This window comes from Pseudomonas sp. GM50, from assembly GCF_000282375.1.
GTDB lineage: Bacteria > Pseudomonadota > Gammaproteobacteria > Pseudomonadales > Pseudomonadaceae > Aquipseudomonas.
Window position 1 is genome coordinate 1 of record NZ_AKJK01000071.1, and the last position, 41345, is coordinate 41345.

General features: G+C 59.9%; 37 protein-coding genes. 27 read left to right on the plus strand and 10 right to left on the minus strand.

Annotated elements, in window-relative coordinates:
• Window positions 1-203: hypothetical protein (locus PMI30_RS31720; protein ID WP_008010875.1), on the minus strand; the 203-nt coding region annotated here is incomplete at its 3' end.
• 119 nt (window positions 204-322) lie between these two features.
• On the opposite strand from PMI30_RS31720, the gene PMI30_RS12150 reads away from it, so the two are divergent.
• The 11 genes from PMI30_RS12150 to PMI30_RS12100 all read left to right on the plus strand — a co-directional run bounded on the left by PMI30_RS12150 (window position 323) and on the right by PMI30_RS12100 (window position 11276).
• Entirely contained in the window at window positions 323-682 is a 360-nt protein-coding gene (locus PMI30_RS12150; protein ID WP_008010877.1) for a DUF6124 family protein, read from the plus strand.
• Between the two features lie 389 nt (window positions 683-1071).
• Complete coding sequence (locus PMI30_RS12145; RefSeq protein WP_007901236.1) at window positions 1072-1683, plus strand: transposase; 612 nt, start codon at window positions 1072-1074, stop codon at window positions 1681-1683.
• A gap of 53 nt (window positions 1684-1736) precedes the next feature.
• The gene (locus PMI30_RS12140) at window positions 1737-3332 is read left to right on the plus strand and encodes a ShlB/FhaC/HecB family hemolysin secretion/activation protein (RefSeq protein ID WP_008010880.1); all 1596 of its coding nucleotides are present in this window, start codon (window positions 1737-1739) and stop codon (window positions 3330-3332) included.
• A gap of 19 nt (window positions 3333-3351) precedes the next feature.
• Window positions 3352-5160 (plus strand): DUF2341 domain-containing protein, encoded by a 1809-nt coding sequence (locus tag PMI30_RS12135; protein ID WP_008010883.1) that lies wholly within the window; start codon window positions 3352-3354, stop codon window positions 5158-5160.
• 11 nt (window positions 5161-5171) lie between these two features.
• Window positions 5172-5597, plus strand: coding sequence for an ExbD/TolR family protein (locus tag PMI30_RS12130; protein ID WP_007901242.1), 426 nt, complete (start codon window positions 5172-5174; stop codon window positions 5595-5597).
• Window positions 5598-5599: 2 nt separating this feature from the next.
• Window positions 5600-6301 (plus strand): energy transducer TonB family protein, encoded by a 702-nt coding sequence (locus PMI30_RS12125; RefSeq protein WP_008010886.1) that lies wholly within the window; start codon window positions 5600-5602, stop codon window positions 6299-6301.
• A gap of 40 nt (window positions 6302-6341) precedes the next feature.
• On the plus strand, window positions 6342-8033 hold the full coding sequence (locus PMI30_RS12120; protein ID WP_008010888.1) for a putative porin: 1692 nt from the start codon (window positions 6342-6344) through the stop codon (window positions 8031-8033).
• Between the two features lie 17 nt (window positions 8034-8050).
• Window positions 8051-8680 carry a hypothetical protein gene (locus PMI30_RS12115; protein WP_008010889.1) on the plus strand — a complete coding sequence of 210 codons (630 nt, stop codon included), beginning with the start codon at window positions 8051-8053 and terminating at the stop codon, window positions 8678-8680.
• A 20-nt stretch (window positions 8681-8700) separates the two neighbouring features.
• Window positions 8701-9180 carry a YbjN domain-containing protein gene (locus tag PMI30_RS12110; protein WP_008010890.1) on the plus strand — a complete coding sequence of 160 codons (480 nt, stop codon included), beginning with the start codon at window positions 8701-8703 and terminating at the stop codon, window positions 9178-9180.
• Window positions 9177-10118 (plus strand): peptidylprolyl isomerase, encoded by a 942-nt coding sequence (locus PMI30_RS12105; RefSeq protein ID WP_008010891.1) that lies wholly within the window; start codon window positions 9177-9179, stop codon window positions 10116-10118. Before PMI30_RS12110 ends, PMI30_RS12105 begins: the two co-directional genes overlap by 4 nt.
• 177 nt (window positions 10119-10295) lie before the next feature.
• On the plus strand, window positions 10296-11276 hold the full coding sequence (locus PMI30_RS12100) for a LysR family transcriptional regulator (protein ID WP_008010892.1): 981 nt from the start codon (window positions 10296-10298) through the stop codon (window positions 11274-11276).
• Window positions 11277-11402: 126 nt separating this feature from the next.
• Here PMI30_RS12100 and PMI30_RS31525 read toward each other — a convergent pair whose 3' ends face one another.
• The 4 genes from PMI30_RS31525 to PMI30_RS12085 form a co-directional block, all read right to left on the minus strand.
• On the minus strand, window positions 11403-11543 hold the full coding sequence (locus tag PMI30_RS31525) for a hypothetical protein (RefSeq protein ID WP_177318847.1): 141 nt from the start codon (window positions 11541-11543) through the stop codon (window positions 11403-11405).
• Window positions 11544-11695: 152 nt separating this feature from the next.
• Window positions 11696-12469, minus strand: coding sequence for a metal-dependent hydrolase (locus PMI30_RS12095; protein WP_008010893.1), 774 nt, complete (start codon window positions 12467-12469; stop codon window positions 11696-11698).
• Window positions 12470-12472: 3 nt separating this feature from the next.
• Window positions 12473-13429, minus strand: a complete 957-nt coding sequence (locus tag PMI30_RS12090) for a fatty acid desaturase (protein ID WP_238541998.1) — start codon at window positions 13427-13429, stop codon at window positions 12473-12475.
• Complete coding sequence (locus PMI30_RS12085; protein ID WP_238541999.1) at window positions 13366-14160, minus strand: hypothetical protein; 795 nt, start codon at window positions 14158-14160, stop codon at window positions 13366-13368. The genes PMI30_RS12090 and PMI30_RS12085 overlap by 64 nt, the downstream gene beginning before the upstream one ends.
• Before the next feature lie 329 nt (window positions 14161-14489).
• Here PMI30_RS12085 and PMI30_RS12080 point away from each other — a divergent pair, with 329 nt between their 5' ends.
• Window positions 14490-14999, plus strand: coding sequence for a GNAT family N-acetyltransferase (locus PMI30_RS12080; RefSeq protein ID WP_008010895.1), 510 nt, complete (start codon window positions 14490-14492; stop codon window positions 14997-14999).
• A 103-nt stretch (window positions 15000-15102) separates the two neighbouring features.
• Here PMI30_RS12080 and PMI30_RS12075 read toward each other — a convergent pair whose 3' ends face one another.
• Together PMI30_RS12075 and PMI30_RS12070 are read right to left on the minus strand one after the other, a co-directional pair.
• Window positions 15103-15795 (minus strand): aspartate/glutamate racemase family protein, encoded by a 693-nt coding sequence (locus tag PMI30_RS12075; protein ID WP_008010897.1) that lies wholly within the window; start codon window positions 15793-15795, stop codon window positions 15103-15105.
• Window positions 15796-16138: 343 nt separating this feature from the next.
• On the minus strand, window positions 16139-17638 hold the full coding sequence (locus tag PMI30_RS12070) for a hypothetical protein (protein WP_008010898.1): 1500 nt from the start codon (window positions 17636-17638) through the stop codon (window positions 16139-16141).
• 252 nt (window positions 17639-17890) lie between these two features.
• Here PMI30_RS12070 and PMI30_RS12065 point away from each other — a divergent pair, with 252 nt between their 5' ends.
• The gene (locus PMI30_RS12065; protein ID WP_008010900.1) at window positions 17891-18385 is read left to right on the plus strand and encodes a hypothetical protein; all 495 of its coding nucleotides are present in this window, start codon (window positions 17891-17893) and stop codon (window positions 18383-18385) included.
• A 170-nt stretch (window positions 18386-18555) separates the two neighbouring features.
• Here PMI30_RS12065 and PMI30_RS12060 read toward each other — a convergent pair whose 3' ends face one another.
• The gene (locus PMI30_RS12060; protein ID WP_008010902.1) at window positions 18556-18777 is read right to left on the minus strand and encodes a hypothetical protein; all 222 of its coding nucleotides are present in this window, start codon (window positions 18775-18777) and stop codon (window positions 18556-18558) included.
• Window positions 18778-18792: 15 nt separating this feature from the next.
• A complete protein-coding gene (ccoN, locus tag PMI30_RS12055) occupies window positions 18793-20220 on the minus strand; it encodes a cytochrome-c oxidase, cbb3-type subunit I (protein ID WP_032835651.1) in 1428 nt (475 codons plus the stop codon).
• Between the two features lie 413 nt (window positions 20221-20633).
• Between ccoN and PMI30_RS12050 the strand changes: the two genes are divergently transcribed.
• From PMI30_RS12050 to PMI30_RS12035, 4 genes are all read left to right on the plus strand, one after another.
• Entirely contained in the window at window positions 20634-22307 is a 1674-nt protein-coding gene (locus PMI30_RS12050) for a nitrite/sulfite reductase (RefSeq protein WP_008010906.1), read from the plus strand.
• On the plus strand, window positions 22304-22813 hold the full coding sequence (locus PMI30_RS12045) for a DUF934 domain-containing protein (protein WP_008010907.1): 510 nt from the start codon (window positions 22304-22306) through the stop codon (window positions 22811-22813). Before PMI30_RS12050 ends, PMI30_RS12045 begins: the two co-directional genes overlap by 4 nt.
• 197 nt (window positions 22814-23010) lie before the next feature.
• Entirely contained in the window at window positions 23011-23979 is a 969-nt protein-coding gene (locus tag PMI30_RS12040; RefSeq protein ID WP_008010908.1) for a hypothetical protein, read from the plus strand.
• Window positions 23980-24241: 262 nt separating this feature from the next.
• On the plus strand, window positions 24242-24919 hold the full coding sequence (locus tag PMI30_RS12035; protein WP_008010909.1) for a DUF3313 domain-containing protein: 678 nt from the start codon (window positions 24242-24244) through the stop codon (window positions 24917-24919).
• A 283-nt stretch (window positions 24920-25202) separates the two neighbouring features.
• On the opposite strand, the gene PMI30_RS12030 is transcribed toward PMI30_RS12035, so the two are convergent.
• On the minus strand, window positions 25203-25628 hold the full coding sequence (locus PMI30_RS12030) for a YciI family protein (protein WP_008010910.1): 426 nt from the start codon (window positions 25626-25628) through the stop codon (window positions 25203-25205).
• 225 nt (window positions 25629-25853) lie between these two features.
• On the opposite strand from PMI30_RS12030, the gene PMI30_RS12025 reads away from it, so the two are divergent.
• The 10 genes from PMI30_RS12025 to PMI30_RS11980 form a co-directional block, all read left to right on the plus strand.
• The gene (locus PMI30_RS12025) at window positions 25854-28421 is read left to right on the plus strand and encodes an S-type pyocin domain-containing protein (protein ID WP_008010913.1); all 2568 of its coding nucleotides are present in this window, start codon (window positions 25854-25856) and stop codon (window positions 28419-28421) included.
• Window positions 28418-28693, plus strand: coding sequence for a bacteriocin immunity protein (locus PMI30_RS12020; protein ID WP_008010915.1), 276 nt, complete (start codon window positions 28418-28420; stop codon window positions 28691-28693). Before PMI30_RS12025 ends, PMI30_RS12020 begins: the two co-directional genes overlap by 4 nt.
• 96 nt (window positions 28694-28789) lie before the next feature.
• Complete coding sequence (locus PMI30_RS12015; RefSeq protein WP_008010916.1) at window positions 28790-30358, plus strand: S-type pyocin domain-containing protein; 1569 nt, start codon at window positions 28790-28792, stop codon at window positions 30356-30358.
• A gap of 47 nt (window positions 30359-30405) precedes the next feature.
• Window positions 30406-30849, plus strand: a complete 444-nt coding sequence (locus PMI30_RS12010) for an SRPBCC family protein (RefSeq protein ID WP_008010917.1) — start codon at window positions 30406-30408, stop codon at window positions 30847-30849.
• Window positions 30850-31105: 256 nt separating this feature from the next.
• Window positions 31106-31606 (plus strand): thiol peroxidase, encoded by a 501-nt coding sequence (gene tpx / locus PMI30_RS12005; RefSeq protein ID WP_007901300.1) that lies wholly within the window; start codon window positions 31106-31108, stop codon window positions 31604-31606.
• 177 nt (window positions 31607-31783) lie between these two features.
• Window positions 31784-33100: an MdtA/MuxA family multidrug efflux RND transporter periplasmic adaptor subunit gene (locus tag PMI30_RS12000; RefSeq protein WP_008010918.1), complete on the plus strand. Its 1317-nt coding sequence runs from the start codon at window positions 31784-31786 to the stop codon at window positions 33098-33100.
• Window positions 33097-36201 carry an MdtB/MuxB family multidrug efflux RND transporter permease subunit gene (locus tag PMI30_RS11995; protein ID WP_008010919.1) on the plus strand — a complete coding sequence of 1035 codons (3105 nt, stop codon included), beginning with the start codon at window positions 33097-33099 and terminating at the stop codon, window positions 36199-36201. Before PMI30_RS12000 ends, PMI30_RS11995 begins: the two co-directional genes overlap by 4 nt.
• A complete protein-coding gene (locus tag PMI30_RS11990) occupies window positions 36198-39305 on the plus strand; it encodes an efflux RND transporter permease subunit (RefSeq protein WP_008010921.1) in 3108 nt (1035 codons plus the stop codon). The genes PMI30_RS11995 and PMI30_RS11990 overlap by 4 nt, the downstream gene beginning before the upstream one ends.
• Window positions 39302-40783 (plus strand): efflux transporter outer membrane subunit, encoded by a 1482-nt coding sequence (locus tag PMI30_RS11985; protein WP_008010923.1) that lies wholly within the window; start codon window positions 39302-39304, stop codon window positions 40781-40783. Before PMI30_RS11990 ends, PMI30_RS11985 begins: the two co-directional genes overlap by 4 nt.
• Window positions 40784-41045: 262 nt before the next feature.
• The coding region (locus PMI30_RS11980) for an MHYT domain-containing protein (protein ID WP_008010926.1) at window positions 41046-41345 on the plus strand (300 nt) is incomplete at its 3' end.

Genomic DNA, 41345 nt, shown 5'->3' on the forward strand with positions numbered 1-41345 from the left:
TCCAGATACTCACTCAGGCTACACATCCTTGCGCCGTTGCCTACGACTGCGCCAGAATCCGCCGGCTTGTGCGCCTTGGGTCCGGGCTCTATCGTTTGCCTGTCGCTGAAAAACAGCGAACGGGTTTGGTAGCCCGGGTTACTACTAGGCGTATCGCGCCACCGTTTGTAGGTCTTTTCAGACCTCGGTTTTATGGTGGCCATGCGCAGGGCTCCTTCGGGGGCGCCGGGTCCTAGTACCGGTCTACCAACCCGCGTATGGCCGCCACCCTCGTTTGGTAGCGAGGGTAATGGCTCCTTTATCTCTACTAGGAGTTTCATCTATGTTCAAACCAACGCCCAACCCACCGGAAACCGATCCAACATCCCCCTACGAATCCCTTGATTCAAAAAAACTCAACGAAGCCGCCGACCGCGCCCTCGATTACCACCTCAATCCGCCCATCCCCAAAGACACCAAGCGCAAACCCAGCACCATTTACCATGTGGGCACCGAGGTCGATAACGAAACCCTGCTGGTCAACGCCTGCGAATCCCTGGCGTCAGCGAGCATGATGCTCAGCGAGTTCGCCGGATTGATGGACATGCCACATCGCAACATGATGTTGGGGATTCAATCCGTGGTCATGCTCGGGGAGCTGGCGGTGAACCGGGTGCTGGATAACCTCGACCCGCGAAGCTAGCGAAGACCTGTGGCGAGGGGGCTTGCTGTGGCGAGGGGGCTTGCCCCCGTTCGGCTGCGAAGCAGTCGTAAAACCGGCATATGCGGAGTACCTGAAAACATGCGGTTGCAGGTTATGGGGTCGCTTCGCAACCCAACGGGGGCAAGCCCCCTCGCCACAGCAAGCCCCCTCGCCACAACAGCGTGTTCGGCTTCATTTCTTCGAGCTACTCAAGTTCAACTCCCGCCAAGTTCTGAACCAAAAATTCCGCGCAATTCCCCTCTCCAGAATGAAGCTTTTATGACAAAAGTTCGGTAGCACAACGCCATTCCGGTCATGCCTATGTAACGCGCTTGAGGGGGCCGCGAGGCCACTTTTCCAGCCGAGGGCGGGAAGCCGGGAGTGAGGCAATGGGGACTATGGAACGCTACTCGAAAGTGGGCATGCAAGAACTCGATCAACGCCTGTCGAAGATCGTCGAAGCCGCGCGCAAGAAGCCGGTTTCGGTCTATCGCTACGGCGCGCCGTGGGTCTGGATCGTGTCTCAGGATGACTGGCAGGGCGCCTTGAAAGAGGTGTCCAGCTACATCCCCCCGGGCCATTCACTGGTGTTGCTGCGTCCACAAATCGATGACCTGCTCGAAGAGCACCGCGACATCCTGCACGGCCTCAACGCCGAGCCCGGCATGCTCATCGCCCCGCAAACGGTCATGCACATCCTATTGCTGCAGTTGCTCTATTCGGTGCCCAGCGAGCAGCAACTCTACGAACAGCTCAATTACAACCTGCTGTTTCGCTGGTTCGTCGGCCTGGACCTGAACCAGAAGGTCTGGAGCTTCAACGTATTGAGCCGCGACATCGCCACGCTGCTGAACAACCCGCGGGCGGTGCAGTTGATCCAGAAAATCATTGGCGAAGTGTTCTGCGGTGCCTTGCTGCAAATGCCCGAGTTCTCCTTGAATTTCGCGCTGCTGCACACCTGGCTGGGCAAACACGCCGCGACGTCGACAACAAGCAATTGAGTGGGCCGAACGCTGGGCAAACAGCGACGGTCATTTCGAATTCAGGGGGTGGTGTGGAGCATCTTTTCAAGTCACGGCTGGCGCTGTGGGGCTGGCTGCTGGTGGCGGCCGGTGGGCAGCCGGTATTCGCCGAAGATACCGAAACCGCGACGCCGACAAAACTGGTCGATGTGAACGAATACTTCGTGCGCGGTAACACCGTGCTCGACGCTCGGGCGATTGAAGAAGCGGTGTACCCGTTCCTTGGTCCGCAAAAGACCCTGAACGATATCGAAGGCGCCCGCGAAGCCTTGCAGAAGGTTTATCAGGCCCGAGGTTATCAGTCGGTGTTCGTCGAGTTGCCGGAGCAGAAGGTCGAGGACGGCATCGTTTATCTTCAGGTCAGCGAAACCAAGGTCGGCCGGGTGCGGGTGGTCGGTGCCAAACACTATTCGCCCGTGGACATCCGCGAAGACGTGCCGGCCCTGAAGGAAGGCGAAGTGCCGGACTTCAGCAAGGTCCAGGGCGAACTGGCGCAACTCAACAAGACCCCGGGCCGGCAGGTGATGCCGCTGGTGCGCGAAGGTCAGCGCCCCGGCACGATGGATGTGGACTTGCAGGTCGAGGACCAGAACCCGTGGCAGGCCAGCGTCGGGCTGAACAACGATTACAGCGCCGACACCGAGAAGCTGCGTGCCGTCACCAGCCTGGGTTACAACAACCTGTGGCAACTGGGCCACAGCATTTCGCTGACCTATTTCACCGCGCCCCAAGACACCGATAACGCCAAAGTCTGGTCCGGTTCCTACACCGCGCCGTTGAACGAGCGCTGGAGCCTGCAACTGTCCGGTTATCAATCCGACAGCAACGTCGCGACCATCGGCGGCAGCAACGTGTTGGGCAAGGGGCATTCCTATGGGATCTCGGCGATTTACACGCTGCCGTCCAGCGGCAACTGGTCCAACTCGTTCTCGGCCGGCATCGACTTCAAGGACTTCGACGAGCGCCTGACCCTGGCCGGTGAGAGCGACAAGGTGCCGCTGCAGTACGCACCGTTCACCTTTGCCTATAACGGCTTTCGCTACACCGAAAACTCCCAATTGGGCCTTGGCCTGAGCCTGGTGGCCGGCACTCGCAGCCTGTTCGGTTATGGCAGCTCCGACGAAGACTTCGACTACAAACGCTACCGCGCCAGCCCCAGCTTCGCCGTGCTCAAGGGCGACACCAGCTACACCTTCACCTTTGGCAACGACTGGCAAACCGCGACCAAAGCCGCGTTCCAGCTGGCATCCGGACCGTTGGTTTCCAACGAGCAATTCTCCGCCGGCGGCGCGACCTCGGTGCGCGGTTATCTGGCCGCCGAGCGCACCGGTGACGACGGCTACCTGTTGTCCCAGGAGCTGCGCACGCCGTCCCTCGCCAAGTACCTGGGCACTTACGTCCAGGAATGGCGCTTCTATGCCTTCGCCGAAGGCGCCCAGTTGTACCTGCGTGATGAGCTCCCCGATCAGGACGCCGATTACGCCCTGGCCAGTGTCGGCCTGGGCACCCGCGCGAGCTTGAGCAAATGGCTGTCCGGCAGCGTGGATTGGGGCTACCCGCTGCTCGAAGGGCCGAACACCTCGAAACAGGAATCGCGCCTGCACTTCAACCTGCAAGCGACGTTCTGAACCTACGGAGAAATTTTTCATGCAGCGCTTATTCATCGCTTTCCTGATCTGCCTGGGCTTCGTGCTCCCGGCCACCGCCCAGGCCTGGTGGCAGGACGACTGGCATTACCGCAAACAGATTTCGGTGGACACCACGCCCCAGGGCGCGGCGATCAACGAAACGCTGGGTCGCACGGCGCTGCTGGTGCGCCTGCACACCGGCAACTTCACCTTCGATGGCGTCAAGGAAGACGGTTCGGACCTGCGCTTTGTGGCTGCCGATGACAAGACCGTGTTCAACCATCAGATCGAAAGCTTTGATCCGCTGATGGGCATGGCGCTGATCTGGGTCGATGTGCCCGTTATTACCGGCGGCCAGCGGCAGGACATCTGGATGTATTACGGCAACCAGAAAGCCCCGGCCACCGGCAACGGTCAGCTGACCTTCGACCCGAATTTCACCGCGCTCTATCACTTCGACGGCGCCAACGGCACGCCGCCCAAGGACACCACGGCCTACGGCAACACCGCGCAAAGCGCTACCGGCGCGAGCATCGACGGCGTGATGGGGCGTGCGTTGCAGTTCAGTGGCCAGCCATTGCTGCTGCCGGCCAGCCCATCGCTGCAACACAACGCCGGCAGTGCGTTTACCTTCAGCGCCTGGTTGCGTCTGGATCAAGCCAACGGTGAACAGTTGGTGCTGGCAAGACGGGAAGGGGCGAACAGTCTGTTGCTGGGCCTGAACCAGGGCATGCCGTTCGTGGAGATCGACGGCCAGCGCGCCGTGTCCAGCCAACCGTTGAACCCCGGTCAATGGCAGCACCTGGCACTGACCGCCGAGGGCAGCAAGGTCTCGCTGTACGTCAATGGCCGTGAAACCGCGAGCCTTGCGGTAGCGATGCCGGCATTCAATTCAGTCATGGCCATCGGCGCCGATCTGCCGAGCGAAACCGCAGGCACGTATCTGCCATTCAGCGGCGCCATCGATGAGCTGCGTTTGTCCAAGGTCGTCCGGCCTGCCGCGCAGTTGCTGGCAGACGCCAATTCCCAGGGCGCCGAGTCGAAACTGCTGGCTTACGGCGTCGATGAAGAACAGTCGGGTTACGGCTTCGGCAGCCTCGGTTTCCTGCTCAATGCCGTGCCGATGGACGCCTGGGTGATCATCGCGGTGCTGGTGCTGATGATGTTCCAGTCGTGGGTCATCATGATCCGCAAGAACCGCATGGTCAGCCGCCTCAGCGCCGCCAACGAAGCATTCCGCGAGCAGTTCGCCAAGGTCGGTACGCGCCTGGAGATGTTCGCCGACGATCAGGACCTCGCCCAACGTTTGCAGTACTCGTCCCTGTGGCGTTTGTATCAGGTGGCGGTCAAGGAAATCCGCACCCGTCGCGAGCAGGGCGCTGACACCTCATCGGTCTCGGCCGCGACCATCGAAGCGATTCGCTGCTCCATGGACGGTGTGCGCACCCGCGAGAATCAGGCGCTCAGTTCAAAACTCTCGACCCTGTCCAACGCCATCGCCGGTGGCCCGTACATCGGCCTGCTCGGCACGGTGTTGGGGATCATGGTGGTGTTCCTCGGCACGGCCATGGCCGGTGACGTCAACATCAACGCCATCGCCCCGGGCATGGCCGCCGCCTTGCTGGCCACCGCCATGGGCCTGTTCGTCGCGATCCCGGCGCTGTTTGGCTACAACCGGCTGATCACCCGCAACAAGGAAGTCAGCGCCGACATGCGCGTCTTCGTCGATGAGTTCATCACCCGCCTGGCGGAGATGCACGGCGAAAGCCAGTCCAGTGAAGCGGCCCATCGCCGTGGCAATCACACCCACGCATCCGTCCCGGCCTGAGGAGCACTGACATGGCTAGCGTCAATACCTCCCACGACGATGACGATGATGCCGCGGTGGACAGCATCAACATCACGCCCTTGGTGGACGTGCTGATGGTGGTGCTGGTGATGTTCATCCTCACCGCCACCGCCCAGGTCTCGGGCATCCAGATCAATCTGCCCAAGGCCAGCGCCTCGGTGTCGCTGTCCGAAGCCAAGACCAAGGCGATCTCGGTCAATGACGGCGGCCAGGTGTTCCTCGATGCCTACCCGGTGACGTTGGCGGAGCTCGAAGACCGCTTGCGCATCGAGAAGGCACAGAACCCTGACTTCCCGGTGATCGTGCGCGGCGACGCCACGGTGCAGTACCAGAAAGTCATCGAGGTGCTGGACCTGTTGCGCCGGCTGGAACTGTCCCAGGTCGGTCTCGTCACCGGCAAACCGACCCAGGGCTGACCATGACCGCACAACTCCCGATCCGCCCGTCGCCCGTCAAACCGTCGCCCCTGCGCTTTGCGAAGTGGGGCGCCGGGTTACTGATTGCCGGCGTGGCCGCGTGGTTTCTCTGGCAGTGGGCCAACGACATGAGTGGCGTGCGCCGGGAAGCCCCGAAGGTGCCGACGATTATTCCGTTGCCACCGCCACCTCCGCCGCCGGAAAAACCGCCGGAGCCGCAAACCCCCGTGGAAGAAAAAATCGTCGAGCCTGAACCGACGCCGGAACCTGCGGAGGTCAAGCCCGAAGAAGAGGCGCCGCCATCGCCAGCCGATGACCTGGCCAACCCGATGCAAATGGACGGCGACGCCCAGTCCGGCAGCGACGCCTTCAACGTTGGCGCTGGCAAGGGCGGCGGCATGGCCGGTGCCGGAGGCGGGCGCCTGGGCAATGGCACGTACAGCCAGTTTTTGGCGTTCACCTTTCAGCGCTTGCTGCGGGAAAACCCGGACCTGCGCAACCTGGCCTTTTCGCTGCAGACCGACGTCTGGCTGAGCAGCGTGGGCGAGATCACCCGGGTCGAGCTGGTGAAGTCCAGCGGCAACCCGGAGGTCGACGCCCAGGTGCTTGCCGCGTTGCGCGGCGCACCGCATTTAACCGAACGGCCACCGGCCTCCATGACCTTGCCTGTGCGCTTGTCCTTGCAAGGGCGGCGTCCGGGTTAACCGAACATTTTCAGGTTTTGCCAAAAGGAGTTGTGTGCAGATGATTTCCAACGTGAATCGATTGTCCCTGGCGGTCGGCATGGTCATTGCGACCCTGGTCGGGCACGCAGCGGCAGCCCCTGCGCCCTCGGAAAACGCCACGATCAATCTGATCCGCTTGCTGGTGCAGCAAGGTGTATTGAAGCAGGAACAGGCCGACGGCCTGATCGCGCAGGCGGAAAAAGAAGCGGTGCAGGCGCGTCAGGCCAGCACCGCCGTCGCTGCCGGCCCGACGGCTGCGCCCGGCGATGTGCGGGTGCAATACGTGCCGGCCGCGGTGCGCGATCAGATCCGCGACCAGGTCAAGGCCGAGGTCATGGCCACCGCCAAACAGGAAAACTGGGCTCAGCCCAACACCTTCCCGGACTGGATCGCGCGCATCAGCTTCGACGGCGACATTCGCCTGCGAGACGAGTCGCGCTACTACTCGGGCACCAACAGCAACGAAATCGTCGACTTCGCCAAGCTCAACAACAACGGCCCGTACGACGTGAACCCCAACAGCAGCACCAACCTGCCGCCGTTGCTCAACACCCGTGAAGACCGCGAAAACCTGTTCCGCCTGCGGGCGCGCCTAGGCATGAAAGCGCTGATTTCACCGGAATGGACCGCCGGCATTCGCATCGGCACCGGTTCGGACAACAACCCGGTGTCCACCACCCAAACCCTCGGCGGCGGCTTCGGCAAAAAAGACATCTGGCTCGATCAGGGTTACCTGACCTGGAAGCCGTCCGATCAGTTGACCCTGACCGGCGGGCGAATCGCCAATCCGTTCTTCTCCACCGACATGCTCTATTCCACCGACCTGAACTTCGACGGCGTGGCGGCGATCTTCGACCACAAGCTCAACCGCGACTGGGGCCTGTTTGGCACGGTCGGCGCGTTCCCGGTGGAGTACACCAACGACACCAGCAGCAGCAACGGTTTCGACAAGGAAGAGAGCGACAACAAATGGCTGTACGGCGCGCAGATCGGCGCCAACTGGGCGATCAACAGCAACAACCGCTTGAAAGGTGCGTTGGCCTACTACCGTTTCGACGACATCGAAGGCCAGCGCTCCAGCCCTTGCGAACCCTGGGCCGGCGCACCGGGCTGCGACACTGACGGCAGCCGCTCGGCGTTCATGCAAAAGGGCAACAGCGTATTCCTGCTACGCGACATCACGCCCAACCCGCTCAACCCGTCCACCACGCCGCAACCGCAATTCGTCGGTCTGGCCTCGGAGTTCAACCTGCTGGACCTCAACGTCGTGTGGGACACCGACCTGCCGGAAGACTTCAAGCTGCGCAGCCAGGCCAATTACGTGCACAACCTCGGTTACGACGAAGGCGAGATGCGCAAACGCTCGGCCGGGCAAATCGTCAACAACCTCGACAGCGATGGCGAGGTGCAAAGCGGCGCCAATGCCTGGATGGTCCAGTTCACCCTCGGCAACTCGCTGGACTTGAAGAAGCAGGGCGACTGGAATTTCTTCGCCGGCTACAAGTACATCCAGCCGGACGCCTTGCCGGACGGTTTCAACGACTCGTCGTTCCACCTCGGCGGCACCAACGCCAAGGGCTATTTCCTCGGCGGCAACTACGGCCTAGCCAAGAACGTCTTCGCCACCGGTCGCTGGTTGAGTTCCGAAGCGGTGTACGGCGCGCCATTCGACATCGACGTTTTGCAGCTTGAAATCAACACGCGCTTCTAAGGCGCAAGGAGAGCGTCATGAACACAAAAATCCTGCTGTTTGCCTTGGGGTTGCTGCTGACTCAAGGGGCGAGCGCCGAAGGCATGGAGGAGCGCTTGCGCACTCAACTGCGCAGCACCACCCAACAGTTGCAGGCCCTGCAAAGCCAGCAGGCTCAGGCCAGCGCCGCGCAAGTGGCGGCCGAGAGCCAGGCCAAGGCCGCGCAGGCGCAAATCAAGCAACTGACGGCGGAATTGGCCAAGGTCAAAGGCGTGGCCGAACAACTGGCCGGCCAGCATGACAGCCTGCAAAACCAGGCCCAGGCGCAAGCGGCGGCCAGCAGCGAGCAGATCGGCAAGTTCAAGAAGGCTTACGAAGAACTGTTGGTGATGGCCCGGGGCAAAGAAGCCGAACGCGCCCGGCTCGAGTCGCAACTGGCTGAACGTGACACACAAATGCAGCAATGTTCAGTCAAGAATCAACAGATGTACGGCGTGGCCAAGGAGATCCTCGCGGCCTACGAAAAGATCGACGTCGCCGAGGTGATGAAGATCCGCCAACCGTTCGCAGGCGCAGCCAGGGTCAAGTTCGAAGAACTGGCCCAGGGCTTTGGCGACGAACTCTACAAGACGCAATTCGACGCGCCCCAGGCCGCGATCGCTCATTGAATGACAGGGAAGACTTTCACATGACTCAATTGATCAGCCACGTATCGCCACAATCCCTCACCGACGTGCTGCAAGCCGCCGGTTACCGGGTAAATCAAACCGAACAGAACGGCATCGTGCAGTTGCTCAGCGCCAGCCAGGGCATCGGCTACGCGGTGCGTTTCGGCAATCCGGCGGCCGAGCCGGGCAGCTACGTCGACTTCACCTTCAGCTGCGCCTTGCGGGTGCAGGGCGAGTTGCCGGCGGGGCTGGCGGAGCTGTGGAATGCGTCGCGACGCTTTGCCCGGTTGTCGGTGCAGGGCGAGTTTCTGGTGATGGAGATGGACGTGGTAGTCGCCGCCGGCGTGAGCGACGATCATCTGCGCGGTAATCTTGAACTGTGGGATCGCTTGCTTCAGGAGTTCATTGTTTATCTGCGTGAATACAGCCAGAACGCGGCGCAGTTGCAGGCCCAGGCTGAAACCGCCGAGGCGCCCGCGCAAGAGGTACCAGCCCTGTGAAAAACCGTACGGTAGTGGCCGGCGCAGGTGCGTTGGCCGTGCTGGTGATTGCCGTTGCGTTGGGACTGCGTCCGGGCAATGACCCGATCGCGGCGCAGCAGCCGGCGTCATTGGTAGCGAGTGAGCCTGCGGTCGCCCGACTGGGCAATCAGCAGGTGTCACCCGACGAACTCAAAACGCTGCTCGCCACCTTGCCAGCGGAGTCGCGCGAACAACTGCGGGCCAATCGCGGGGCGCTGGAAAGCTGGATTCGCTCGCGCCTGGCTGAGAAAGCCGTGCTCGAACAGGCCGACGCCCAGGGCTGGCGTCAGCGCCCGGAGGTCGAACGGCAAACCCGCGCCGCCACAGAGCAGATCGTCTTTCGCGACTACTTGCAATCGGTCAGTCAGGTGCCGACCGATTACCCCAGTGCCGCCGAACTGCAGCAGGCGTATGAGGCCGGCAAGGCGGGGTGGGTGACGCCACCGATGTACCGGGTTAGCCAGATTTTCCTTGGTGTGGCCGATCCACAGACACTCGAAAGCGTGCGCAAGCAAGCACTCGAACTGAGCAAAAAAGCCCAGGCTGCGCCGACGGAATTTGCGGCGTTGGCGAGTCAGTATTCGCAGGACCGCGCCAGCGCCGAACGGGGCGGAGACACTGGCCTGCAACCATTGCAGCAACTGGTGCCGGAAGTCCGCGGCGCGGTGGCGCGACTCAAGGTCGGTGCGGTGTCGGAGCCGGTGCAGAGCGCGGCGGGTTTTCATGTGATCAAACTCACCGAGCAGCAACCGGCGCGCACCGCGACGCTGGAAGAACTGCGCGAACGCCTGACCCAGGCCTTGCGTGCCCAGCGTCAGGAGCAGATCGCCAAGGCTTATCTGGAAGGCATGCTCAATACGGCGACGTTGAGTATTGATGGTGCGGTGTTGAATAAGGTTCTGGAGGAGAAGCAATAAAGTTCAGCGTTGGCCCATCCCCCCTGTGGGAGCGAGCCTGCTCGCGATGACGGTTTCACCTTCAACATTTACGGCGACTGATTCACCGCCATCGCGAGCAGGCTCGCTCCCACAGGGGGATCACAGAACATTCATAGCTGCGCAATAAACCCAACAAAGATCGACAGGGAGTCATCGATGTCATTCATAGAACCCACAGGACGTCAGGGTGTTGTCGAATACCGATCGCCGCAGGGGCCCTCCGAGTCCTGGCTGGCACGGGCCGCCGGGATTGATACCGAGGTCGCGCAATACTTTCTGGTCAGCGCCCGTTGCGGCTGTTTCATGCAGGCCGCGCGCAGCCTCAATGTGCGGGCGACCCTGCTGCGCAAGCATCTGGCGCAGCTGGAAGATCAGCTGCAACGTTCGCTGTTCAAGTTCCAGGGCAGCGCGCTGACCTTGAGTCGTGACGGGCAGCAGTTGCAGGCGCAGTTGATCGCGCTGGTGCACGAGCGCAAGTTGCCGGTGATCGAACAGCCGTTGATTCGCCTGGCCGTGGCCGAATCGATCCTGCACGACATCCTCGGCCGTGACCTGGTCTCGCTGCTGCGGCGCAACGCCAGTGTGCGCCTGGACATCATCTCCCTGGACAGCGAACTGGCCCTGCGAGCGATCAGTGCTGATGTGGTGGTGTGGCTGGCGGGCACCGATTCGCCGTTGCCAGGCCCCAGTTTTGCCATCAGCGAGCCCCAGCGTCTGGCACGGCTGGACTATCTGCCGCACATCGCCAAACGCTATTCACGGGTCGCGGCGCGGCCGGACAGCCTGGGTGACCTGGCCGATTTCATGCTGGTGCAATGGCAGCACGATCGCCAGGTCAGTGCTTTTGGGCCGTGGAACAGTCTGGTGGAGCAGCGGCTGGCGGGCGTGGTGCAGCTGCATTCCTATGAACTGATGCTGGAGATGATCCGCTGCAGCGCCTGCATCGGTTTGTTGCCGCACTACATGAGCCAATTCGACCGGGGGCTGGTGGCGTTACCCGGGCTCTTCAAGCAACCGATGCAGCGCCAGGTGTGGATGGCGGTCAATGCCGACTCCCGGAATGAGACCGAGGTGCAGGGGATCGTCGAGCTGATCCACAACACCTTCAGTGAGCGACGGGAGTGGTTCGAGAGTTAGCGATGATTCCCTGTGGGAGCGGGCTTGCTCGCGAAGGCGGTGTGCCAGGCAACATTGATGTCGACTGACACTCCCTCTTCGCGAGCAAGCCCGCTCCCACATGCCCTCCGTGGAACATGGGAACGATCAATTTCTTTGGCTATCCGCCTGGATATCGGCCGGTATGGCAGGCGGCGCAGCATGACTGTGCACTGTCTGAGCACCAACACCACAACTTGCGAAAAGCGCCATCAGGCTGAATCCTGCGGCGCGAAGCAAACCTTTCATAGAATTTTCCTCATTTTCCGAAAGTGACATTCAGCCCGGCCAGTAACGTCGTTGCTCAAGTCGAACGTCCAAGTGGCGGTGCACGACTCGATGGGTACGTTTTTTACTCTAGCAGGTGGTTGTCACGTCAACGGTCTAGCCATGCCGCTCTTTTATCGAGCTGACCCCTTGGCTTTTTTCAGCGGAAGAAAGTAGGCGGCCCATCCGATTGCCATCAACGCCAGGTTGGCGCCATCGCGCAACAGCAAGCTGCCCGCAGCACGCCGTACTTCCTTCGAGCTGACGCGGCCGCGGGCGATGTCGAGGCGGGCAAAACTGTGTATGTGACGAATGACATCGAACGTCATGAGCCCCGATGCTGCGAGGAAATAGAAAATCCGCTGCCAATAGGGTATGCCCAGCGACCGCGCCAGGTCCGTGGTGACGTGCTGGTGCGCCACTTCTTCAGCGCAATGCCATCGCCACAGGCGGGTCTGTGGTGATTCCTTGACCGAGAGCAAACCGTTTCTGCGCAAGGCGGCAGCGGACATGACGGCCGTCACGTGCTCGAACGCGGCAGCCAATGCCAATTGCGCATTGAGCGACAATTTCGACTGAAGAGCCGCGAGATCTTTTTCGATCATGTGCTCGAACTTCTTGACTTCAAACCCCTGGGTTTCCAGTTGCTGGTTGTACAGCCTGTGCGCTCGCTGGTGGGCCCGTTCCTCTGCCACGAAGCGGCGCGAATGTTCGGCAAGCGCCGACGTTTGTTGCAATCGCAAAGCGGATGACTCCACCACCGAAATCACGAATTGCTCACCGGCAGGAAGCAGTACCGAACAGGCATCGAACAGATAGGTCTTGATCGATGTGTCGTTCCAGAATGGCGTGGAGATAGTGGCCTCGGCAGTCTTTGTGCGCGGCGGTTCGATAGGTGCGTCTGTCATGGCTTACTTCCAGAGTCGGGGACCGAGTCGCATCCAGGTCGCAAAGAAGGTGGGCAGGTCCGTCACGCCGCCGGGCTTGCTTTCGGCTAGAACCTCCGATTGAGCGTACGCATGGAACCAGCGGGTCGCCGGCGCGTGGTGGTGAATGCGGTGCAGCGAGCGATTCAGGATGAGCCAGGACAGAGGCCTTGGCAGGTATAAATCCGTCGTGATGTCAGCGGGTGCGCGGCGTGAGCCTTGAGCCGAGATCGGCACGCCATAGTGCTCGGCCTGCGTCAGCCAGAAATCCATCCAGGCAAAAAGGCAATACGGGAGCAGATAGGCGCACACGACTTGTCGAGGCACCTCATAGATGCCTAACGCCAGCAATGCAACGAAAACGACGATCAAGGCATTGTTCCAGCGCCAGCGCCAGACTGCGCGAGGGGGTGTGTAGCGTCGGGAAATAATATTGGTGGTCACGGTAACCCATAGTTGCTCCGCTGCACCCAGCAGGCTGATCAGGCGTGTCCGCCATGTCTGTTCGTACATCAGCCCTTCGGGATCATCGGCCTGGCAGGTTTTGCGGTGGTGTTCGAGGTGAAAGTAGCGGTAGCCCACGAAGTTGGCGGCGAAAATGGCAGCCGCGAACACACCCACTGCATCATTGAGACGCGTGCCAACGAGGAACTGTCGATGCACACCCTGATGCTTGATCTCCTGAACACCAATCATCAGGATCGCCTGGAGCACTATCAGCGGAACCAGCGGAACAACGACTAGCCATCCGAACCCCTCATGCGCAGCCAGCCAGGTGATCGCGGTCGTATTCAACACGCACAGGGCCATGAACAGATAGCTGGGCAGGTTGGAGCGCGAGCCGGCATCGACGTGCTGCGCTTTTGTCAGAGAGGCGTTCACAAGCACACGGAGCACAGTTTTTTCATGCGCTGCAGCCAGGGCAGCGGAACTCTCTTCCATATGAAGGAAAGGCCGGAGAGTGGCACCTTACCTACGATCAGCACACCGACATTCAGCGAAGGCTCATGCGGGAAATAGTTGTCGTTGATGGCAACGATCTTGCGAAAGCCTTTTTTGAAGTAAAACCGCAGTTGTGGATCCAGCGGCAGGCCCTTGCGTTCACCTCGCACATATTGTGCTACTGGAAGATCAGGATTCTGCGAGGCCCAATGACGAAGACCCGGGACCGGCGAGCCAAGATAGATGTCTGACCATCCCGCCTTCAGCGCATGGGGCCAGAAGAACTCGAAAATCGCTTGCACCGCTTTCGGATCAACACTGCTCAGGCTGATGCCAAACAACACACCGGTTTTTGCGGACTCCTCGCCGTCCTGTTTTCTTGCACAGTCTGCCCATGTCGGGCACTTGCGTATGGTGTCGTGCCGGGTAGGTTTCATGAACAACGACGCCAGCGCAGTCCCCGTGCGAGTGCAAAAAGCGCCGATGCTCAATGCAGGGAAAGAGGCGATCCGTGACGCCAGCATGGAGGCCTCGGCGCGCTGATCGCTTTCCCACTTCCTTTGCTCAAGTTCAAGCACCGAGGGAATGTCAGCTGGCGATAGAAATCGAACGTTGATCTCAGCGTCGTTAGAGGGGCAGTAAGCCCCCCCTTCATTTCTGCCAGCGTAACGATCAGGGACCTTTGCAATCCCGTTTTTCAAGGCGGCTTCCATCTCGGTAACAGGCAACATTACGTATTCGGCTCACAGATTGAAGGGGCGAGAAATCAATCCGCGTTACTGTATTGCGCTTGTGTGAACGTCTGATGATGGGCCGCAATGACTGCCCCCCGCTCATTTGTGGCGAGGGGGCTTGCCCCCGTTGGGCTGCGCAGCAGCCCCAAAATCATTCAACCCGGTTGTATCTGATAAATCGCATTTGCCGGGTTTACGACTGCTACGCAGCCGAACGGGGGCAAGCCCCCTCGCCACAGGTGTGTACACCTTCAATTGTTATCGCCACGCAAAGGGCGTGCGGTTTAGAGTGATCGACCACACACCGATCAAGGACGAACACTGCCATGCCCGACCACGACCCCGCCATTCACCTCGAACGCTTCAGCGAACACCACATCGAGGGCATCACCGCGCTCTATAACGACCCCGCCGTGGCTCGGCAGGTGCTGCAAATGCCGTTTCAGTCCACCGAGGTCTGGCGCCAGCGCCTGATGGCGGACGACGAGCGCGCGGTGAAATTGGTGGCGCTGCACCAGGGATCGGTCATCGGCAACATTGGCCTTGAGCAGTTTTCGCGAATCCGCCGCAGCCACGCCGGCAGCTTCGGCATGGGTGTCGCCGTGGCTTGGCAGGGCAAGGGTGTCGGTTCGAAACTGCTGGCGGCGGCACTGGACGTCGCTGACAACTGGATGAACCTGCAACGGGTCGAACTCTCGGTGTACGCCGACAACGAAGCGGCCATCGGCCTGTACCGCAAATTCGGTTTCGAGACCGAAGGCCTGTTTCGCGATTACGCCGTGCGTGACGGTCGACTGGTCGATACCCTGAGCATGGCGCGCCTGCGTCGCCGGTAAGTCAAAAAATCCTGTAGGAGCGAGGCTTGCCCGCGAAGAACGATGACGCGCAATACCTGAAGAACCGAGGTGCATTCTTCGCGGGCAAGCCTCGCTCCTACAGTCAGTCACCCAACGCGAACGCCACCGCCGCCTGCGCATGCAGTTCGGTGGTGTCGAGCAAGGGCAGGGCGCTGTGTTCGGGTTTGATCAGCAGGCTGATTTCGGTACAACCGAGGATGATCGCCTGGGCGCCACGCTCGGTCAGTGATTCGATCACCCGTTGATAGACCTGGCGTGACGCCTCGCTGATCACCCCGACGCACAACTCGTCATAGATGATCCGGTGCACGGCCAGACGTTCATCAGCCTCCGGTACCAGCACCGTCAGGCCCTTGGCCGTCAGACGTGCCTTGAGAAAGTCTTGCTCCATGGTGAACGCTGTCCCCAGCAAACCCACCCGCAGAGCGCCGGCGTCCAGTGCCGCCTGACCCGCCGGGTCGGCAATGTGCAGGAACGGAATATCGATCGCTGCCTGAATCTGCCCGGCCACCTTGTGCATGGTGTTGGTACACAGCACCACGCACTCGGCGCCACCTGCCTCCAGACGCTGGGCCGCATCCACCAGAATCGCCGCCGCGTCGTCCCAGCGGCCGGCATGCTGGGCCTGTTCGACCGGGCCGAAGTCGACGCTGTACATCAACAGTTTCGCCGAACGCAACGGCCCGAGACGGTCGCGTACCTGCTGGTTGATGAGACGGTAATACTCGGCGCTGGACTCCCAGCTCATGCCGCCGATAAGGCCGATGGTGCGCATTGGATTTCCTCAGGCTATGGCCTGTGTTGATAGGCCAGGCCTGAAAGGAGTTTCCATTCGTTCGATAGCGGACACCAGCGATAAATCAACTGTAATGCTCATGTTTCGGTGAAGTGTCATGGTGCTTTTTCAGGCAAGGGGACGACATGATTGCAGCCGGCAGCCAAGGTTCGCGCATAAAGGGGCGAGTTGATGCCCTGAATCAAACCGCCGCTGATCAGCGAATGAGAGAGAAGAGAACCGATTATTTTTGCATGACATATCCCTTGTCCATTCAGACACAACGTTGCTTGGGCACTTTGAGGCACTGAATGTCAGTCCGGTGTCGTTGAAATTGAAACGGTTACGCAATCAGCCTCAGGCACCACGAAAAGATAATCGGCTCGCCAGCGCCTGTTTTTCTCAGAGTGAAATTGAACATCACGGTTTTCCCCCGGTTTTCATCCAGCCAGGCCCGTGGCACGGGGTGTTCGGTATATTCGGTGGGGGACGTGATCTGGACTTCCTGACCGTAATGCGTGTTGACGCCGAAAAAAGCCATGCGCACCGTGTATTTATCGATCGGTGACGGATAGGGTGTTCTGAGAATGCTCTTGTTGCCGTTGAGGGTAGGTTCTGCGAGGCTCAGACTTTGCGGGGTGACGGTGATGTTCAGATCCCTGGAGGGAAGGTCTTGGGTGGTATTGGGCAGCCTGACGGTGTACCAGACTCTTGCCCCGCTACCGATGCAGTCGACTACCTCCAGTCGAGGCACTGGAAATCTCAGCGTCTGCCCGGCGAAGGATACCGTCTGGATCTCGCTGCCATAGGTGCTGTTGCGCCCTAGCCAATACACTTTCACCGTTTGCCCGGGGGCGGAGCCGGTGAAGGCCACCTCGACCGTGGCGAACTTGGCCTCATAAAAGTCCCGTACAAAATTCAATCGAGTACCGCTGAGTTCCAAGGCTTCCAGCACTTTTGGCGGTTTGAGATCCAGTACCGGTTTTTGGATGTGCACATCGATGTAAGTGGTTTTCGACCAGATTGCGAGTGGGCCTGAGTCGTTGCCGATCTGGTCTCTGACTCGAAAGCGCATGGCAAATCGGGGGTTATCACCTTTCTGAAACGCATCGGCGAACAGCTTCAGCACCACGATACGGGCCGTGGCCTGGGCTGCCGTGACGGTGTGCGGCACTTCGTGTCCGTCACAATCGAGGATAATGACGTCGTGCTCGCGCATGTAGTTGTAGCGCAGCTCGACCTCTACTCCTTGCGCGGCGCGGGCAGCATCCACTCCATTGGCGATGACATCTGCCGGAAGCGTCATCAGCAGATAGGGGTTGTCTCCCGGACCTGTGACGTCGCCGCCAGGGCGGGGGAAATTGAAGAGAACGACTCGCGGCTGCGAAGTTTCCATGTTCCCGCTTGTTCGTTTCACCCGCAGGCGCAGCCGGTTGATGCCGTTGCGCAGTAAGCCGCCCGGCATCTCCATATCCAGCACTGTGTCTTTCACTGTAATGGGTTTGGAGGTGACAGGTACGTCTGACTCGTTGAGCAGCACAGATACTGTTTCACCGTTGTCTTGCCCTAACCAAGGGAGAACCTTCAGGGACAGCAGGCCGGTACTGATGATTCTGATCGGGATGCCTCCTTCTGGACTCTCTGGGTGTTTGACCGGCACCACCCAGTCCGGAATCAGCACTTTATCGATTTCAAAAGACTCGTTATCAACAATCACGCTGCTCATCCCGCTTACCGGATTCGCAAGAGGAGTAACCGGTGGCGTCAATCCGTAAACGATCATTTTTTTGATGGTCACATAATTGGTTACCCCGCATTTGTTGCGATCGTCCCCGCTGTTCATGATGTGCGCTCCTGGCTGTACGGATTGAATGTTTTACTCCCGCGTCGGGGAGTTTTATCAAACACCCCGGATATGGATGTTGGCTACTGTCAGATCTGACAGGTGGCCCCCTGAAAAGCAGGTAAAACACGACCATTCGTCGCGTTCATCTGCCGAGGCTCTGTAGCCGTTCGCACCTTTGCCGTACGCGAGCTGTCGGCATCTGCCATGATCGACATTCGCAGCATCGCTTCAACCAAAGGGAACACCGCAATGGACGACGTACAGCAATTGGGCGAGATGCTTCGCCACTATGCAGATAGCGAAGCGCACAAGAAGCAACTGTTTGAGTCGCAATCGGCCGTGTGGGCGACGCGCATTGGTGAGTTGTTCGATCAGATCCAGCAATGGCTGGCGCCGGTCCTGGCGCCGAACCTGCTGGAGGTGAGTCGCGAGGCGTATGTCGCGTCCGGGCCGAGCGTTCCGGCGGAGACGTCGACATTCAAGACCGAGAAGCTGAGCATTGTGATTGCCGGCAAACCGGTGGAGTTCGTGCCGGACGTGATGGGCGCGGGCGGTCAGATTTCCCTTGCCGTGATGGGGTTGACCGCCGCGCGCTATGGCAGCATTTCGCTGGTGTGCCTGCCGCCCTCCAGCAATTGGCAATGGCGCAAGACCAATGGCTTGAAAGACCCGGACACCTTTGCCTTCGATGCGAACTTTTTGGCGCAGCAACTGCAGAGCCTGATTCCCCGCGAGCGTGGCTGAAGCGTGTTATTTGTGACCAACACATAACCACTGTGGGAGCGGGCTTTTGTGGCGAGGGGGCTTGCCCCCGTTCGAGTGCGCAGCGCTCGCAGGTCCTGGGTCCGCTGCGCGGCCCAACGGGGGCAAGCCCCCTCGCCACAAGCCCGCTCCCACAGTGGATGGGGTGTGTATCAAATTTCGAGGTTACCCCAACCCGGCTTCACTTCCTCCGGCGCCACTGCCTTCACGGTCTTGCCCGTTGCCAATTCCACCCGCCGCGCCACCTCGGGGTCATCGGCGAACGGAATCAGGCTGGCATCGTCCAGGCTCTGGGCCGTCTGGTGTTTCAGGCAGTACTCGACCGCCAACCAAAGCCCCAGAACACCCAATAGATTCAACGCCATCTCGATCATGTCAGGCTCCTTGCCTCAGGCAATCTGCGCTTCAAGTTCGGCCATTTTCACGTCCGCCACCCGCACCGTGCGCCAGGTGTTGTAGGCCATCAGCAACATGCCACTGAGGAAGAACACCCCGCCGACAAAGCGCACCACGAACCCCGGATGACTGGCCTGCAAGGCTTCAACGAAGGAGTAGGTCAGCGTGCCGTCGTCATTGATCGCGCGCCACATCAAACCCTGGGTGATGCCGTTGACCCACATCGAGGCGATGTACAGCACGGTGCCGATGGTCGCCAGCCAGAAGTGCGCGTTGATCAGGCCGATGCTGTGCATCTGCGGGCGACCGAAGACTTTCGGGACCATGTGATAGATGGCGCCGAAGGTGATCATCGCCACCCAGCCCAGAGCCCCGGCGTGTACGTGGCCGATGGTCCAGTCGGTGTAGTGGGAGAGGGCGTTGACCGTTTTGATCGCCATCATCGGCCCTTCAAAGGTCGACATGCCGTAGAAGGCCAGGGACAGCACCAGAAAGCGCAGGATCGGGTCGGTGCGCAACTTATGCCAGGCGCCGGACAACGTCATCATCCCGTTAATCATCCCGCCCCAGCTCGGCGCCAACAGGATCAGCGACATCGCCATGCCCAGCGACTGCGCCCAGTCCGGCAACGCGGTGTAGTGCAAGTGGTGCGGGCCGGCCCAGATGTATAGGGTGATCAGCGCCCAGAAGTGCACGATCGACAAGCGATAGGAATACACCGGCCGCCCGACTTGTTTCGGCACGAAGTAATACATCATCCCGAGGAAGCCGGTGGTCAGGAAGAACCCCACGGCGTTGTGCCCGTACCACCATTGCACCATGGCGTCGGTGGCCCCGGAATACACCGGGTACGACTTGAACCAGTCCACCGGGATCGACAGGTGATTGACCACGTGCAGCATGGCGATCACCACAATGAACGCGCCGAAAAACCAGTTGCCGACGTAGATGTGCCTGGTCTTGCGTTGCACCACGGTGGTGAAGAACACGATGGCGTAAGCGACCCAGACCACCGTCATCCACACCGCGCCGGAGAATTCGATCTCGGCGTATTCCTTGGTTGTGGTGTAGCCCAGCGGCAGGGTGATCAGCATGACCACGATCACCGATTGCCAGCCCCAGAAGGTGAACGCGGCGAGCTTGTCGGAGTACAGCCGCACCTGGCAGGTGCGCTGCACCGCATAGTAACTGGCGGCGAATTGCGCGCTGCCGGCAAAGCCGAAAATCACCAGGCTGGTGTGCAACGGGCGCAAGCGGCCGAAGGTGGTCCACGGCAGGTCGAGGTTCATCTCGGGCCATACCAGTTGCGAGGCGATCCACACCCCCATCGCCATCCCGACGACGCCCCAGACGATGGTTGCCACGACGAATTGGCGAACGACCTTGTAGTTATAGGCCTGTCCGATTGTTGCTGTGCTCATGGTCAATTCTTCCACGGTTGCAAAGTCTTGCCAGGCCACCCGGTCTGGCATGCATGAACTGTAGAAACCCTGCCGCAGACAAAACAGACTCAGAAAAACCGAGTTTATGCGGATCAGATGCGATGCGGGCCTGCGGCCATAGGCCGCGCCCTGATACGGTTTTTTAGTGTTTAGCTGAATCTGTAACGTGCTGCGCTGCAGGTGCATAGTCGCCACCTCGAAAACGAGCCGCAGAGCTTGATGCCCACCAGTTAAGGAACAGACCTTGTGGGAGCGAGCCTGCTCGCGATAGCGGACTGACAGTCAGCACATGTGTTGATTGTGCAACCGTCATCGCGAGCAGGCTCGCTCCCACAAGGATTGCAGCAGGCATCAGCCATAGAGCCCGATAATCCTGATGAGGTGGCAGCCACATGTATCAATACGATGACTATGACCGGGCCCTGGTGTTCGAGCGTGTTGCGCAGTTTCGCGATCAGGTCGAACGTTTCATGGCCGGGGAGTTGAGCGAAGAAGAGTTCCTGCCCCTGCGCCTGCAGAACGGCCTGTACATGCAAAAGCATGCCTACATGCTGCGCGTGGCAATTCCTTATGGCACGCTGAGCGCCAAGCAAATGCGCATTCTGGCGAGCATTGCGCGGGACTACGATCGTGGCTACGGCCATTTCACCACCCGGCAGAACATGCAGTTCAACTGGATCGAACTGGCCCAGGTGCCGGACATTCTCGAACGTCTGGCCCAAGTCGAAATGCACGCGATCCAGACCTCCGGCAACTGCGTGCGCAACATCACCACCGAAGCCTTCGCCGGCGTCGCGGCGGACGAGTTGATGGACCCGCGCCCGCTGGCAGAGATCCTGCGGCAATGGTCGACCATCAACCCGGAATTCCTGTTCCTGCCGCGCAAGTTCAAGATCGCCATCTGCTCGGCCAGGCAGGACCGCGCGGCGATCATGATGCATGACATCGGCCTTTATCTTTACCGTGATGACAGCGGGCAAATGCTCTTGCGCGTGATTGTTGGCGGCGGCTTGGGGCGCACGCCGATCCTCGGTTTGCAGATTCGCGAAGGCTTGCCGTGGCAGCACCTGCTGTCCTATGTCGAGGCGGTGCTGCGGGTCTATAACCGTCACGGGCGGCGCGATAACAAGTACAAGGCGCGGATCAAGATTCTGGTCAAGGCGCTGGGTATCGAAGCCTTCGCCAAGGAAGTGGAGGAGGAGTGGCAATACCTCAAGGACGGTCCGGCACAGTTGACCGATGTCGAGTATGAGCGTGTCGCCAGTGCCTTCGTGCCGCCCGATTACCGCTCATTGGCCAACACTGACCTGGATTTCGGCACGCGTCTGGCCGAGAACCCGGCATTCGCCCGTTGGGTGACGCGCAATGTTCAACCGCACAAAGTGCCGGGTTACGCCAGCGTGGTGCTGTCGACCAAACCGGGCATCGCCGCGCCACCGGGGGATGTCACGGCCGAGCAGATGGACGCGGTGGCCCAGTGGTCCGAACAGTTCGGCTTCGGCGAAATCCGCATCGCCCATGAACAGAACATCGTTCTGCCAGATGTGCCCAAGACCGACCTTTACCCACTGTGGTGCCTGGCCTGCGAGCAAGGCCTGGGATGCGCCAACATCGGCTTGCTGACCGACATCATCGCGTGCCCCGGCGGCGACTTCTGCGCGTTGGCCAACGCCAAATCCATCCCCATCGCACAAGCGATTCAGGCGCGATTCGAGGACCTGGATTACCTGCACGACCTCGGCGATATCAGCCTGAACATTTCTGGCTGCATGAACGCCTGCGGTCACCACCATATTGGCAACATCGGCATTCTTGGCGTCGATAAAAACGGCAGCGAGTGGTACCAGATCACCCTCGGCGGCGCTCAGGGCAAAAATAGCGCGTTGGGCAAAGTCATCGGCCCGTCCTTCAGCGCCGCCGAAGTGCCCGACGTCGTTGAACGGATCATTGCCACGTTCGTTCGCTACCGCGAGAGCGAGGAACTGTTCGTCGATACCTTGGCGCGCATCGGTCTGGAGCCGTTCAAGGAGCGGGTGTACCCGAAAATGCTGGAGGTGTCGGCATGAACAATCTGCTGCGTTTGCAAGAAGGCGGCGCCGAGTGGGTACGCGACGACCCGTGGCAGTTGATCCGTGAAACAACGGGTGAGTTGCCGACCGGACCGCTGATACTGCCATTACCCCAGTGGCTGGCGCTTAATGCCGACAGGACATCAGCGCTCGAAGGTGTCTGGCTGGGTCCCAACGACGAAGTGACAAACCTGACGCCGTGGTTTCCCGACCTGCCGCTGATTGCCCTGGACTTTCCGAGTTTTCGCGACGGACGCGCCTACAGCCAGGCCTATCTGTTGCGTACGCGTTTCGGTTGGCAAGGCGAATTGCGCGCGATTGGCGATGTACTGCGCGATCAACTCAGCCACATGCGTCAATGCGGTTTCGACAGCTTTGCCGTGCGCGAAGACAAATCCGCCGAAGATGCGCTTAAGGGATTGGCGGGGATGAGCGTGTTGTACGGGCGCTCGGTGATCGAGCCGCGGCCGTTGTTTCGGCGGCGCGGCCCACAGACCTCGTAGGAGCGAGGCTTGCCCGCGAAGAACGATGACGCGTAATACCTGAAAAACCGCGGTGCATTCTTCGCGGGCAAGTCGGATCGCCGCACCGCTCGCTCCTACGGGGATCTCTCTTGTCTGGGGATTTTTGCTTGGGCCAATGATGGCATTTTGATAGAGTCCGCGCCTCATAAGGGAGTCAGCAAAGAAAGGAGTCTGGTTTGAGCGCGGGCAAGAAGATTTTAGGGCTGATAGCGTTGTTGCTGATGGCAGCCCTGTGGGGCAGTTATTTTTATGTGTTCAAAGAGAACCGTAACGGCCAGCTCGGGGAGACGTTCAGCAGCTATGCCTGGTGCGGCACGCCGCCGGCCAGCGATGCCACCGGCTCGGATAAGGACCGACTGTCGCTGTACATCACCAACAACGTTCACGGCGAGTTCATGCTCTCGGGCGCGGTGGTCGTCTCCGAGCGAACCTTTGATCGCTATGACCTTGGCCGCAATGAACTGCGGCTGCGCATGGAGCCCATGCAGTGGTCCTACGGCATTGCGCCGATTCTCATGGATCAGGTCAAGATCAAACCCCTGAGCCGCAACCTGTCTTCGACCAACAAAAGTGCCTATGCGGAACTTGAGTCCAGACCCATCGGGGTTCAGGGGCAGTCGACGGACTTTCCGTTCGACACCTATCGCTACGGCTATAAACCGGTGCTGTATTACCTCAAGGGCAACGAGCGCATAGACCTGCGCTTCAAGAACGTCACCACCAGCATGGCGATGTCGAACACTTTCACGCCGATCCAGAAGTACAACCGCGTGGAATACATCAACCAGAAAAACTCGTTGATTCGCGAGGAAGACTACAAGCCCTACGGCGCCAACGAATGCGCGTTCAGTGTCGAGCGCAAGGGCTCGTTCAAGGTGATTGTGCTGCTGTTGCTGCTGGTGATGTGTCTGCCGCTGCTGCACGTGTTTTATCGCGATGAGCCGGGCATCGATTTTCTCGCGACGCTGGTGAGTATTGGTGCGATCCGGGTGTTTCTGGTGGGGCCGTTGAACGACTTCCAGCTGTACAGCATCGACTTCCTGTTCGCCGCGGTGATTATCCTGGTGGGCACGGTGTCGCTGATCAAGGCGATGCGCGCCAATAGTCGGCGGGAGTTGGCGGCGAAAAGCGGATCTTCGTGGTGATTGACCAGGTTTTTCAAGGTGAAGTTTTGTGTTGTTTGAGCTGATGTCTTCGCGGGCAAGCCTCGCTCCTACGGGGGGTGGGTTCGTACAACCCGGACTTGCAGGAGCGAGGCTTGCCCGCGAAGAGGCCTTTGAATATTGCCGCGATCACCTCAGCAATAGATGAATGTTGTGCTTTTTGATAACAAAGTGCCGGGTATTGGCTATACCTGTAATTCCCGTATTCAATATTCTTGCCCGGCCTTCTGACAGGAGTTACAGCATGAAGCTTGCGTTACTGATGAGCACACTGTGCATCGCCTCGATCGGGGTGGTGGGTTGCTCGAGCAAAGTCGTCGAGCCGGACCAGTATTCCGGTTTTCTCAAAAACTACAGTCAGCTCAAGGAAGCCAAGTCGCCATCGGGCGCCGTGGTGATGCGCTGGATGGACCCCAAGCTCGATATCAACAAGTTCACCAGTGTCTACATCGAACCGACTCAGCTCTATCCCAAACCGCAACCGACGGTGAAAATCCCTCAGGCCACGCTGAACGGCATCACCAGTTACTACGATCAAGCACTTAAACGCGAAATAGGCAAATCCCTGCCACTGGCCAGTGGTCCCGGCCCTGGCGTGATGGTGGTGCGTGCGGCGATCACCTCTGTTACCAGCAAGACCGAAAGCCTCCAGCCTTATGAAGTGATCCCGATCGCCCTGGTAGCAGCGGCAGTCAGTACAGCCAGCGGCATTCGCGACCAGGAAACCAATCTGGCCACCGAAGCGGTGTTTCTCGATGGTGGCAACAACAAAGTCGTGGCCCAAGTGGTGCGCAAGGGCATTGGCAAACCACTGGAAAGCTCAGATCAGGTGATGAAGGCCGGTGACGTGAAAAACGTGATCGATGGCTGGGCGTCGGACATGCATCAGTCGTATCTGAAGCTCAAGTCCAAGTCCAAGTAATGCGGCAGGGCTGAAGGCCTCTTCGCGAGCAAGCCCGCTCCCACACTGGATCTGCTGTGAGCACATTATTTGTGAACACCAGAGATCAAATGTGGGAGCGGGCTTGCTCGCGAAAGCGGTCTCCCGGTACCACTAATTTCCCCCTGAAACCGCCATACCCCGCGTAGGAGCTGCCGAAGGCTGCGATCTTTTGATCTTGCTTTTGCGGCCCTCGGGAAAAGCAAGATCAAAAGATCGCAGCCTTCGACAGCTCCTACGGTGTATCAGGAGTATCAGGTGCGCTTCAGTGCTTCTTCGCCTGCTCACGCACTCGTTCTTCCTGCTCGCGCAACTGTGGTGTGAACTCGGCACCGAAGTCTTCTGCCTCGTACACCTGGCGAATCTCGATCTCGGCCTCTGTCCCCGGCATGGGGTTGGGGCAGCGCTTGACCCACTCGATCGCTTCCTCTTTCGATTTCACCTGCCACAGCCAATAGCCGGCGATCAGCTCCTTGGTTGCGGCGAACGGGCCGTCGATCACCGTGCGCTGGTCACCCGAGAAGCGCACGCGGGCGCCTTTGCTGCTCGGCTGCAGGCCGTCGCAATCGATGAGGATGCCGGCCTTGGCCAGTTCCTCGTTGAAATTGCCCATCGCGGTCATCAGTTCTTCGCTGGGCATCACACCGGCCTCGGAATCCGGGCTGGCTTTCACAATGATCATGAATCGCATGGTCTTGTCTCCGCTGGATTTGAGTGACTCACTTCTTGGTCGAATGGCAGTCGCCTGAATCGACACTACCTCTAAAAAAGACCGCAAAAGGGGCGGATTTGTTACCTGTGCAAATGACCCATTCCCTTAAATGGCACCTTGATTTAAATCCACCCCGATAACTATGTACCGCACCCGACTGCGGCTCCATCGACATGCTGTGCCCTACAGACAAGGAGTGACTGTATGGCACAACAAACACATTACGATGGAACGTCAGGAAGTGTTGTCATCAGGTCGGGACCACCCGCTTCGAGTGGTGGCTCTGGCGGCGGTTTTGGTGGCGGCGGAGGGGTTTCAGGCGGATTCGGTAAAACCAGCAAGAAAAGGCAAAAGGCCCGCAGGCGGGCCATAGAAGCGGATCGTCAGAAGAAGGAAAAAGAGCGCGCGCAGGCCGAGGCCAAAGCGCAAGCCGAGGCGGCTCAAGCACAGGCAGCCGCAGCACAGGCTCAGGCTCTTCACCAGTTTCTGGCGGGGCTGGCGCAGCGTCATGACGCTATCAGGGGTGAGGTGGACCGTCGTTTTGCCGACAGGGCCGGGCAACTCGCGCCATCTCTTGAACAAGAAATCTCGGCTGCACGACGGGCGCCCAACAGCAATTCGAGCGAACGCTGGCAGCTTTACCTGATCACCAAAGAAAAAAATGAGATCGATGGGCTCATCGCCCGCAAAACCACCGAGCTTAATGCCAGGAACGCAGTCGCCCGTTCATTTGATGGTCATGATCCATTCACCCGTACTTCAAACGATTACCTGACGCGACTGGGGCAGTTCGGCCAGGCACTCAACGACGGCCACCATATCTGGGAACACGCCTACAACGCGGCCCACGAAGCGCGGCTGCTATCCACACAGATAAGCGCACTCACTGACAAGTCCAGCGCGCTGGCAAGGCGTCATGCCGAGCAGACGATTGTCTGGCGCAAAAGGGAAGCGGTCTGGGAGGCCCAGCGCCAGTACGCCGAGCAACGTGAAGCTCGAATTCGCTTCAAGCAGCAGGCCGATGAAGATGCACGGGTTGAGCGGGTCAGGCAAGCCAACACGCTGACAGTCCCGGTGTCTTCGCTGACTGCTGGCGGGATGGCTTTGACGCGCGATGGCATATTCGTTGCGCAGCAAGGCGCTGCAGTGCTTGAAATGGCTATCCAGTCTGCCGTCAATACCCTCATCGATTTCGGGCGGATTGCCGCAAAAACGGGACCGGTGTTCGTCACCGCGATGGTGTACTCGCCAACCCTTGGTGATGGTGAGTTGAGCGCTGAGCAACGTCGGCGTTTGTTTCAGTCTGTCGGGGTGCCGGCGCAAGCGTTGGGCCTTACTGACCGCCAAGCGTTGCAATCGATCGCCGATGCGGGCGGTTCAGTGGAGGTCGCATACCGACTCAAACCTGAAACCGTGCCGGAAGGCACCGCGATCATCGCTGTCGCTACGGGCGATGCCATTGGTGCTGATGTGCCGGTCATCAATGCGGTGCTTGACCCGCTGACCGGCCTCTATAGCGCCGAGATTCCCGGATCGCCAGCCAGGCACCTGCAATTCACCCCGGACACCACTCAGGTTGCCACTGCCAGTCAGCCCGGGCTGAGCGTGTTGACACCCCAGGTCGAGGGCATTGCGGCGGGCGTCGATCTGCGTATCAGCGATTGCATTGTGTGCGTGCCTGATCAGCCGCCGATTTACTTCACCTTCAATCTGCCAGCGATAGGCTCGGGCGTCGTCACAGGGGTCGGTAAGCCGGCGGCGAATGACTGGTGGAAAACCGCGAGCCAGGCACAAGGTGCTGCCATTCCCGTGCAGATCGGCGACCAGTTTCGTGGTCGTGAATTCAATTCGCTTTCCGCCTTCGACGAAGCGCTGTGGCGAACGCTCGGCGAGCATCCGGCGCTCATCGCTCAATTCGATGAGGTGAACAAAAAGCGCATCGAACAAGGCTTCGCGCCGTACGCGCCGAAAAGTACCTGGGTCGGTGAGCGACGCGAGTTCGAACTGCTCTATCAGGAGCGGGCAGAGCTCGGCGCCAATCCTTTCAACCTCGACAAAATCAGCATCACCACGCCGCAAAGCATCCAGGGACGGCTGGGGATCACTCCTGCGGTCCTGCCCTGGCCGATTCGTCCGGTTGGTGTCGGAACCTGGACACCTCTGGTTCCGCCAGGTATCGAACACCTCGGTCCGACAACCTTACCGGTTACACCGTCGATTCCAGCGGTTTATCCCGGTACACCGATCATCCCGGTCTTACCGCAAAACGAGACGTTTCCGGCTGTTGACGAAGGGCAGATCGGTGCCAGTATTCCTGGGTACCCGGCGGATATGGAGTTGCCTTCGCCGGATGTTCTGTTTCTGGATCGGCGTGACGATCCGGGTGTGGCGATCGGGGTTGGGGAGCAGGTATCAGGTGTATGGCTAGGCGATGCTTCACGAACGGACGGTGCGCCGATTCCTTCGCAGATCGCAGACCAGTTAAGAGGGAAGGAGTTTGCTGACTTTCATCGGTTCAGAGAGGCGTTTTGGAGGACTGTTGCGGCTGACATAAGCTTAAGCACTCAGTTCAATGCCACAAACTTAAGGTTTATGCGCAAGGGCAGCGCACCTTTCCCTATCACAAATGATCAGTACGGAGGTCGAGTAAAGTTTGAACTCCATCACCGATTAGAAATTGCACAAGGTGGAGGGGTGTATGACATGGAGAATATTGTGGTGATGACGCCCAGACGACATGTTCTTTTACACAAAGGAGGCAATCAATTATGAAACACACCTCGCGCCTCGAAGATTACACAGAGTCTGAATTTCTTGATTTCCTTAGAGAGTTTTTTGATGGAGGAGAGGACTTGGCAGCGGACGACTTTGATAAATATATGATTGAACGCGTTCAGCATTTTGAAATGATTACCGAACACCCCGACCGCTCTGACGTCATCTTCTATCCCAAGGAAGGCCAAGAGGACAGTCCAGAGGGAGTTCTGAAAGAAGTCAAAGAATGGCGCGCACTCAATAACAAACCCGGCTTCAAGCCAGAGTAACTGCACGCATCCAATTCAAAGGCATCTGCTCATCACACATGAGCAGATGCTGTTATCTGGCAGCCGTTGTGTGCCCGAAACAAGGAAGCAATAAAGATGGAACTTAAAACAACACTCAAGGATTACACCGAATCGGAATTCCAGGCCTTGGTGAACAGGATCTGGGCCGTCGATCTGCCGAAACAGGACCACGACCGACTGATCAATCATTTCGACCGCATCGTCGGTGATCCCAAAGGGGCCGACCTGCTGTTTTATCCGCCAGAGGACGATACGAACACTTATTCATCGGACTCGGTCGTGTACTACGTCAAAGACTGGCACCACAAACAGGGGCGTGCAGCATTAAAAGGGGAGGGTGTTCCTGTTCCACGTCCGGTTGCTGCAAGACCGGGAGCACCGTTGACCCCGGCGCAGATGACACAGCAACGTATCGCCCGGAACCTGGCTGACGTACAAAAAGTCGCTGTAGATCTGGCGGAGACAGAACGGGCGGCAGATGCGGCACTCAGTGTATTCGAGCAACGAATCAAACACCTGCGTCAGCGACAGAACGCTCAAGTGGACATCCGTGGACGCGAGGCGGACATCCGTGCTCTGGAGACTTCTGAATTTCAATCGCGCCTGGCAGCCCGCCGATACGAATTCTGGAAAATGAGCATCGGGTTCAAAAGAGACAGCGCCCGACGCGAGCTATCCTACGCCCGGTCCGAACTCGCGCAGTGGCAAAGTATCGCCCAGCAGATCAATGCCACTCACGACCGTTATCTGGCGAAGCTGAATGAGATCAATCAACATCTCCATCGTTTTCAAGTGGATGCTGAAGCGCTGCTGGCGGTCGCCCAAACACAACTCGTTGATCAGCGTTATCAGCAGGGAGCAGGGCCGACCCAGGCGGGCGAGTTGCTTTTTGCGCCGCTTGCCTTTGCCAATGGGCGACCGGGTATTTTCCTCGATGGCGACCTTTCGCAACTGTTGGAGACCCATCGGGTTGCGCTACAAAAAGCCATACGCTCGGCGGTGGCGGAGTTTACCTGGCAGATAACCTCGGGAACCCAGGACCATCAAGGTCAATACGCCGCCGTGCTGCAATTCGAATTCACCAGCCGGGCTGAAGTGGGGAGGTACGGGCTCAGCGTTCCGCTGCTCGAGTTACTGCCGATCGAGGGCAAGGATTGGCAAGACTTGGCCGTGACGGGGGCCGAAGTCGATCTTCCGTTCAGGATGAGCAGCGGCACGTACGCCGTTCCACCAGGGACGATGTCCCGAGGCCTGAGAGAAATACACACATTGCTTCAGGTGGCTATTACGCCGACTAATGGCAATGTATTGTCCTCCAGGGTGAGGGTGCGAGCTGCTGTCTGGGATGCGCAGATGAAGACTTACTGCTTCACCGCTGACGGGCCGGCCCCGATGATCGTGAGCTGGAGCGCGCCAGCTACCCTTGAAGCAACATCAACCCTGGCGCCGGCCCCCGAGTATCGGCTGGGATTCCTCCGGTCTTCACCTGTGCCCTTGCTGGAGTCTTTCAACGACATGGCTGCGATTCGTTTCGATGACTATGTTGTGGTGTTCCCGCCGGAATCTGGCCTGGACCCGCTTTACATCATGTTCAGAGGCCGGAACGAATACCCCGAAATAACCATTGCTCAAGCAAAGTCCTAGCACTGCCGCTTTCAGCCACCCCGCCGATTAAAGGAATGTTACGGTCTATGCCTGTACTGGAACTCACCACCCTGGTCCCCAATCGTACCCCCGAGCAAGTCCTCGATTTCTGCCTGGAAGGCATCAACTTCCCGAAGATATTTCCAGAGCGAGTCACGCTGTTGAGCGACATTGATTTGAGTAACCTGCGCATCGAAGCCGGTCGCCAGTTCCGTTTCCGTCACTGGATGTTCAACGTGATCCCGTCGAACTGGACGGTGGTGATCCGCGAGGTCGGTGACACGCATTTCATCGATGAAATGCTCAAGGGACCATTGCGTGCCTTTCGTCATGAACACCGTGTGGCGGCGGGCAAGGGCGGTACGCTGTACACCGACCGTGTGACCTATGCGGCGATTGGCGGCGCACCGTTGGAGTGGCTGTTGGTCAATGCCTACATGCGGCGGATTTTCCAGGCGCGGCACCGCAATATGTTGCGTTTGCTGGGCTGACAGCTATCTGTAGGAGCGAGGCTAGCCCGCGAAGAACGATAACGCGGTCTGCCAGTTACACCGCGGTGCTCCCTTCGCGGGCAAGCCCGCTCCCACAGGGTTGGGCAGTGTTAGTAAGTTTTGTTGAATCGCTTGTATCCAGTTTTGTGCGACGACATATCACAATTTGTATCTGGGCATAGGTCGTCAGGCGATTTCGTGGTTAACTTCGGCCTCGTCAAAATTATCTACATCAACGTTCAGAAGGACTCCGTTCATGGCTCAAGTCACTCTTAAAGGCAACCCGGTTCAAGTCAACGGCCAACTGCCACAAGCCGGTTCCCAGGCGCCAGCCTTTTCCCTGGTTGCCGGCAATCTGTCGGACGTGACCCTGGCGAGCTTCGCCGGCAAGCGCAAAGTGCTGAACATCTTCCCAAGCATCGACACCCCGACTTGCGCCACTTCGGTTCGCAAGTTCAACGCCCAGGCCAATGACGTCGCCAACACCGTGGTGCTGTGCATCTCCGCTGACCTGCCGTTCGCCCAGGCTCGTTTCTGCGGCGCCGAAGGCCTGGAAAACGTGCAAAACCTGTCGACCCTGCGCGGTGCCGAGTTCATCGAGAACTACGGCGTGGCGATTGCCGATGGCCCACTCAAAGGCCTGACTGCCCGTGCCGTCGTGGTTCTGGACGAAAACGACAAGGTCCTGCACAGCGAACTGGTCAAGGAAATCGCTGAAGAACCGAACTACGAAGCGGCTCTCGCAGCTCTGAAATAAGCATACCTTTACAATTGTTAACGGCCTGGCCCTGTCCAGGCCGTTTTCATTTGTGCTTCAGTGTCTTAACCAAACTTCCTGTTACGTAAGCCGAAGGTAAATTGCCGGTAAAGGCGCTTTGCTTCAGACCCGCCAGTGCTTATCGTTCAGCCTCATGTAAAAAAGCCCACGCGCCCAATGGTTGATCACTCAATGCAATCCTCCGCTTCCCGTAATCCCCGTCGCTGGCTGTTTGGCCTGCTTGTCCTGTTGGTCATCGCCGCTGTGTGCTGGAAATTCTGGCCCGGTGGCGCTGCGCCGAAAGAAGGTACGGGGCAAAAAGCCGTGGCCGGGCACACCGGCCGGTCGGGGGGAATGCGTCCGGGGTTCGGCGGGGCGACCGGGCCGGTCCCGGTGCGCGTGGCACCGGCGGTCAAGGGCGATTTCCCGCTGTATTACAAGGCGCTGGGTACGGTCACGGCGCTGAACACCATCAATGTGCGCAGCCGGGTGGGCGGCGAACTGATCAGGATTTCGTTCGAAGAAGGGCAAATGGTCAAGGCGGGCGACCTGCTGGCCGAGATCGATCCGCGTCCTTACCAGAACGCCTTGCTCCAGGCCGAAGGCACCTTGCTGCAGAATCAGGCACAACTGAAGAACGCTCAGGTCGATGTCGAGCGCTATCGCGGCCTGTACCGCGAAGACAGTATCGCCAAGCAAACCCTGGACACCGCCGAAGCGCTGGTCGGCCAGTACCAGGGCACGGTCAAGACCAATCAGGCGGCGGTCAACGACGCCAAGCTCAATCTGGAATTCACCAAAATCCGTGCGCCGATCGCCGGGCGTGTGGGCTTGCGTCAACTGGACGTCGGTAACCTTGTTGCCGCCAATGACACCACGGCACTGGCGATCATCACCCAGACTCAACCGATCAGCGTTGCCTTCACTCTGCCGGAAAACAGCCTCGACATCGTGCTGGCCCGCTATCGCACCGGTGCCAAGCTGCCCGCCGAAGCCTGGGACCGTGGCGATACCAAATTGCAGGCCACTGGGGTGTTGCAGAGCCTGGACAACCAGATCGACGTCACCACCGGCACCCTGAAATTCAAGGCCCGCTACGAGAACCGCGATCAGGCACTGTTCCCCAACCAGTTCGTCAACGTCCACTTGCTGGCCGACACCCTCAAGGGCGTGGTGCTTGCGCCCTCGGCGGCGATCCAGTTCGGCACCAACGGCACGTTCGTCTATGCCATGGATGGCGACAAGAAGGTCACCATCCGCCAGTTGAAAGTCGGTGCCAGTGACGGTGACAACACGGTGATCACCGAAGGGCTGGCCGCTGGTGATCGGGTGGTGCTGGAAGGCACTGACCGCCTGAAGGAAGGCAGCGAAGTGGAGGTCGTCAACGACAGCAAGGATGTACCGACCACCCCGACCGAACACCTGCAAGGCAAGTCGGCCGCCACTGCGCCTGACGCGACGGCCACCGACAAGGTGAAAAAGGGCGGCGCATGAACATCTCGCGGCTGTTCATCCTTCGCCCGGTCGCCACGACCCTGAGCATGCTGGCGATTATTCTGGCCGGCGTGATCGCCTATCGGCTGCTGCCGGTGTCGGCATTGCCTCAGGTCGATTACCCGACCATTCGCGTCATGACGCTCTATCCCGGTGCCAGCCCGGATGTCATGACCAGCGCCGTGACCGCGCCGCTGGAGCGTCAGTTCGGGCAGATGCCTGGCCTGACCCAGATGGCGTCCACCAGTTCTGGCGGCGCCTCGGTGCTGACCCTGCGGTTCAGCCTGGACATCAACATGGACGTTGCCGAGCAGCAAGTGCAGGCCGCGATCAACGCCGCGACCAATTTGCTGCCCAAGGATTTGCCGGCACCGCCGGTGTACAACAAGGTCAACCCGGCGGACACCCCGGTGCTGACCCTCGCCATCACCTCAAAAACCATGCTGTTGCCCAAACTCAATGATCTGGTCGACACCCGCATGGCGCAGAAAATCGCCCAGATCAGCGGCGTCGGCATGGTCAGCATTGCCGGTGGCCAGCGTCAGGCCGTGCGCATCAAGGTCAATCCCGAGGCCCTGGCGGCCAATGGCCTGAACCTGTCGGACGTGCGCACCCTGATCGGCGCTTCCAACGTCAATCAGCCCAAGGGCAACTTCGACGGCCCGACCCGGGTGTCGATGCTCGACGCCAACGACCAACTGACATCACCCAAGGACTACGCCAACCTGATCCTCGCCTACAGCAACGGCGCGCCGTTGCGGCTCAAGGATGTGGCAGAAATTGTCGATGGAGCCGAGAACGAACGTCTGGCGGCGTGGGCCAATGAAAATCAGGCCGTGCTGCTGAATATCCAGCGCCAGCCCGGTGCCAACGTCATCGAAGTGGTCGACCGCATCAAGGCCTTGCTGCCAAGCATCACCGACAACCTGCCGGCCGGCCTCGAAGTTACCGTACTCACCGACCGCACCCAGACCATTCGCGCCTCGGTCACCGACGTGCAACACGAACTGCTGATCGCCATCGCGCTGGTGGTGATGGTCACGTTCCTGTTCTTGCGGCGGGCCAGCGCCACGATCATTCCGTCGGTGGCCGTGCCGCTGTCATTAATCGGCACCTTCGGCGTGATGTACCTCGCAGGCTTTTCGGTCAACAACCTGACCCTGATGGCGCTGACCATCGCCACCGGTTTCGTGGTGGACGATGCGATCGTGATGCTGGAGAACATTTCACGATTTATCGAGGAGGGCGACAGCCCGCTGCAAGCGGCGCTCAAGGGTGCCAAGCAGATTGGCTTCACCCTGATTTCCCTGACCCTGTCGCTGATCGCGGTACTGATTCCGCTGCTGTTCATGGCGGACGTGGTGGGGCGCTTGTTCCGCGAGTTTGCGATCACCCTGGCGGTGGCGATCCTGATTTCACTTGTCGTCTCCCTGACCCTGACGCCAATGATGTGCGCGCGGCTGCTCAAGCGTGAGCCCAAGGAAGCAGAACAGGGCCGGTTCTACCGCTCCAGTGGTGCCGCAATTGATTGGATGATCGCGGCTTACGGGCGCAAGTTAAAGTGGGTTCTCAAGCACCAACCGCTGACCTTGATGGTAGCTATCGGCACGCTGGCGTTGACGGTGTTCCTGTACATGGTGGTGCCCAAGGGTTTCTTCCCGGTGCAGGACACTGGGGTGATCCAGGGTATTTCCGAGGCGCCGCAGTCGATTTCCTTTGCGGCGATGAGCGAGCGGCAGCAGGAACTGGCCAAGGTGATCCTGGCCGATCCGGCGGTCGAGAGCCTGTCGTCCTACATCGGGGTCGATGGCGACAACTCGACGCTGAACAGTGGCCGGCTGCTGATCAACCTCAAGTCCCACAGCAATCGCGACCTGAGCGCCACCGAAGTGATTGCGCGTCTGCAACCGGAACTGGACAAGCTGATCGGCATTCGCCTGTTCATGCAGCCGGTGCAGGACCTGACCATCGAAGACCGGGTCAGCCGCACGCAGTATCAGTTCAGCATGTCGTCGCCGGATTCCGAGTTGCTCAGCCTGTGGAGCGGGCGTCTGGTGGAGGCGCTGGCGCAACGGCCGGAGCTGACCGACGTCGCCAGCGATTTGCAGGACAAGGGCTTGCAGGTGTATCTGGTGATCGACCGTGATGCGGCGTCGCGGGTCGGTGTATCGGTGTCGAACATCACCGACGCACTGTACGACGCCTTCGGTCAGCGGCAGATTTCCACCATTTATACCCAGGCCAGCCAATACCGCGTGGTGCTGCAATCGCAGTCCGGCGAGAAGATCGGCCCGGATGCGCTGAACCAGATTCACGTCAAGACCACCGATGGCGGTCAGGTGCGCCTGTCCAGCCTGGCGCATGTCGAGGAGCGTCAGGCGCAACTGGCGATCACCCACATCGGCCAGTTCCCGGCGGTGATGATGTCCTTCAACCTGGCGCCCGGCGTGGCACTGGGGCATGCGGTGCAGATCATCGATCAGGTGCAGAAAGACATCGGCATGCCGATTGGCGTGCAGACTCAGTTCCAGGGCGCGGCCGAAGCGTTCCAGGCGTCGCTGTCGAGCACCTTGCTGCTGATTCTGGCGGCAGTGGTGACCATGTACATCGTGCTCGGCGTGCTCTACGAGAGTTACATTCACCCGATCACCATTCTCTCCACCTTGCCCTCGGCGGCGGTCGGCGCCTTGCTGGCGCTGCTGTTGAGCGGCAATGACCTAGGGATGATCGCGATCATCGGCATCATTTTGCTGATCGGCATCGTGAAAAAGAACGCGATCATGATGATCGACTTCGCGCTCGAGGCGGAACGTAACCAAGGCATGGACCCGGAAACGGCGATCTATCAGGCGGCGCTCCTGCGCTTTCGGCCGATTCTTATGACCACCCTGGCGGCGTTGTTCGGTGCCGTGCCATTGATGCTGGCCACCGGTTCCGGCGCGGAACTGCGCCAGCCTCTGGGTCTGGTGATGGTGGGTGGCTTGCTGGTGAGTCAGGTGCTGACCTTGTTCACCACACCCGTCATTTACTTGTACTTCGATCGCCTCGGACGGCGCTGGGGCCGTAAATCTGACACCGTGGAAGCGGTAGAACAGCCATGAACCTGTCCGGACCTTTCATCAAGCGCCCAGTCGCAACGATGCTGCTGAGCCTGGCGATCATGCTGCTGGGCGGTGTGAGCTTCGGCCTGTTGCCGGTGTCGCCGCTGCCGCAGATGGACTTCCCGGTGATCGTGGTCCAGGCCAGCTTGCCCGGTGCGAGCCCGGAGGTCATGGCCTCGACCGTGGCCACGCCGCTTGAGCGTTCCTTCGGCGCTATCGCCGGGGTCAACACCATGAGCAGCCGTTCCAGCCAGGGTTCGACCCGAGTGATTCTGCAGTTCGACCTGGACCGCGACATCAACGGCGCGGCGCGGGAAGTGCAGGCGGCGATCAATGCCTCGCGCAACCTGCTGCCGAGCGGGATGCGCAGCATGCCGACCTACAAGAAGGTCAATCCGTCCCAGGCGCCGATCATGGTGCTGTCGCTGACCTCGGACGTGCTGGAAAAAGGCCAGCTCTACGATTTGGCCTCGACCATCCTGTCGCAGAGCTTGTCCCAGGTGCAGGGCGTGGGTGAAGTGCAGATCGGTGGCAGTTCGTTGCCGGCGGTGCGCATCGAACTCGAACCCCAGGCGCTCAACCAGTACGGCGTGGCCCTGGACGATGTGCGCACCACCATCGCCAACGCCAACGTGCGCCGGCCCAAGGGCTCGGTCGAAGATGGCCAGCGGCTGTGGCAGGTGCAGGCCAACGATCAACTGGAAAAGGCCAAGGATTACGAGTCGCTGATCATTCACTACGCGGACGGCGCCGCCCTGCGCCTGAAGGATGTGGCCAAGGTCAGTGACGGCGTCGAGGACCGCTACAACAGCGGGTTCTTTAACGACGACGCGGCGGTATTGCTGGTGATCAACCGCCAGGCCGGTGCCAACATCATCGAGACGGTCAACGAGATCAAGGCGCAATTGCCGGCGTTGCAGGCCGTGCTGCCGGCCAGCGTCAAACTGAACCTGGCGATGGACCGTTCGCCGGTAATCAAGGCCACCCTGCATGAAGCGGAAATGACCCTGCTGATTGCCGTGGCGCTGGTGATTCTGGTGGTGTTCCTGTTTCTCGGTAACTTCCGTGCCTCGCTGATTCCGACCCTGGCGGTGCCGGTGTCGCTGGTGGGCACGTTTGCGGTGATGTACCTCTACGGGTTCTCCCTGAACAACCTGTCGCTGATGGCGCTGATCCTGGCCACCGGGCTGGTGGTGGACGACGCCATCGTGGTGCTGGAGAACATTTCCCGGCACATCGACAAGGGCGTGCCGCCGATGAAGGCCGCGTACCTGGGGGCCCAGGAAGTCGGTTTCACGCTGCTGTCGATGAACGTCTCGCTGGTGGCGGTGTTCCTGTCGATCCTGTTCATGGGCGGGATCATCGAAAGCCTGTTCCGCGAGTTTTCCATCACCCTCGCGGCGGCCATTGTGGTGTCGCTGCTGGTGTCGCTGACGCTGACGCCGATGCTCTGCGCCCGCTGGCTCAAGCCGCATACGCCGGGGCAGGAAAACCGCCTGCAGCGCTGGAGCCAGCGGACCAACGAGTGGATGGTCGGCAAATATGCCACCAGTCTCGATTGGGTGTTGCGTCACCGTCGACTGACCCTGCTCAGTCTGCTCGTGACGATTGGTGTGAACATCGCGCTGTATATCGTTGTTCCTAAAACATTTTTACCTCAGCAAGACACCGGCCAGTTGATCGGTTTCGTGCGTGGCGATGACGGGCTGTCGTTCAGCGTGATGCAGCCGAAAATGGAAATCTTCCGCCGCGCCGTGCTCAAGGACGAGGCGGTGCAAAGCGTTGCCGGATTCATCGGTGGCAACAACGGCACCAACAACGCCTTCATGCTGGTGCGGCTCAAACCGATCAAGGAACGCAACCTGTCTGCGCAGAAAGTCATCGAACGCCTGCGCAAGGAAATGCCCAAGGTGCCCGGTGCGCAATTGATGCTGATGGCGGATCAGGACCTGCAATTCGGTGGCGGTCGCGAGCAGACCACTTCGCAGTATTCCTACATCCTGCAAAGCGGCGATCTCGGCGCGTTGCGTGAGTGGTATCCGAAAGTCGTCGCCGCCCTCAAGGCGCTGCCGGAACTGACGGCGATCGACGCGCGCGAAGGCCGTGGCGCCCAGCAAGTGACCCTGATTGTCGACCGCGATCAGGCCAAGCGTCTGGGCGTGGACATGGACATGGTCACCGCAGTGCTGAACAACGCCTACAGCCAGCGGCAGATTTCGACGATCTACGACAGCCTCAACCAGTATCAGGTGGTGATGGAGGTCAATCCGAAATACGCGCAAGACCCGATCACCCTGAATCAGGTGAAAGTGATCACTGCCGACGGTGCGCGGATTCCGCTGTCGACCATCGCTCACTATGAAAACAGCCTGGAAGACGACCGGGTCAGCCACGAAGGCCAGTTCGCTTCGGAAAGCATCGCTTTCGACATGGCCGAAGGCGTGACGGTGGAGCAGGGCTCGGCGGCCATCGAGCGGGCGATTGCCAAGGTCGGTTTGCCGGAAGACGTCATCGCGAAAATGGCCGGTACCGCCGATGCGTTTGCCGCGACCCAGAAGAGCCAGCCGTGGATGATCCTCGGTGCGCTGGTGGCGGTGTATCTGGTGCTCGGCGTGCTGTATGAAAGCTACATCCACCCGCTGACCATTCTCTCGACCTTGCCGTCCGCCGGGGTCGGGGCGTTGCTGTCGATCTATGTGCTGGGCGGCGAGTTCAGCCTGATCTCCTTGCTCGGGTTGTTTTTGCTGATTGGCGTGGTGAAGAAAAACGCCATTTTGATGATCGACCTGGCGCTGCAACTGGAACGGCACCAAGGCCTTGAGCCGCTGGAGTCGATCCGCAGCGCTTGTCTGCAACGTCTGCGACCGATTCTGATGACCACCCTGGCGGCAATCCTCGGCGCCTTGCCGTTGCTGCTGAGCCGTGCCGAAGGGGCGGAAATGCGTCAGCCGCTGGGCCTGACCATCATTGGCGGGCTGGTCTTCAGCCAGGTGCTGACGCTTTACACCACCCCGGTGGTTTACCTCTATCTCGACAAACTGCGCCATCGCTTCAACCACTGGCGTGGGGTGCGTACCGATGCTGCTCTGGAAACTCCGCTATGACTGACCGTTCGCTTATAAACCTGGCTGCACCGCTGATCACGGCCAGAGGCTCGCGCTTGCTGAGCCTGTCGCTGTGCGTGGCGATGCTCAGCGCCTGCGCCATCGGCCCGGATTACCAGCGCCCGCAAGCCGCCGCGCCGGCACAGTACAAGGAAGCGGCTGGCTGGCGTCAGGCCAACCCCAGCGATTCTCTGGCGCGTGGTGCCTGGTGGGAGCTGTATGGTGACCAGCAGCTCAATGGCCTGATCGAAAAACTCAACAGCGCCAACCAGACCGTCGCTCAGTCTGAAGCCCAGTACCGCCAGGCCCAGGCTTTGGTGCGCAGTGCCCGGGGGGCGTTTTTCCCGACGGTGGACCTGACGGTCGGGAAAACCCGTTCCAGCCAAGGCACCGGTAGCAGCAGCTCGAGCCTGAGCAGTTCCTCCAGCGGTATTCGCGACACCTACACCGCGCAGGCCGGGGTTAGTTGGGAAGCGGACGTCTGGGGCAAATTGCGCCGAGGCCTGGAAGCCGACACCGCCAACGCCGAGGCGAGTTTTGCCGATCTGGCGGCGATGCGCCTGAGCCAGCAATCGGAGCTGGTGCAGAACTATCTGCAATTGCGGGTGATCGACGAACAGAAACGCCTGCTGGAAGCGACGGTCGAGGCCTATCAGCGTTCGCTGACCATGACCGAAAACCAGTACCGCGCGGGCGTCTCCGGCAAGGACGCAGTGGCCCAGGCCACCACTCAGCTCAAAAGCACTCAGGCGGAGATGGTCGACCTGATCTGGCAGCGTGCGCAGTTCGAGAACGCCATTGCTGTACTGATTGGTCTGCCGCCAGCCGAGTTCAGCCTGGCTGAAACCCAAGACATCCCTGCATTGCCGCAGGTGCCGTTGAGCCTGCCTTCGCAGTTGCTGGAACGCCGCCCGGACATCGCCTCCGCCGAGCGCTCGGTGATGGCCGCCAACGCCAACATCGGCGTGGCCAAAGCCGCCTACTACCCAGACCTGACCCTGAGCCTGAACGGCGGTTATAGCAGCAGCACCTCTAGCAACTGGATCAGCGTGCCGAACCGCTTCTGGTCGGTCGGCCCGCAACTGGCCATGACCCTGTTCGACGGCGGGCAGCGCTCGGCGGAAGTCGATCGCAGCGAAGCGGCCTATGACGAGACCGTCGCCAAGTACCGCCAGACCGTGCTCGACGGCTTTCGTGAAGTGGAAAACTATCTGGTGCAGCTCAAGGTGTTGGAAGACGAGGCCAAGGTGCGTCAGGAAGCCCTGGAGGCGGCGCGCGAATCCCTTCGCTTGACCCGGAATCAGTACAAGGCCGGGCTGATTGCCTATCTGGATGTGGTGGTGGTTCAAGCCACGGCGTTGAGCAACGAGCGCAACGTACTGAGCTTGCTGCAGAGCCGCTTGATCGCCAGCGTGCAGTTGATCGCCGCGCTGGGCGGCGGGTGGGACGGGCAGCTTCAGGTGAGCGACAAGCAATAGCAAAAGTCAATAAATCCGAGCGAAGAAGATCCTGTAGGAGCGAGGCTTGCCCGCGAAGAATGCGCCGCGGTTTTTCAGGTATTACGCGTCATCGTTCTTCGCGGGCAAGCCTCGCTCCTACAGGTCATGTGCCTTGAGTTACCGTCATCTTGATGGCCTTTTGATGACTTTGTGAGTGCGTTCGTCCGCGGAATCAGTACAATCGCCGACTTTGCTCCCAGTGAACGAACGCGGCACGGCGGGGGCGGTCGTGAGAAGTCCCATGCTCATCGGTAGTTATTCCTTTACGCTGGTTTTCATATCGCTCTGTGTGGCGATACTTGCCTCTTATACCGCGCTAGACCTCACCGGTCGCATCGCCACGGCCAAGGGCCGGGCAGTGCATCTGTGGATGGCGGGCGGCGCTTTTGCGATGGGGGTTGGCGTGTGGTCGATGCATTTCATCGGCATGCTCGCATTCACATTGCCGATCGATCTGGGCTACGACGTCACCCTCACATCGCTATCGCTGTTGATCGCGGTCCTGTCTTGCGGCTTTGCCCTGTGGCTGGTCAGCCAGCCA

Excerpts from the sequence above, each read along its gene's own strand:
- PMI30_RS12150 (WP_008010877.1), top strand. The coding sequence starts at position 323 with ATGTTCAAACCAACGCCCAACCCACCGGAAACCGATCCAACATCCCCC.
- PMI30_RS12145 (WP_007901236.1), top strand. The coding sequence starts at position 1,072 with ATGGGGACTATGGAACGCTACTCGAAAGTGGGCATGCAAGAACTCGAT.
- PMI30_RS12135 (WP_008010883.1), top strand. The coding sequence starts at position 3,352 with ATGCAGCGCTTATTCATCGCTTTCCTGATCTGCCTGGGCTTCGTGCTC.
- PMI30_RS12130 (WP_007901242.1), top strand. The coding sequence starts at position 5,172 with ATGGCTAGCGTCAATACCTCCCACGACGATGACGATGATGCCGCGGTG.
- PMI30_RS12125 (WP_008010886.1), top strand. The coding sequence starts at position 5,600 with ATGACCGCACAACTCCCGATCCGCCCGTCGCCCGTCAAACCGTCGCCC.
- PMI30_RS12120 (WP_008010888.1), top strand. The coding sequence starts at position 6,342 with ATGATTTCCAACGTGAATCGATTGTCCCTGGCGGTCGGCATGGTCATT.
- PMI30_RS12115 (WP_008010889.1), top strand. The coding sequence starts at position 8,051 with ATGAACACAAAAATCCTGCTGTTTGCCTTGGGGTTGCTGCTGACTCAA.
- PMI30_RS12110 (WP_008010890.1), top strand. The coding sequence starts at position 8,701 with ATGACTCAATTGATCAGCCACGTATCGCCACAATCCCTCACCGACGTG.
- PMI30_RS12100 (WP_008010892.1), top strand. The coding sequence starts at position 10,296 with ATGTCATTCATAGAACCCACAGGACGTCAGGGTGTTGTCGAATACCGA.
- PMI30_RS31525 (WP_177318847.1), bottom strand. The coding sequence starts at position 11,543 with ATGAAAGGTTTGCTTCGCGCCGCAGGATTCAGCCTGATGGCGCTTTTC.
- PMI30_RS12095 (WP_008010893.1), bottom strand. The coding sequence starts at position 12,469 with ATGACAGACGCACCTATCGAACCGCCGCGCACAAAGACTGCCGAGGCC.
- PMI30_RS12090 (WP_238541998.1), bottom strand. The coding sequence starts at position 13,429 with ATGGAAGAGAGTTCCGCTGCCCTGGCTGCAGCGCATGAAAAAACTGTG.
- PMI30_RS12085 (WP_238541999.1), bottom strand. The coding sequence starts at position 14,160 with ATGTTGCCTGTTACCGAGATGGAAGCCGCCTTGAAAAACGGGATTGCA.
- PMI30_RS12080 (WP_008010895.1), top strand. The coding sequence starts at position 14,490 with ATGCCCGACCACGACCCCGCCATTCACCTCGAACGCTTCAGCGAACAC.
- PMI30_RS12075 (WP_008010897.1), bottom strand. The coding sequence starts at position 15,795 with ATGCGCACCATCGGCCTTATCGGCGGCATGAGCTGGGAGTCCAGCGCC.
- PMI30_RS12070 (WP_008010898.1), bottom strand. The coding sequence starts at position 17,638 with ATGAACAGCGGGGACGATCGCAACAAATGCGGGGTAACCAATTATGTG.
- PMI30_RS12065 (WP_008010900.1), top strand. The coding sequence starts at position 17,891 with ATGGACGACGTACAGCAATTGGGCGAGATGCTTCGCCACTATGCAGAT.
- PMI30_RS12060 (WP_008010902.1), bottom strand. The coding sequence starts at position 18,777 with ATGATCGAGATGGCGTTGAATCTATTGGGTGTTCTGGGGCTTTGGTTG.
- ccoN (WP_032835651.1), bottom strand. The coding sequence starts at position 20,220 with ATGAGCACAGCAACAATCGGACAGGCCTATAACTACAAGGTCGTTCGC.
- PMI30_RS12050 (WP_008010906.1), top strand. The coding sequence starts at position 20,634 with ATGTATCAATACGATGACTATGACCGGGCCCTGGTGTTCGAGCGTGTT.
- PMI30_RS12045 (WP_008010907.1), top strand. The coding sequence starts at position 22,304 with ATGAACAATCTGCTGCGTTTGCAAGAAGGCGGCGCCGAGTGGGTACGC.
- PMI30_RS12035 (WP_008010909.1), top strand. The coding sequence starts at position 24,242 with ATGAAGCTTGCGTTACTGATGAGCACACTGTGCATCGCCTCGATCGGG.
- PMI30_RS12030 (WP_008010910.1), bottom strand. The coding sequence starts at position 25,628 with ATGCGATTCATGATCATTGTGAAAGCCAGCCCGGATTCCGAGGCCGGT.
- PMI30_RS12025 (WP_008010913.1), top strand. The coding sequence starts at position 25,854 with ATGGCACAACAAACACATTACGATGGAACGTCAGGAAGTGTTGTCATC.
- PMI30_RS12020 (WP_008010915.1), top strand. The coding sequence starts at position 28,418 with ATGAAACACACCTCGCGCCTCGAAGATTACACAGAGTCTGAATTTCTT.
- PMI30_RS12015 (WP_008010916.1), top strand. The coding sequence starts at position 28,790 with ATGGAACTTAAAACAACACTCAAGGATTACACCGAATCGGAATTCCAG.
- PMI30_RS12010 (WP_008010917.1), top strand. The coding sequence starts at position 30,406 with ATGCCTGTACTGGAACTCACCACCCTGGTCCCCAATCGTACCCCCGAG.
- tpx (WP_007901300.1), top strand. The coding sequence starts at position 31,106 with ATGGCTCAAGTCACTCTTAAAGGCAACCCGGTTCAAGTCAACGGCCAA.
- PMI30_RS12000 (WP_008010918.1), top strand. The coding sequence starts at position 31,784 with ATGGTTGATCACTCAATGCAATCCTCCGCTTCCCGTAATCCCCGTCGC.
- PMI30_RS11995 (WP_008010919.1), top strand. The coding sequence starts at position 33,097 with ATGAACATCTCGCGGCTGTTCATCCTTCGCCCGGTCGCCACGACCCTG.
- PMI30_RS11990 (WP_008010921.1), top strand. The coding sequence starts at position 36,198 with ATGAACCTGTCCGGACCTTTCATCAAGCGCCCAGTCGCAACGATGCTG.
- PMI30_RS11985 (WP_008010923.1), top strand. The coding sequence starts at position 39,302 with ATGACTGACCGTTCGCTTATAAACCTGGCTGCACCGCTGATCACGGCC.